This is a genomic window from Micromonospora sp. CA-248089 (assembly GCF_050948515.1).
Taxonomy (GTDB): domain Bacteria; phylum Actinomycetota; class Actinomycetes; order Mycobacteriales; family Micromonosporaceae; genus Micromonospora.
In genome coordinates this window covers 5,502,411-5,559,380 of sequence record NZ_CP192016.1, presented here as the reverse complement: position 1 = coordinate 5,559,380, position 56,970 = coordinate 5,502,411, and the positions used below count along the sequence as shown (strand labels likewise).

General features: G+C 73.5%; 50 protein-coding genes, 2 tRNA genes and 1 pseudogene (2 of these 53 running past the window's edge). 33 read left to right on the top strand and 20 right to left on the bottom strand.

Annotated features, from left to right (window positions below; all coding sequences use genetic code 11):
• Window positions 1–302: the 3' portion of a hypothetical protein gene (locus ACQP26_RS25980; RefSeq protein ID WP_269704148.1), read on the top strand. The gene continues 163 nt to the left of window position 1, outside the view; the window shows 302 of its 465 coding nt (coding positions 164–465); its start codon lies beyond the left edge, outside the window; the stop codon is at window positions 300–302.
• A 12-nt stretch (window positions 303–314) separates the two neighbouring features.
• Here ACQP26_RS25980 and ACQP26_RS25975 read toward each other — a convergent pair whose 3' ends face one another.
• A complete protein-coding gene (locus ACQP26_RS25975; RefSeq protein WP_269704149.1) occupies window positions 315–1,325 on the bottom strand; it encodes a GNAT family N-acetyltransferase in 1,011 nt (336 codons plus the stop codon).
• 78 nt (window positions 1,326–1,403) lie between these two features.
• Between ACQP26_RS25975 and fdxA the strand changes: the two genes are divergently transcribed.
• From fdxA to ACQP26_RS25950, 5 genes are read left to right on the top strand one after another with little or no spacing between them, the layout of a single operon-like run.
• Window positions 1,404–1,730, top strand: a complete 327-nt coding sequence (gene fdxA, locus ACQP26_RS25970; RefSeq protein WP_007464872.1) for a ferredoxin — start codon at window positions 1,404–1,406, stop codon at window positions 1,728–1,730.
• Window positions 1,727–2,836: a succinyldiaminopimelate transaminase gene (gene dapC / locus ACQP26_RS25965; protein WP_433496202.1), complete on the top strand. Its 1,110-nt coding sequence runs from the start codon at window positions 1,727–1,729 to the stop codon at window positions 2,834–2,836. Before fdxA ends, dapC begins: the two co-directional genes overlap by 4 nt.
• Before the next feature lies 1 nt (window position 2,837).
• Window positions 2,838–3,854, top strand: coding sequence for a prephenate dehydrogenase (locus ACQP26_RS25960; protein WP_269704151.1), 1,017 nt, complete (start codon window positions 2,838–2,840; stop codon window positions 3,852–3,854).
• Between the two features lie 5 nt (window positions 3,855–3,859).
• On the top strand, window positions 3,860–4,504 hold the full coding sequence (locus ACQP26_RS25955) for an SIMPL domain-containing protein (RefSeq protein WP_433494233.1): 645 nt from the start codon (window positions 3,860–3,862) through the stop codon (window positions 4,502–4,504).
• Window positions 4,504–5,151 carry a nucleoside/nucleotide kinase family protein gene (locus ACQP26_RS25950; protein WP_281579807.1) on the top strand — a complete coding sequence of 216 codons (648 nt, stop codon included), beginning with the start codon at window positions 4,504–4,506 and terminating at the stop codon, window positions 5,149–5,151. Before ACQP26_RS25955 ends, ACQP26_RS25950 begins: the two co-directional genes overlap by 1 nt.
• 7 nt (window positions 5,152–5,158) lie before the next feature.
• Here the strand turns inward: ACQP26_RS25950 and ACQP26_RS25945 are convergent, their stop codons facing one another.
• The gene (locus ACQP26_RS25945) at window positions 5,159–7,738 is read right to left on the bottom strand and encodes a hypothetical protein (protein WP_433494232.1); all 2,580 of its coding nucleotides are present in this window, start codon (window positions 7,736–7,738) and stop codon (window positions 5,159–5,161) included.
• A gap of 83 nt (window positions 7,739–7,821) precedes the next feature.
• Complete coding sequence (locus ACQP26_RS25940) at window positions 7,822–8,388, bottom strand: sugar O-acetyltransferase (protein WP_281579809.1); 567 nt, start codon at window positions 8,386–8,388, stop codon at window positions 7,822–7,824.
• Between the two features lie 140 nt (window positions 8,389–8,528).
• Between ACQP26_RS25940 and ACQP26_RS25935 the strand changes: the two genes are divergently transcribed.
• Window positions 8,529–11,888 carry a S8 family serine peptidase gene (locus ACQP26_RS25935; protein ID WP_433494231.1) on the top strand — a complete coding sequence of 1,120 codons (3,360 nt, stop codon included), beginning with the start codon at window positions 8,529–8,531 and terminating at the stop codon, window positions 11,886–11,888.
• Window positions 11,889–11,939: 51 nt separating this feature from the next.
• Here the strand turns inward: ACQP26_RS25935 and dapD are convergent, their stop codons facing one another.
• Entirely contained in the window at window positions 11,940–12,899 is a 960-nt protein-coding gene (gene dapD / locus ACQP26_RS25930; RefSeq protein ID WP_433494230.1) for a 2,3,4,5-tetrahydropyridine-2,6-dicarboxylate N-succinyltransferase, read from the bottom strand.
• Between the two features lie 103 nt (window positions 12,900–13,002).
• On the opposite strand from dapD, the gene dapE reads away from it, so the two are divergent.
• Window positions 13,003–14,076 carry a succinyl-diaminopimelate desuccinylase gene (dapE, locus tag ACQP26_RS25925; RefSeq protein WP_433494229.1) on the top strand — a complete coding sequence of 358 codons (1,074 nt, stop codon included), beginning with the start codon at window positions 13,003–13,005 and terminating at the stop codon, window positions 14,074–14,076.
• A gap of 48 nt (window positions 14,077–14,124) precedes the next feature.
• Here dapE and ACQP26_RS25920 read toward each other — a convergent pair whose 3' ends face one another.
• On the bottom strand, window positions 14,125–14,286 hold the full coding sequence (locus tag ACQP26_RS25920) for a hypothetical protein (RefSeq protein ID WP_181726661.1): 162 nt from the start codon (window positions 14,284–14,286) through the stop codon (window positions 14,125–14,127).
• Window positions 14,287–14,459: 173 nt separating this feature from the next.
• Here ACQP26_RS25920 and ACQP26_RS25915 point away from each other — a divergent pair, with 173 nt between their 5' ends.
• From ACQP26_RS25915 to ACQP26_RS25880, 8 genes are all read left to right on the top strand, one after another.
• Complete coding sequence (locus ACQP26_RS25915) at window positions 14,460–15,323, top strand: TIGR00730 family Rossman fold protein (RefSeq protein WP_269706999.1); 864 nt, start codon at window positions 14,460–14,462, stop codon at window positions 15,321–15,323.
• A gap of 3 nt (window positions 15,324–15,326) precedes the next feature.
• On the top strand, window positions 15,327–15,872 hold the full coding sequence (locus ACQP26_RS25910) for a TIGR00730 family Rossman fold protein (RefSeq protein WP_281579811.1): 546 nt from the start codon (window positions 15,327–15,329) through the stop codon (window positions 15,870–15,872).
• 313 nt (window positions 15,873–16,185) lie between these two features.
• Window positions 16,186–19,806, top strand: coding sequence for an ATP-dependent helicase (locus ACQP26_RS25905; protein ID WP_433496201.1), 3,621 nt, complete (start codon window positions 16,186–16,188; stop codon window positions 19,804–19,806).
• A gap of 55 nt (window positions 19,807–19,861) precedes the next feature.
• Window positions 19,862–23,260 (top strand): ATP-dependent helicase, encoded by a 3,399-nt coding sequence (locus ACQP26_RS25900; RefSeq protein WP_433494228.1) that lies wholly within the window; start codon window positions 19,862–19,864, stop codon window positions 23,258–23,260.
• Window positions 23,261–23,464: 204 nt separating this feature from the next.
• Window positions 23,465–23,668 carry a transcription antiterminator/RNA stability regulator CspE gene (gene cspE / locus ACQP26_RS25895; RefSeq protein WP_013288421.1) on the top strand — a complete coding sequence of 68 codons (204 nt, stop codon included), beginning with the start codon at window positions 23,465–23,467 and terminating at the stop codon, window positions 23,666–23,668.
• Between the two features lie 178 nt (window positions 23,669–23,846).
• Entirely contained in the window at window positions 23,847–25,100 is a 1,254-nt protein-coding gene (locus ACQP26_RS25890) for a DEAD/DEAH box helicase (RefSeq protein WP_269704160.1), read from the top strand.
• A 224-nt stretch (window positions 25,101–25,324) separates the two neighbouring features.
• Entirely contained in the window at window positions 25,325–25,510 is a 186-nt protein-coding gene (locus ACQP26_RS25885) for a hypothetical protein (protein WP_281579813.1), read from the top strand.
• 52 nt (window positions 25,511–25,562) lie between these two features.
• Window positions 25,563–26,075, top strand: a complete 513-nt coding sequence (locus tag ACQP26_RS25880; RefSeq protein ID WP_433494227.1) for an N-acetyltransferase family protein — start codon at window positions 25,563–25,565, stop codon at window positions 26,073–26,075.
• A 10-nt stretch (window positions 26,076–26,085) separates the two neighbouring features.
• On the opposite strand, the gene ACQP26_RS25875 is transcribed toward ACQP26_RS25880, so the two are convergent.
• Genes ACQP26_RS25875 through ACQP26_RS25860 form a run of 4 tightly spaced genes read right to left on the bottom strand, consistent with a single transcriptional unit; the run spans window position 26,086 to window position 29,245 of the window.
• Complete coding sequence (locus tag ACQP26_RS25875) at window positions 26,086–26,529, bottom strand: RrF2 family transcriptional regulator (RefSeq protein ID WP_269704163.1); 444 nt, start codon at window positions 26,527–26,529, stop codon at window positions 26,086–26,088.
• Window positions 26,530–26,533: 4 nt separating this feature from the next.
• Window positions 26,534–27,418 carry an ABC transporter permease gene (locus tag ACQP26_RS25870; protein ID WP_269704164.1) on the bottom strand — a complete coding sequence of 295 codons (885 nt, stop codon included), beginning with the start codon at window positions 27,416–27,418 and terminating at the stop codon, window positions 26,534–26,536.
• A complete protein-coding gene (locus ACQP26_RS25865; RefSeq protein WP_174533937.1) occupies window positions 27,408–28,187 on the bottom strand; it encodes an ABC transporter ATP-binding protein in 780 nt (259 codons plus the stop codon). The genes ACQP26_RS25870 and ACQP26_RS25865 overlap by 11 nt, the downstream gene beginning before the upstream one ends.
• Entirely contained in the window at window positions 28,184–29,245 is a 1,062-nt protein-coding gene (locus ACQP26_RS25860) for an ABC transporter substrate-binding protein (RefSeq protein ID WP_269704165.1), read from the bottom strand. Before ACQP26_RS25860 ends, ACQP26_RS25865 begins: the two co-directional genes overlap by 4 nt.
• Before the next feature lie 147 nt (window positions 29,246–29,392).
• On the opposite strand from ACQP26_RS25860, the gene ACQP26_RS25855 reads away from it, so the two are divergent.
• The 3 genes from ACQP26_RS25855 to nudC are packed head-to-tail and all read left to right on the top strand — an operon-like array spanning window position 29,393 to window position 32,987.
• Window positions 29,393–30,703 carry a M16 family metallopeptidase gene (locus ACQP26_RS25855; protein WP_433494226.1) on the top strand — a complete coding sequence of 437 codons (1,311 nt, stop codon included), beginning with the start codon at window positions 29,393–29,395 and terminating at the stop codon, window positions 30,701–30,703.
• Window positions 30,700–32,043 carry a M16 family metallopeptidase gene (locus ACQP26_RS25850; RefSeq protein ID WP_433494225.1) on the top strand — a complete coding sequence of 448 codons (1,344 nt, stop codon included), beginning with the start codon at window positions 30,700–30,702 and terminating at the stop codon, window positions 32,041–32,043. Before ACQP26_RS25855 ends, ACQP26_RS25850 begins: the two co-directional genes overlap by 4 nt.
• Window positions 32,040–32,987, top strand: a complete 948-nt coding sequence (nudC, locus tag ACQP26_RS25845; protein ID WP_269704168.1) for an NAD(+) diphosphatase — start codon at window positions 32,040–32,042, stop codon at window positions 32,985–32,987. The genes ACQP26_RS25850 and nudC overlap by 4 nt, the downstream gene beginning before the upstream one ends.
• Before the next feature lie 156 nt (window positions 32,988–33,143).
• On the opposite strand, the gene ACQP26_RS25840 is transcribed toward nudC, so the two are convergent.
• The 3 genes from ACQP26_RS25840 to ACQP26_RS25830 form a co-directional block, all read right to left on the bottom strand.
• Entirely contained in the window at window positions 33,144–33,413 is a 270-nt protein-coding gene (locus ACQP26_RS25840) for a hypothetical protein (protein WP_269704169.1), read from the bottom strand.
• Window positions 33,414–33,610: 197 nt separating this feature from the next.
• Entirely contained in the window at window positions 33,611–33,850 is a 240-nt protein-coding gene (locus ACQP26_RS25835; RefSeq protein WP_269704170.1) for a DUF397 domain-containing protein, read from the bottom strand.
• 71 nt (window positions 33,851–33,921) lie between these two features.
• Window positions 33,922–34,902 (bottom strand): helix-turn-helix domain-containing protein, encoded by a 981-nt coding sequence (locus ACQP26_RS25830; RefSeq protein ID WP_269704171.1) that lies wholly within the window; start codon window positions 34,900–34,902, stop codon window positions 33,922–33,924.
• 201 nt (window positions 34,903–35,103) lie between these two features.
• On the opposite strand from ACQP26_RS25830, the gene ACQP26_RS25825 reads away from it, so the two are divergent.
• Window positions 35,104–36,357 carry an MFS transporter gene (locus ACQP26_RS25825; RefSeq protein ID WP_433494224.1) on the top strand — a complete coding sequence of 418 codons (1,254 nt, stop codon included), beginning with the start codon at window positions 35,104–35,106 and terminating at the stop codon, window positions 36,355–36,357.
• 57 nt (window positions 36,358–36,414) lie between these two features.
• Here ACQP26_RS25825 and ACQP26_RS25820 read toward each other — a convergent pair whose 3' ends face one another.
• Window positions 36,415–36,657, bottom strand: a complete 243-nt coding sequence (locus ACQP26_RS25820; protein WP_018784736.1) for a mycoredoxin — start codon at window positions 36,655–36,657, stop codon at window positions 36,415–36,417.
• A gap of 91 nt (window positions 36,658–36,748) precedes the next feature.
• Between ACQP26_RS25820 and ACQP26_RS25815 the strand changes: the two genes are divergently transcribed.
• The 3 genes from ACQP26_RS25815 (at window position 36,749) to ACQP26_RS25805 (ending at window position 39,752) form a co-directional block, all read left to right on the top strand.
• Window positions 36,749–38,872: an ATP-dependent DNA helicase UvrD2 gene (locus ACQP26_RS25815; protein WP_433494223.1), complete on the top strand. Its 2,124-nt coding sequence runs from the start codon at window positions 36,749–36,751 to the stop codon at window positions 38,870–38,872.
• 129 nt (window positions 38,873–39,001) lie between these two features.
• Window positions 39,002–39,256, top strand: coding sequence for a hypothetical protein (locus ACQP26_RS25810; protein WP_433494222.1), 255 nt, complete (start codon window positions 39,002–39,004; stop codon window positions 39,254–39,256).
• Between the two features lie 130 nt (window positions 39,257–39,386).
• On the top strand, window positions 39,387–39,752 hold the full coding sequence (locus ACQP26_RS25805; RefSeq protein ID WP_091422217.1) for a WhiB family transcriptional regulator: 366 nt from the start codon (window positions 39,387–39,389) through the stop codon (window positions 39,750–39,752).
• Between the two features lie 339 nt (window positions 39,753–40,091).
• Here the strand turns inward: ACQP26_RS25805 and ACQP26_RS25800 are convergent, their stop codons facing one another.
• From ACQP26_RS25800 to ACQP26_RS25790, 3 genes are all read right to left on the bottom strand, one after another.
• On the bottom strand, window positions 40,092–41,438 hold the full coding sequence (locus tag ACQP26_RS25800) for an ABC1 kinase family protein (protein ID WP_120573255.1): 1,347 nt from the start codon (window positions 41,436–41,438) through the stop codon (window positions 40,092–40,094).
• Between the two features lie 10 nt (window positions 41,439–41,448).
• Window positions 41,449–42,561, bottom strand: coding sequence for a TOMM precursor leader peptide-binding protein (locus ACQP26_RS25795; protein WP_269704174.1), 1,113 nt, complete (start codon window positions 42,559–42,561; stop codon window positions 41,449–41,451).
• A gap of 178 nt (window positions 42,562–42,739) precedes the next feature.
• On the bottom strand, window positions 42,740–42,907 hold the full coding sequence (locus ACQP26_RS25790; protein ID WP_007464795.1) for a DUF5679 domain-containing protein: 168 nt from the start codon (window positions 42,905–42,907) through the stop codon (window positions 42,740–42,742).
• 475 nt (window positions 42,908–43,382) lie between these two features.
• Between ACQP26_RS25790 and ACQP26_RS25785 the strand changes: the two genes are divergently transcribed.
• Both ACQP26_RS25785 and ACQP26_RS25780 read left to right on the top strand, forming a co-directional pair.
• Entirely contained in the window at window positions 43,383–43,904 is a 522-nt protein-coding gene (locus tag ACQP26_RS25785) for a M48 metallopeptidase family protein (RefSeq protein WP_269704175.1), read from the top strand.
• A gap of 159 nt (window positions 43,905–44,063) precedes the next feature.
• Complete coding sequence (locus tag ACQP26_RS25780; protein WP_433494221.1) at window positions 44,064–44,735, top strand: hypothetical protein; 672 nt, start codon at window positions 44,064–44,066, stop codon at window positions 44,733–44,735.
• A 388-nt stretch (window positions 44,736–45,123) separates the two neighbouring features.
• Here ACQP26_RS25780 and ACQP26_RS25775 read toward each other — a convergent pair whose 3' ends face one another.
• On the bottom strand, window positions 45,124–46,395 hold the full coding sequence (locus tag ACQP26_RS25775; RefSeq protein WP_269704177.1) for a zinc-dependent metalloprotease: 1,272 nt from the start codon (window positions 46,393–46,395) through the stop codon (window positions 45,124–45,126).
• A gap of 115 nt (window positions 46,396–46,510) precedes the next feature.
• Here ACQP26_RS25775 and ACQP26_RS25770 point away from each other — a divergent pair, with 115 nt between their 5' ends.
• From ACQP26_RS25770 to ACQP26_RS25745, 6 genes and pseudogenes are all read left to right on the top strand, one after another.
• Window positions 46,511–47,524, top strand: coding sequence for a YlbL family protein (locus ACQP26_RS25770; protein WP_269704178.1), 1,014 nt, complete (start codon window positions 46,511–46,513; stop codon window positions 47,522–47,524).
• Between the two features lie 127 nt (window positions 47,525–47,651).
• The gene (locus ACQP26_RS25765) at window positions 47,652–50,651 is read left to right on the top strand and encodes a UPF0182 family membrane protein (protein WP_433494220.1); all 3,000 of its coding nucleotides are present in this window, start codon (window positions 47,652–47,654) and stop codon (window positions 50,649–50,651) included.
• Window positions 50,652–50,784: 133 nt separating this feature from the next.
• Window positions 50,785–50,940 (top strand): annotated as a pseudogene (locus ACQP26_RS25760) (sigma factor); the annotation flags it as partial.
• A gap of 120 nt (window positions 50,941–51,060) precedes the next feature.
• A tRNA-Met gene (locus ACQP26_RS25755) sits at window positions 51,061–51,134 on the top strand.
• A gap of 293 nt (window positions 51,135–51,427) precedes the next feature.
• Window positions 51,428–51,501 (top strand) — tRNA-Met (locus ACQP26_RS25750).
• A gap of 103 nt (window positions 51,502–51,604) precedes the next feature.
• Window positions 51,605–51,853, top strand: coding sequence for a hypothetical protein (locus tag ACQP26_RS25745; protein ID WP_269704182.1), 249 nt, complete (start codon window positions 51,605–51,607; stop codon window positions 51,851–51,853).
• A 36-nt stretch (window positions 51,854–51,889) separates the two neighbouring features.
• Here ACQP26_RS25745 and ACQP26_RS25740 read toward each other — a convergent pair whose 3' ends face one another.
• Window positions 51,890–53,215 carry an ABC transporter substrate-binding protein gene (locus ACQP26_RS25740; protein ID WP_433494219.1) on the bottom strand — a complete coding sequence of 442 codons (1,326 nt, stop codon included), beginning with the start codon at window positions 53,213–53,215 and terminating at the stop codon, window positions 51,890–51,892.
• A gap of 122 nt (window positions 53,216–53,337) precedes the next feature.
• On the opposite strand from ACQP26_RS25740, the gene ACQP26_RS25735 reads away from it, so the two are divergent.
• Window positions 53,338–54,171 carry a phosphoribosylaminoimidazolesuccinocarboxamide synthase gene (locus ACQP26_RS25735; protein ID WP_269704184.1) on the top strand — a complete coding sequence of 278 codons (834 nt, stop codon included), beginning with the start codon at window positions 53,338–53,340 and terminating at the stop codon, window positions 54,169–54,171.
• Window positions 54,172–54,174: 3 nt separating this feature from the next.
• Here the strand turns inward: ACQP26_RS25735 and glpK are convergent, their stop codons facing one another.
• Window positions 54,175–55,659, bottom strand: coding sequence for a glycerol kinase GlpK (gene glpK / locus ACQP26_RS25730; protein ID WP_433494218.1), 1,485 nt, complete (start codon window positions 55,657–55,659; stop codon window positions 54,175–54,177).
• Window positions 55,660–55,723: 64 nt separating this feature from the next.
• Here glpK and ACQP26_RS25725 point away from each other — a divergent pair, with 64 nt between their 5' ends.
• Window positions 55,724–56,662, top strand: a complete 939-nt coding sequence (locus ACQP26_RS25725) for a ribose-phosphate diphosphokinase (protein WP_269704186.1) — start codon at window positions 55,724–55,726, stop codon at window positions 56,660–56,662.
• A 10-nt stretch (window positions 56,663–56,672) separates the two neighbouring features.
• On the opposite strand, the gene ACQP26_RS25720 is transcribed toward ACQP26_RS25725, so the two are convergent.
• A protein-coding gene (locus ACQP26_RS25720) for an ATP-binding protein (RefSeq protein WP_269704187.1) crosses the window boundary here: on the bottom strand, window positions 56,673–56,970 show its 3' portion. It continues 170 nt past the right edge of the window; only the last 298 of its 468 coding nucleotides appear in the window; its start codon lies beyond the right edge, outside the window; its stop codon occupies window positions 56,673–56,675.

Genomic DNA, 56,970 nt, shown 5'->3' with positions numbered 1-56,970 from the left:
CCGCCTTCCGGTGGGGCGCCGACCGGCCGCTGGGCCGGTGGGCCGGTGACCTGGCCGCCGCGGTCGCGGTCGCGCTGGCGCTCACCGTGTTCGTCGGCCCGCTGCTGGTCGGGGAGAACCCGTTCGGCGGCGGCGCGGGCCTGTTCTTCGCCCAGATCTGGCTCTATCTCGCTGCGACCGCGGCGGGCGTGCTGGTCGGCTACCTGATCCTCACCGCGCTGGGGCGGGACTACCGGTCCCGCCAGCTCAAGCGGTACGCCGAGATGAAGCGCACCCGGCCCCGCCGGATCGTCCGGCGCTGACCGGAGCGCCGCTCAGGCCGCCGGGGCCACCCGGGTCAGGTAGGTGTGGTGGGTGGTGAAGCCGAGCCTGCGGTAGAGCGCGACGGCGGCGGTGTTGCTCTGCTCGACCTGGAGGAAGGCGTGGCCGGCGCCCTCGGCGGCACCCCAGCCGGCCAGCGCGCGTACGACAGCGGCGGCGAATCCGCGCCGACGCGCCTCGGGCAGCACTTCGAGCAGGCTGACGCCGAGCCAGCGGCCTTCGCCGGTCACCGTCCCCCGGCCGATGGCGAGCACCCGGCCGTCGACGCGCAGCTCGGCGAAGCGGACCCGCTCGACGGCGGTGAGGACGTGCCGCGCGGCGTCCGGCAGGCCGCCCTTGCGGCTGGCGGAGATGGCCAGCCAGTCGTCGGTGGGCGCGCCGCCCAGAGTCACCGGCGGCGTGCCGTCCGGGCCGGCGAGCGGCGGCGTGTCGGAGTCCGGCGGCGTGTCGGCGAGCCCGGCGTCCGGCGGCGCGGCCAGGGCGCGCAGCGGGACGGTCTGCACCAGTACCGGGGGCCGGGACGTCCAGCCGCGCGCGTCCAGCTCCGCGCCGACCGGGGCGGCCAGCGGCAGTGGGGTGTTCACCAGGGCGGGCCCGCCGCGCTCGGCGTACCAGCGCTGCACCGCGTCCAGCGCGGCGGGCAGCGGGCGGTCCGGGTCGCCGACCGGTAGCGCGCTGTTCGCCCGGCCGGTCCAGCCGTCGGCCCAGCGCAGCCGCCAGTCGCCGAGCCGTCCGCGTACCGGCGCGGGCCACGCCTCGTCGGCGGCCAGCTCCAGCGCGACCACGGCGGCAGCGGTGGGCCGCCGGGCCGGCGGCACCCGCTTGGCCCGGTGCACCTCGGCCACCGGTACGCGCAGCGGACCGGCGTCGGTGGAGAGGGTGATGTGGGTCTCGCTGAGCTCCACGAGCTCGCCGAGCGCGTCGGAGAACAGCGTGCGGCCCTCGCGAATCCCCACAATCCGGCGGACCACGATCCGGTGTCCCACGTCCTGCTGTCGGAGCACGATCGACCCCCTCCCCGGCGAGATACTAGGCTCTTACCGTTGCGGGTGATCGCGACGAGTCTGCGGAGGAGAAGACCGGTGACCTACATCATCGCCGAGCCGTGCGTGGATGTGCTCGACAAGGCATGCATCGAGGAGTGCCCGGTCGACTGCATCTACGAGGGCAATCGGATGCTCTACATCCACCCCGACGAGTGCGTCGACTGTGGTGCCTGCGAGCCGGTCTGCCCGGTCGAAGCGATCTTCTACGAGGACGACGTCCCGGAGCAGTGGAAGGACTACACCGGGGCCAACTACGAGTTCTTCGAGGACCTGGGCTCGCCCGGTGGCGCCTCGAAGATCGGCAAGGTGGAGAAGGACGCCACCTTCGTCGCCGCGCAGCCGCCGCGCGGCGAGGGCCACTGAACCGGCGCTCGCCGGTCTCGGCACGGCTGCCCGACTTCACCTGGGACACCCTGGACGCCGCGGCCACCACGGCCGCGGCGCATCCGGGCGGTCTCATCAACCTGTCGATGGGCACGCCGGTCGATCCGGTGCCAGAGCTGATCCGCCAGGCCCTGGCCGACGCGTCGAACGCGCCGGGCTACCCGCTGACCGCCGGTACGCCCGCCCTGCGGGACGCGATCGCGGCGTGGGTCGCGCGGGCCTGCGGCGCGGGCGTGGACGGCCTGGGCGTGCTGCCGACGATCGGCTCCAAGGAGCTGGTGGCCTGGCTGCCCACGCTGCTCGGGCTCGGTCCCGGTGACGTGGTGGTGGTGCCGTCGGTCGCCTACCCGACCTACGAGGACGGGGCCCGGCTCGTCGGCGCGACCACGGTACGCACCGACTCACTGACCGCGCTGGGCCCGGATCCCCGGGTCCGCCTGGTCTGGGTCAACTCGCCGGGCAACCCGACCGGCCGGGTGCTGCCCTCCGCCCACCTGCGCAAGGTGGTCGAGTGGGCGCGCGAGCGCGGTGCGGTGGTCGCCAGCGACGAGTGCTACCTGCCGCTGGGCTGGGACGCCGAGCCCGTCTCGGTGCTGTCGCCCGAGGTGTGTGGCGGCTCGTACGACGGTGTGCTGGCGGTCCACTCGCTGTCCAAGCGTTCCAACCTGGCCGGATACCGGGCCGGGTTCGTCGCCGGCGACCCGGCGCTGGTGGCCGAGCTGCTCAAGATCCGCAAGCACGCGGGGCTGATCGTGCCGGCCCCGGTGCAGGCCGCCATGGTGGCCGCGCTCGGCGACCAGGAGCACGCCGACGCCCAGCGGGAGCGCTACCGCGTCCGCCGGGAGAAGCTGCGCGCGGCGTTCACCGGCGCGGGCTTCACCGTCGAGCACTCGGAGGCCGGGCTCTACCTGTGGCTCACCCGGGACGAGGACTGCTGGGAGACCGTCGAGTGGCTGGCCCGCCGGGGCATCCTGGTGGCCGCCGGTGTCTTCTACGGCCCGGCCGGCGCCCGGCACGTCCGGGTGGCGCTCACCGAGTCCGACGAGCGCGTCGACGCGGTGGCCGGGCGGCTCGCCGAGGCCTGACATGGCGGGCGAGCTGGCGCGGGCGGCGGTGGTCGGCACCGGGCTGATCGGCGGCTCGGTGCTGCTGCGGCTGCACGAGGCGGGGGTCGACGTGGCCGGCTGGGATCCCGATCCGGCGGCCCGCCAGCAGGTCCGCGACCGGGGCGTCGAGGCGCCCGGCACGGTCGAGGAGGCGGTCACCGGGCGGGACGTGGTGTTCCTCTGCGGCCCGCTGCCCACGCTGCCGGCGACGCTGGCCCAGGTCGCCGCCGTCACCGACGACGGGTGCGTGCTCACCGACGTGGGCAGCGTCAAGGCCGAGGTGAGCACCGCCGCCACCGTGCTGGGGCTCGGGCACCGGTTCGTGCCAGGCCACCCGATGGCCGGCGCGGACCGCGCCGGAGCGGGCGCCGCCGACCCGGACCTGCTCGACGGCGCCGCCTGGGTGCTCTGCCCGGGGCCGACCGGCCTGGACGCGTTCCGACGGCTGGCGGTGCTGCTGGTGGACGTCTTCCACGCCCGGGTGGTGCCGATGTCCGCCCCGGAGCACGACGGTGCCGCCGCGCTCGCCTCGCACGTACCGCACGTGCTGGCCGGCGCGCTGGCCGGCACCGTGCACCGGTCGGCGTTGCGGGACGCGGTGTTGACGCTCGCCGCCGGCAGCTTCTCCGACGGCACCCGGGTCGCCGGCGGGCCACCCGAGCGGACCGCGAACATGCTGCTCGGCAACCGGGACCGCGTCCTCGCCGAACTGGACGCGCTCGGCGCGTTCCTGAACGACCTGACCGAGGCGCTGCGCGGCGGCGACGCGGGTGCGCTGGCGGACCGGTTCGCCGAGGGGCGGGACGTCCGCGCGACGCTGCGGGCCCGGACGTTCACCACGCACCGGCGGGAGTTCCCGGCCGACGACGACCACGCGGGCGAGCTGGCGTACCTGCGGGAGCTGGGCGCGGCGGGCGGCCACCTGAGCGAGGTGCGGGAGGCGGCGGGCGCGGTCACCTACATGGGGCACCTGCCGGCCACCCCGCCGTTAGGCTGAGCGGCATGGCTGACGCACCGGTCGTGGCGGTACGCGGTGAGGCGTACCGGGAGGTGGCTCCCGAGCTGGCCCGCTTCACCGTGACGGCGACGGCGCGGGACCGGGACCGGGAGACCACGCTGACCCGGCTGGCCGAACGGGCCGCCGCGGTGCGCGCGCTGCTCGACGCGGCCGGGCCCGTGGTGGAGCGCCGGGAGACCGGCCAGGTCCACGTCTGGCCGGTGACGAAGCGCTCCGGCGAGCGGGTGGTGGCCTACCAGGGCAGCGTGAGCACCACAGTGACGACCACCGACTTCACCGCGCTCGGCGAGCTGATGCTCCGCCTGGCCGACCAGGAGCAGGTCGAGGTGGCCGGGCCGGTGTGGTCGCTGCGTCCGGACAGCCCGGCCTACCGGGAGGCGCGGCAGGCCGCGATCGCCGACGCGCTGGTCCGGGCCCGGGAGTACGCCGAGGCGCTCGGCGCCCGGGTGATCGCGTTGCGGGAGCTGTCCGACACCGGGATGAGCGCCGGGCCGCCGATGATGATGGTCGGGGCGGCGTACTCGCGTTCCGCCGAGCCGGAGCGCGAACTGGAGCTGGACCCGGCGCCGCAGCCGGTGCAGGCGGCGGTCGAGGCGCGGTTCACCATCAGCGAGCCGGTGCTGGGCTGATGCCACCGGCGGAGGTGCTGCCGCTCGACGAGCTGGTCGCCCGAGCGCGGGCGCTGGCCGAGGCGGGTCCGCGTCAGCTGCTCGGCATCGCCGGCGCGCCCGGCGCGGGCAAGTCCACCCTGGCCGAACGGATCGTGGCCGCGCTCGGCCCGGTCGCCCGGCTGGTCCCGATGGACGGCTTCCACCTGGCCGGGTCGGAGCTGGCGCGGCTCGGCCGGGCCGACCGCAAGGGCGCGCCGGACACGTTCGACGTCAACGGCTTCGTCTCCGTGCTGCGCCGGTTGCGCCGGCTGGAACCGACGTCGGTGTGGGCGCCGGAGTTCCGCCGCGACCTGGAGGAGCCGGTCGCCGGGGCGATCGAGGTGCCGCCCGAGGTGCGCCTGGTGGTCACCGAGGGCAACTACCTGCTGCTGCGGGATGACCCGTGGGAGGAGGTGCGCACCCTCGTACACCAGATCTGGTTCCTGGACCTGGACGCGGAGCTGCGGCTGCGCCGGCTCACCGCCCGCCACGAGGCGTACGGGAAGTCGCCGGAGCAGGCCCGCGCCTGGGCGCTGGGCAGCGACGAGGAGAACGCCCGGCGAGTGGCCGGCACGGCCGGGCACGCCGATCTGGTGGTACGCCTGGCCGACCCACCGCAGGCGTGACGCCGGGTCAGCCGGTCCGCTGCCGGGGTGAGGGCACGGTGCGGCGCAGCAGCCGCGCCACCACCGCGCGCTCGCGGGTGAACTCCACCGCCTCCGGGTAGCCGCTGTGGCTGCGGATGGGCGGGTCGGCCACCTCGCCCCCGGACGGGTGCAGCGCCTCCGGGTCGGCCACCGGCACGTCCCGCTGACCGGCGCTGACCTGCCAGCCCAGCGGGTCGGTGTCCCGCCAGAAGTTCGTCCAGGCCACGTGCCCGCCGGGCCAGGTGAGCGCACCGGCCAGCGCCCGCAGTCGTTCCGGCCCGAAGTAGGACGGGAAGACCCGGCCGTAGAGCCGGGTGAGCTGACAGCCGTACGAAAAGAACCAGGTCCGCAACCGCCACCGGCGGGGCAGTTGCAGCAGAACCGCGGCGCAGATGACGGTGCCCTGGCTGTGCCCGGAGAGGATGATGCCGTCCATCCGGTCGCCGTGGTGCGGCGGCAGCGCCAGCAGGCCCGCCACCCGGGTCTGGAGTTCCGGTACGGCGCGTTCGGCGTAGCTGGGCGGCGCGAGCGGATGGGCGGCCCGGGGCCAGAACGTGCACACGTCCCAGATCACGCCGACCGAGCGGCGTACCGAGTCGGTGCGGTAGACGAGCAGCCCGAGCGCCGCCATCACCACCGGCAGCCAGCCGAGGACGGCGTCGCCGCGTTCGGCGGTCCAGTGGATGGCGGTCTGCCAGCCGGACGGGGACAGCGGGCTGGGCCGTTCGCCGGACAGGGCGGCGGCGCAGCAGAGGGTGACAAGGATCGCGCAGAACGCGGCGTAGCAGCCCACCAGCCGTACCGCCTGCTCGCCGACCAGCCGGTGCAGCGCCCGGTACGTGCTGACGTCGCGGCAGCGCCGCAGGTCGTGCGCGGACAGTCCGGGTGTGTCGGCCAGCCGGGCGTACTCGACCCGGCGCAGGCGGTGCAGCAGGACGACGGCCCGGACCAGCAGCGCGATCAGCGCGGCCAGGCCGACCGCGCAGGCCAGCCCGGCCCAGAAGACGGCGAGCGGCGGCACGACCCGGCTCGGGCCGCTCGGCTCGGCCGACGCGTCGAGCCGGTCGCTGACCCAGTAGAGCAGCCCGGCGCAGTAGGCGACCGCCATCATCCAGCCGAACCCGGCGATGACCGCCGGGGCGCAGCCGCGCCAGGCGAGATCGGTGTACGCGCCGAGCGGCTGGGTCGGCACCGCCGGACGCAGGCGGGGCAGGAACAGCCCGGCGGTGGCCAGCGCGACGGCCGGACCGACCAGCATCCAGGTGTGCAGCTCGTCCGGCGCGGCGGGCAGCGCGGGCAGGCCGCGTTCGATCCAGGTCGCGCCGAGCGGCAGCAGCACCATCCCGGCGGCGGGCCCGGCCAGCGCCCGGCGGCCGGAGCGGTTCGCCGCGGCGATGGCGAGCAGCAACAGCACCTGGTACGCGACGAGCCAGGCGACCGCCGTGTCGTACCCGGGCAGGGACCGGTCGGCGTGGCAACCGGGGGTGTCCGGCTGCGCCGCGCATCCGTCCGGCGGGCGGTACGTCGACAGCGGCTGCCCGGCCGCGCCCTCGGGGAGCAGCAGCAGGGCGAACGTCCCGATCAGGCCGAGTGCGGTGAGCGCCGCGACCGCCGCGCTCCAGCGGCCGAGCGGGGTGGCGCCCTGACGCCGGCTCAGCCAGGGCCGGGCGACCGCGACCACGGCGATCACCACCACTGCGGCGAGCAGCGTCACTGTGGGCCAGGCGACGGCGGCCCGCACACCGCGCGGCGGGTCCATGATCAGCGCCGCGACGACCGGTACGGCGGCGGCGCTGACCGCACCGGTGCACAGGTGCAGCACGGCGGCTCGGCGCAGTTGACCCTCCCCGTTCCAGAACGTCGGGTCCTGGAGCGGGTTCCGTGAGGGCTCACGCGGCGGTTCGACCGGTTCCCCGTCCGCCCGGGCCGGCGCGTGGTGGTGCGGATCGGCGGGCATCTGGGCCTCGTACTGGTAGGTGCGGAAGGCGACGAGCCCGATCGCGGCCAGCACGAGCAGTGGCAGCAGCAGCCCGATCGCGAGAGCGCGGGTGCCCTCGCGCCACCAGGAGTCGCCGAGGAACTCCCACGGGCCGGGGATCTTGCGGAGGCAGTCCGTCTCGACGCACTGCCAGCCGACGAGGTCCACGCCGACGCCGGTCACGGTGAGGACGAGCGTGCAGGTCAGGCTCAGGCAGAACAGGCGGATCAGCCAGGCGGTGATGCCGGACCGGCTGGCCCAGCGTTCCTGGTCCGGGTCGGGCGGGATGCCGTCGCGGGCGTGCAGCGCGACGTTCGCCAGGGCGAAAGGGAGCATCAGCGTCCACAGCGCCCGTTCCACGTCCCGCCGGGTCCGCGCGCCGGAGGTCAACTGCCCCCAGCTGTACGCCTCGACGGTGATCGGGTCGTCCCGGCCCGCCGCGCTGGACCGGAAGAAGCCGGTGGTCTGACCGCCGGCGACCAGCGTTGGTTGCGCACCGTCACCGTTGATGCCGGCGTTCAGACCGAGCAGCTGGTCCGGCGGGGTGTTGGAGACCCCGTGCACCCGCAGTTCGAGGACCCGTTCCATCGTGCCTCCCGGTAAACGTGCTACTACCCAGAGTGCGCGACGGGCCGGGAATCCGCATCCGCTGGAACGGTTGTTCCCGCAGCTCAGGACGGTTGAGCCAGGCTCCTGATCGGACGAGCGGGGTTACCTACCGCGACCACGTTCGCCGGCAGGTCGCGGGTGACCACCGCGCCCGCGCCGACCACCGTGTTCTCGCCGATGGCCACGCCGGCCAGGACGATCACGCCCCCGCCGAGCCAGACGTTGTCACCGATGGTGATGGGTAGGGCCGATTCCCATTTGGCCCGGCGTGCCTCCGGCTCCACCGGGTGCGTGGCGGTGAGCAGTTGCACGTTCGGTCCGATCTGGACGTCGGCGCCGATGGTGATGCGGGCGACGTCGAGGAAGACCGCGTTGAAGTTGACGAACGTCCGCGGGCCGATGTGCGTCTGGTACCCGTAGTCGCAGTACAGCGGTGGCCGGACCCAGGCGTCCTCGCCGAGTGAGCCGAGCAGTTCCCGCAGCGCGGCGAGGCGGCCGGGCGGGTCGTCGGCGGAACTGCGGTTGAACCGCTCGCTGAGCCGGGCCGCGCGCTCCAGGTCGGCGATGATCGCCGGATCGTCGGCGATGTACGGCTCGCCGGCCAGCATCCGGTCCTTCATGGAGGTCATCGTTCGATCGTCCCGGCCGGGCCGGGGACGCGGTGCCGGTTCCGTCGGATCGGCGACTTCCTGTTGCATACGCGGTATGCAATTCTGATACCCGCGTCGATGTGTCCCTCATCGATGAAACGCCCAACGAAGGAGGAAGGTTGCTCCGGAACCGCAGAAAGCTGACGGCGCTCGGCCTCGGCCTGGCGCTGGCGCTCGGCCTGCCGGTGCCCGCGCTGGCCGCCGCGCCGACCGGCCCGTCCGCACCGACCGGGCCATCCGCACCGACCGGCCCGTCCGCCCAGGCCGGCGCCCGCCCGGTCACCGTCACCCTGATCACCGGCGACCGGGTCACCGTCGCCCCCGGCGGCCGTGCCGCGGTACGCCCCGGTGCCGGTCGCGCCGGCATCCAGTTCATGGTCGGACGGGAGCGCGACCGGCTCACCGTGCTGCCGCAGGACGCGCTCCCGCTGGTCCGCGCGGGCAAGCTCGACCGGCGGCTGTTCGACGTGAGCGGGCTGATCGAGGCCGGCTACGACGACGCGCGGCGCGACAGCGTACCGCTGCTCGTGACGTACCGGCCGGGGGCGGCCCGGCGGACGGCGGCCCCGCTCGCCGGCGCGCGGGTGACCCGCGACCTGCCGGCGATCGCCGGCGCGGCGGTCGTCGCCGACAAGGGTGACACCGGCGCGCTCTGGAAGGCGGTGAGCGCCGACCGTTCCGGCGCCCGGCTCGACGCGGCGGGGGGTGTCGACCGGATCTGGCTGGACGGCCGGCGGCGGCTGACACTCGACCACAGCGTGCCGCAGATCGGCGCGCCGACCGCGTGGGCCGCCGGATACACGGGTAAGGGCGTGCGGGTAGCGGTGCTCGACACCGGCGTCGACCTCACCCACCCGGACCTGGCCGGCAAGGTCGCCGAGTCGCGCAACTTCACCGAGGAGGCGGACCCGGACGACATCGTCGGGCACGGCACGCATGTGGCCTCCACCATCGCCGGCAGCGGCGCCGCCTCGGGCGGGAAGTACCGGGGCGTGGCGCCCGACGCCACGCTGCTGTCCGGAAAGGTCTGCGAGGTCTACGGCTGCACCGAGTCGGCCATCCTGGCCGGCATGCAGTGGGCCGCGGCCGAGCAGGACGCCACTGTCGTGAACATGAGCCTCAGCGGCGGCGACACCCCGGAGGTGGACCCGCTGGAGGAGGCGGTCGGGACGCTCACCGAGCAGCACGGGACGCTGTTCGTGATCTCGGCCGGCAACGACGGTGTCGACGGCTCGGTCGGCTCGCCGGCCACCGCCGACGCCGCGCTCGCGGTCGGCGCCGTGGACCGGGACGACGCGCTCGCCGACTTCTCCAGCCGCGGTCCCCGGGTCGGCGACGGGGCGATCAAGCCGGACATCACCGCGCCGGGTGTGGAGATCGTGGCCGCGCGGGCCGCGAACGGCCAGATCGGCGACCCGGTGGGGGACCGGTACGCCTCGCTGTCCGGCACGTCGATGGCCGCCCCGCACGTGGCCGGCGCGGTCGCGCTGCTCGCCCAGCAGCACCCCGGCTGGACGCCTGAGCGCTACAAGGCGACGCTCATGGCCTCGGCGAAGCCGCACCCCGAGCAGACCGCGTTCCAGCAGGGCGCGGGCCGGGTCGACCTCGCCCGCGCGATCACCCAGCAGGTGACGAGCGAACCGGCGTCCGTCTCGTTCGGCGTGGCGACCTGGCCGCACACCGACGACCAGCCGATCAGCCGGACGGTCACCTACCGCAACGGCGGGACCGCGCCGCTCACGCTGGACCTGAGCACCGCGTTCACCGGGCCGGGCGGGCGGACCGCACCGGCCGGCATGCTCACCCTCAGCGCCTCCCGGCTCACCGTCCCGGCGGGCGGCAGCGCCCAGGTGACGGTCGTGGTGGACACCCGGCTCGGCGGCGCCGACGGCTACTGGACCGGCCGCCTGCTCGCCCGCGCCGGCGACGCGGTGGCGGTGACGCCGCTCGCTGTCGACCGCGAGGTGGAGAGCTACGACCTGACCGTGACGCACCGCAACCGCTCCGGTGCCCTGACCGACGGCTACTACACCGTTCTGCTCGGGCTCGACGACGGCAGCTACCGGGACGTCTACGGCGCCGGCGGCGAGACCCGGATCCGGGTGCCGAAGGGCCGGTACGGCGCGCACAGCCTGATCTTCGTCGACGGCGACGAGGGCTGGTCGGAGGTCTCCTTCCTCGCCCAGCCGGAACTGGTGGTGGCCGGGAACCAGCGGCTCACGCTGGACGCCCGGCGGGCGAAGCCGGTCCGCACCACGGTGCCGCAGCGCGGCGCGGCACCACTGCTGATCGACGTCACAGCGGCCTGGGGATTCGGCGACTACTACAACAGCTTCGGGCTGTGGACCGACCGGTTCGAGGGCCTCTACTCGGCCCAGATCGGCCGCACCGTCTCCGACAAGGTGTTCGTCGGATCGCTCGCCAGCCAGTGGCTGGAACCCACCGCGCCGGAGCGCAGCCCGTACTTCTATGGCTTGACCGACTTGTTCCCCGGCCGGTTCCCGACCGGTTTCATCCGGCACTACCGGCCGGCGGACCTGGCCGTCGTCACGAACCGGTTTGCCGCCGGGTACGCCGGGATGGACAACGAACGGATCGTGTTCGGTTTCCCCGACTACGCCATCGGTGCCTCGGCCATCGGGGCTCCGGTTCAGGTGCCGGGCAAGCGGGTCGAGTACCTGAGCACCACCCGCCTCAGCTGGAGCAGCGAGCTGAACTTCGGTGAGCGGGGCGAGGACGGCTGGCTCCAGCCGCAGGCGGTGCTGGAGGCCGTGCCCACCCGCTACCGGGCCGGGCACACCTACCGCGACGAGTGGAACAAGGCCCCGTTCGGCCCGTCGTTCCCGCAGCCGCAGTGGCCGGAGCAGGGCATCACCCGTACCGGTGACACCATCGTGGTCTCGCTGCCGGTGCACAGCGACGCGGCCGGGCACCCCGGCGGTTCGTTCAACGACGTCGAGCAGACCCGGCTCCACCGCAACGGCAAGCTGGTCGGCGAATCGCCCTACCCGGGGTACGGCGAGTTCACAGTGCCGCCGGGAGCGGCGAACTACCGGCTGGAGACCGTGGCGAAGCGCGACTTCACCGACCTGAGCACCGAGGTGTCGGCGAGCTGGACGTTCCGCTCCAAGCGAGTTCCGGGTGACGTGCCGACCCGGCTGCCGGCCATGGCGGTCCGGTTCACCCCGCCGCTGGCGGTGGACAGTTCCGCCCCGGCGGGCCGGACGTTCACCGTGCCGGTGGCGGTGCAGCGACAGCCCGGCGCGCCGTCCGGCCGGGTCGTCGCGCTCACCGTCGACGTCTCCTACGACGGCGGGAAGACCTGGCGCAAGGCGACAGTGAAGAAGCAGGGCGGGGCGTGGACGGCCACCGTCCGGCACCCGGCCGGCCCGGGGTACGCGTCGTTGCGGGCCACCGCCCGGGACGACGCCGGCAACACCGTGACCCAGCGGATCATCCAGGCGTACCGCCTGCGGTGAGCCGGCCGTCCGGGTCCGCGCGGTGAGCGCGGACCCGGACGGGGGTACGGCTCAGTCGTTGGCGTGCAGCGCGGCGTTGAGTTTGATGCCCTGGCCGGTGCGGGGCTTCGCCTCCAGCGCGCCGGTCACCGAGTTGCGCCAGAACAGCAGCCCGTCGACGCCGGACAGCTCGCGGGCCTTGACCGCCCGGCCGTCCGGCAGGGTGATCTTCGAGGCGGCAGTGATGTAGCAGCCGGCCTCCACCACGCAGTCGTCGCCCAGCGTGATGCCGACACCGGCGTTCGCGCCGACCAGGCTCCGCTCACCGATGCGCACCTTCTCCGTGCCACCGCCGGAGAGCGTGCCCATGATCGAGGCGCCACCGCCGATGTCGGAGCCGTCGCCGACCACCACGCCCTGCACGATGCGGCCCTCGACCATCGAGGTGCCCAGCGTGCCGGCGTTGAAGTTGACGAAGCCCTCGTGCATGACGGTGGTGCCGGAGGACAGGTACGCGCCGAGCCGGACCCGGTCCGCGTCGGCGATCCGCACCCCGGACGGCACCACGTAGTCGGTCATCCGGGGGAACTTGTCCACCCCGTACACGGCCAGGTGACGGCCGGCGGCCCGCTCGATGACGCGCAGCTCGTCCACCCGCTCCGGCGGGCACGGCCCGGCCGACGTCCAGGCCACGTTCGCCAGCTTGCCGAAGATGCCGTCGAGGTTCAGCTCGTTGGGCCGCACCAGGCGGTGGGAGAGCAGGTGCAACCGCAGGTACGCGTCGGCGGCGTCCTTGATCGGGTCGTCCAGCGAGCCGATCAGCGTGGTCACCTCGACCGTGCGCAGCCCGGGCAGCGCCCGCTCGCCGATCGCACCCGGCGGCAGGTCGAGCACGTCGGCCCGGTCCTCGCCGGGCACCAGCGGCAGCTCGCCCAGGCCCAGCTTGCCGGTCGGGTACCAGGTGTCGAGCACCTGGTCCTGCGCGGTGACGGTGGCCAGGCCGATACCCCAGGCGGATGGTGCGGACGTCACGGTGACACCTCTCTGCTCCGGCGGCGGCGTCCGCCGCTGCTCGCGGCCGGGGGCGCGGCACGTGTTCCTCGCGCCCACCGAGGATGACGGTACCGTGCGAGACATGCAGAACCCGTTGACCCCCGAGGTCCTGGCCGATCCGGTGGCGCTGACCCGCGCCCTGGTCGACATCGAGTCGGTGTCCCTCAACGAGAAGGCCATCGCCGACTGCGTCGAGGAGGTGCTGCGCGGTGTGCCGCACCTGACCACCTACCGGCACTCGAACACCGTCATGGCCCGTACCGACCTGGGCCGGGCGCAGCGCGTGGTGCTCGCCGGTCACCTGGACACCGTTCCGCTCAACGGCAACTTCCCCTCGACCATGCGCGGCGACCTGATGTATGGCTGCGGCACCTCCGACATGAAGTCCGGCGTGGCGTTCGCGCTGCACCTGGCGGTGACGCTGCCCGACCCGCGCTACGACGTCACGTACTTCTTCTACGAGGCCGAGGAGATCGAGTCGAGGTACAACGGCCTCACCCTGGTCGCGCAGAGCCACCCCGAGTGGCTGGACGCCGACTTCGCGGTGCTGCTGGAGCCGACGTACGGGATCGTCGAGGCGGGCTGCCAGGGCACCATGCGGGCGGTGGTCACCACGCACGGCGAGCGGGCCCACGCGGCGCGCTCCTGGCACGGCGTGAACGCCATCCACGGCGCGAGCGAGGTGCTGCGGCGGCTGACCACGTACGAGGCGCGCCGGGTGACGATCGAGGGCTGCGACTACCGCGAGGGCCTCAACGCGGTGCGGATCGCCGGCGGGGTGGCCGGCAACGTCATCCCGGACCACTGCGAGATCGAGATCAACTACCGGTACGCCCCGGACCGCGACCCGGCGGGCGCCGAGGCGCACCTGCGCGAGGTCTTCGCCGGCTTCGACCTGGAGGTCACCGACGCGGCCGCCGGTGCTCCGCCCGGGCTGGAGAGCCCGGCGGCGCAGGAGTTCCTGGCGGCGGTCGGTGCCGCGCCGATCGGCAAGCTGGGCTGGACGGACGTGGCGCGGTTCGCGGCGATGGGCATTCCGGCGCTGAACTTCGGCCCCGGGGACCCGAACCTGGCGCACCACAAGGACGAGCACGTCGAACTGACCAAGATCCGGGACGGCGCGGCGACGCTGCACCGCTGGCTGGCCCCCGCCTGACGCGCTGCGATCCCGGGGCCCGCGCCCGCCCCGCGGGCCCCGGGACCGTCAGACGGTCGTCGTCAGGGGTGCGTCCGCCTCGCCGGTCTCGCCGGTCAGGTCGGACCGGTGGGTCTCCATCATCCGGGCGCGGCGGCGCTCGGCCACCACGTCGCGGATCCGTCGCTGCATCTGACGGCGGATCCGGATCATCTCGCTGTTACTGATCAACGCTGGCTCCTCCCCCGAAGGCGCGTCGCCCGGGGTATACCGGGTATGTGAATAGTAAGACGTCCGTGCGACCGAATTAGTTGCCCGGATCCCAAAGATTTCTCCGGCTCCCGGGCCTGCGCGCCGCGTGAGAGCCGCTCCACTACGGTGGCCCCATGGGCGAGAGCAGGGAAATGTCGGCCGAGGGCGGCCGGCGGGGGGAGCGGCACCGGGGAGAACGGCACCGCGGGGCGGTGACGCTGCGCAATCGGGCGATTCCGACGAGTACAGCTGATCAGCGGCTGCTCGACTCCCGGGGCCGCAGCGACTGGAAGACCAAGGACGCCTGGCGCGCGCTGCGGATCCTCTCCGAGTTCGTCGAGGGCTTCGACACCCTCGCGGACCTGCCCCCGGCGGTGAGCGTCTTCGGCTCCGCCCGCAGCAAGCCGGACAGCCCCGAGTGCCGGATGGCCGAGGAACTGGGCGGCGCCCTGGCCCGGGCCGGCTACGCGGTGATCACCGGTGGCGGCCCCGGCGTGATGGAGGCCGCCAACCGGGGCGCCGGTGAGGCCGGCGGCCTCTCCGTCGGGCTCGGCATTGAGCTGCCGTTCGAACAGGGCCTCAACGACTGGGTCGACCTGGCCATCGACTTCCGCTACTTCTTCGCCCGCAAGACCATGTTCGTCAAGTACGCCCAGGCGTTCGTGGTGCTGCCCGGCGGCTTCGGCACCCTGGACGAGCTGTTCGAGGCGCTCACCCTGGTGCAGACCGGCAAGGTGACCCGCTTCCCGGTCGTGCTGATGGGCACCGACTACTGGCGGGGCCTGCTCGACTGGCTGCGCGGCACCATGGCCGCCGAGGGCAAGATCGGCCAGGCCGACCTCGACCTGATCCGTCTCACCGACGACGTCAACGAGGCCGTCCGGCACATCGTGGAGGCCGAGGCGGTGCTCTCCGCCGAGCAGGAGGCGGTCCGCGAGGAGGCGGTCGCCCGGCTGGCCGCCGACCAGCGCGCCGCCGCCGAGGCCGCCCCCGAGGGCCCGGCGGGACGGAGCTGACCCGTGGCCAACGTCTGTGTCTTCTGCGCGTCCTCCCGTACCCTCGACGCCCGCTGGCTCGCGCTCGCCACCGAGACCGGTGCGGAACTGGCCCGGCGCGGGCACACGCTGGTCAGCGGCGGCGGCTGCGTCGGGATGATGGGCGCCGTGGTGCAGGGCGCGCGGGCGGCCGGTGGCCGCACCGTCGGTGTCATCCCGCAGTCCCTGGTCGACCTGGAGGTCGCCGACCTGGACTCCGACGAGCTGCTGGTGACCGACAGCCTGGCCAGCCGCAAGACGCTGATGGACGAGAAGTCCGACGCGTTCGTGGCGCTGCCCGGCGGCCTCGGCACGCTCGACGAGCTGTTCGAGGTGTGGACCACCGCCACCCTGGCCCTGCACGCCAAGCCGATGGTGATCGTCGACGTGGACGGCTTCTACCGGCCGTTGCTCGACTGGATCCGCGGGCTCGGCGAACAGCAGTTCCTCAAGCCGGCCGCGCTGGACCTGCTGATGGTCGCCGACAGTGTCCCCGCCGCCCTGGACCTGGTGGACGCCCGCCTGACCTGACCCCCCGCCCCGCCGCGCCGCGTTGCCCCGCGGGGAGATCTTGGTAGGAAATGGCCCCTGTGGGGGCACTTTCGTACCAAGATCTGTCCGGATCTCGGGAGGCGGGAAGCGGTTCTCGAATGATGGATGCCGGGCGGCCGTATCAGGGACGCAGTCGGGGTCGGCATACGTAACCGCTGCGCCGGACTTGTGGTCGCCTCCGCGTCCGCCGACCGGGACAGCGGATGCGGTTGTCGCGTCACCCGGATGAGCTGCGGCGCGCGGGGTGGACGTCGGTTTCCGGGTGTCGTACCGGCGTGGTGGGATGTCGGTGATGCAGGCGTACCGGTTGGTGCGCCGGCCCGGCGGCGCGGAGGCGGGGGTCCCCCACGACGCCGGGGCGGGGCAGGGGGTGGGTCGGCCCGGCGGGCCGGCCGATGCGGAGCCGCGATCCGGGGGGTCGGCGGGCGATGCCGCGCACCCGCAGACCGCCACGCCACCCGGCAACGCCCTGTCGCAGACGGCGACCGGCGTGCCTTCACCCGGGAGCCCTTCGCCGCAGGGCGTGGCCGAGCAGGGCACGAACACCGGGCGCTGGGCCGATCCGGTGCAGGCCGAAGTGGTCGCGCACACCGACGGGCCGATGCTCGTCGTGGGCGGTCCCGGCACCGGCAAGACGACGACGCTCGTCGAGGCGGTGGCCGCCCGGGTGGCCGAGGGCGTCGACCCGGAGCGGATCCTGGTGCTCACCTTCGGCCGGCGCGGTGCCACCGAGCTGCGCCACCGGATCGAGGCGCGGATCGCCGAGGGCGGGCGCCGGGTGGTCCGGGAGCCGCTGGTGCGCACGTTCCCGGCGTACGCCTTCGGGTTGCTGCGCCGCGCGGCGGCCGAACGCGGCGAGCCCTCACCCCGGCTGCTCACCGGCCCCGAGCAGGATCTGATCATCCGTGAGCTGCTCGACGTGGTGGGTGAGGAGCCCGGCGACGACCCGGTCGGCTGGCCGGAGGATCTGCGCCCCGCGCTGCGTACCCGGGCGTTCGCCCAGCAGCTCCGCGACCTGCTGATGCGTGCCGCGGAGCGCGGCGTCGGCCCGGTCGAGCTGGCGCGGCTGGGCGAGAAGCTGGGCCGCGCCGACTGGCCGGCCGCCGCGCGCTTCCTGCGGGAGTACGTCGCCGTGCTCGCCCTGCGCGACGTGAGCAATCGGGGCTCGGTCGCGTACGACCCGGCGGAACTGGTGCGTGCCGCCACCGGCATGCTGCTCGACGACCCCGAGCTGCTCGCCGCCGAGCGCCGCCGCCTGGCCCACGTGTACGTCGACGAGCTGGCCGACACCGACCCGGCCCAGCTCGACCTGCTCGCCGTGGTGGCCGGAGGCGGCCGGTCCCTCGTCGCGTTCGCCGACCCGGACTCGTCCACGTACGCGTTCCGCGGCGCCGACCCCGCGGGCGTCACCACGTTCCCGCACCGCTTCCGGACCGCCTCCGGTGCGCCGGCGGCGCAGGTCACGCTGACCACCTCCTACCGGGCCGGGCCGGAACTGCTGGCGGCCACCGCCCGGCTGGCCCGGCGGCTGCGCGGCCCGGCGGCGCACCGGCGGCTGCGCCCGCTTCCCGGGGCGCCGGCCGGGACGGTGGAGGTACGCACGTTCCGTTCCGCCACCAGCGAGTCGGCGTGGCTGGCGCACGCGTTGCGCGAAGCGCACCTGCTCGACGGCGTGCCGTGGTCCCGGATGGCGGTGCTGGTCCGGTCCACCGGCCGGCAACTGCCGTCGCTGCGGCGCGCCCTGCACACCGCCGGCGTGCCGACCGTCGTGCACGGCGAGGACCTGCCGCTGCACCTCCAGCCGGCGGTCGCCCCGCTGCTGCTCCTGCTGCGCTGTGCGCTCGAACCCGACCGGCTGGACGAGGAAGCGGCGGTCGCGTTGCTGCACTCGCCGCTGGGCGGCGCCGACCCGCTGGCCGAACGGCGGCTGCGCCAGGGGTTGCGGGCGCTGGCGCTGGCCGGTGGTGACCGCCGCCCGTCCGGCGAGCTGCTGGTGGAGGCGTTGCGCGAACCGGCCGATCTGGCCACCATCGAGCGTCGGTGGGCGGCGCCCGCGCAGGCCGTGGCGCACCTGCTCGCGACCGCCCGGGAGACGGCCGCCCGGCCCGGTGCCACGGTCGAGGACGTGCTCTGGGCGGTGTGGCGGGAGAGCGGGCTGGCCGAACGCTGGGCCGGGGCGATCACCAGAGGGCGGGCGGCGACCGGCGAGCACGAGACCGCCCAGCGCTGGCGGGCCGAGGCGGCCGACCGCGACCTGGACGCCGTACTCGTCCTCTTCGACGCGGCGGCCCGGTTCACCGACCGGTTGCCCGGCGCACGTACCGAGGTGTTCCTCGACCACGTCCTCGGGCAGGAGTTGCCCGCCGACACGCTCGCCGCCGCCGCCGACCGGGGCGACGCGGTACGCCTGCTCACCGCGCACGCCGCGAAGGGCCTGGAGTGGGATCTGGTCGCGGTGGCCGGGGTGCAGGAGGGCGTCTGGCCGGACCTGCGCCTGCGCGGCAGCCTGCTCGGCTCGGAGCGGCTCGTCGACGTGCTCGCCGGTCGCGCCGACGGCGCCGGGCTGCGGGCCAGCCTGGTCGGGCAGACGTCGGCGCTGCTGGACGAGGAGCGGCGGCTGTTCCACGTGGCGATCAGCCGGGCGCGGCGGCGGCTGCTGGTCACCGCTGTCGCGTCCGCCGCTGTCGGCGGGGACGACCACGAGGAACAGCCGAGCCGCTTCCTGCACGAACTCGCCGCCGCCGACCCACCCGCCACCGGCGGAGGCGGCACCGCCCCGACCGGCCCGAACCCGAGCGGGAACGGACCGAGCGGGAACGGCGCGAACGGCCCGGCCAACCGAGGGCAAGCCGCGGACGGGCCGGTGCCGCACGGGGACGAGCATCCGCAGGACGGGCCGCCCGCCGCGCTGCCGGTCACCCTGCCGCCGCGTGGGCTCACGCTGTCCGCGTTGGTGGCGGAGCTGCGTACCGCTGTCACCGACCCGGCGACGCCGATCACCCGGCGGCACGCGGCGGCGGGTGAGCTGGCGCGGCTGGCCGCCGCCGGGGTGCCCGGCGCGCACCCGGACGACTGGTGGGGGTTGCGCGGCCTGTCCGACGACCGGCCGCTGGTCGACGAGGGCGAGCCGGTGCGGGTCACCCCGTCGGCCATGGAGAGCGCGCTGCGGTGCAGCCTGCGCTGGCTGCTGGAACGGCACGGCGGCAGCGCGCCGGCGAGCGCCGCGCAGGGCGTCGGCAACCTGGTGCACGCGGCGGCGATGCTCGCCGAGGACGCCAGCGTCGACCGGGAGGCGTTGCTGGAGTACGTGGCCGCCCGGTTCGACGCGATCGAACTGGCCGCCCGGTGGATGGCCGGCCCGGAGCGGCAGCGCGCCGAGGCGATGGTGGACAAGCTGCTGCGCTGGCTGGCCGGCAACCCGCGCCGGCTGCTCGCGATCGAGCACGAGTTCGCGGTCCGCCTCGACGACCCGTCCCGCCCGATCCAGCTGACCGGCCGGGTCGACCGGCTGGAGGTTGACGCCGAGGGGCGGCTCGTGGTGATCGACCTGAAGACCGGCAAGTCGACGGCGGTCACCGAGCGGGAGGTGGCCGAGCATCCGCAGCTCGGGGCGTACCAGGCAGCGGTCGAGGCGGGCGGGTTCGCCGAGTTCGGCGAGGAACCGGGCGGGGCGGCGTTGGTGCAGCTCGGCACCGGCGCGCGGGACGCCAAGGAACAGACGCAGGCCGCGGCCGGGGAGGGGCCGGAGGCCGGGTGGGCCACCGCGCTGGTGCGCCGGACCGCCGACACGATGGCCGCCTCGACGTTCGCCGCCGTGGCCAACTCCAAGTGCCGGGTCTGCCCGGTCCGCACCAGCTGCCCGGTCTCCGGCCAGGGCCGCCAGGTGGTCGAGCCGCCCCCGGAGACCTCGTGAGCGCGAGGAGTGAGCCGGTTTTGCGAGCCCCGCAGTCGCGAACAAGGACGGCACCATGACCGTTCAGCCGGCGCTGTTCGGCGCCTCCGCCACGCCCGCGCCGCGCACCGCCGACGCCGGGCCCCGCTACACGCCCGTCGAGCTGGCCCGGCTGCTGCGGCTGCCCGCGCCCACCCGGGAGCAGGCCGCGATCATCGCCGCGCCGGTGGAACCGCTGCTGGTGGTCGCGGGCGCCGGCTCGGGCAAGACCGAGACGATGGCCGCGCGGGTGGTCTGGCTGGTCGCCAACTCCTACGTACGCCCCGAGCACATCCTCGGCCTCACCTTCACCCGTAAGGCGGCGGGGGAGCTGGCGCACCGGGTCCGCACGCGGCTCGACCAGCTCATCCGGCGGCTCGGCCGACAGGGGCGGGATCCGCACGACGATCCGCTGGCGGGCGAGCCGACCGTGTCGACGTACCACTCGTACGCCGGGCGGATCGTCACCGAGCACGGGCTGCGCGCCGGGTACGAGCCGACCACCCGGCTGCTCACCGAGGCGTCCCGCTGGCAGCTCGTCGACCTGCTGGTGCGCAACTACGACGGCGACATGTCCGAGGTGGACCGGATGCCGTCGACCATCACCGACGCCGTGCTGGCCCTCGCCGGTGAGCTGGACGAACACCTGGTCGACCCGGACGAGCTGGCCGCCTGGACCGGCCGGTTCTTCGCCGACGTGCAGTCCCGGCCCGGCCGCGTCTACGCCGACGTGCGCAAGGCGCTCCAGCTCCAGCGGACCCGGCTGAAGCTGCTGCCGCTGGTCCGCGCGTACGCCCGGCGCAAGGACGACTTCGAGGCGATGGACTTCGCCGACCAGCTCGCCCGCGCGGCCCGGGTGGCCCGCGACCATCCCGGCGTCGGCGTGATCGAGCGGGACCGGTTCCGGGTGGTGCTGCTCGACGAGTACCAGGACACCAGCCACGCCCAGGTGGTGCTGCTCAACGCGCTGTTCGGCGGCGGCCACCCGGTCACCGCCGTCGGCGACCCGTGCCAGTCCATCTACGGCTGGCGCGGGGCCAGCGCCGGCACGCTCGACCGGTTCCCGGCCGAGTTCGCCCGTACCGACGGCAGCCCCGCCGACGTGCTCAGCCTGACGACGAGCTGGCGCAACCGGCCGGAGATCCTCGGCGTCGCCAACACGCTGTCGGTGCCGCTGCGGGCGGCCGGCGCACGGGTGCCGGAACTGCACGCCGCGCTCAGCGTCCGCGACCCGATCCCGCACCGCACGCCCAGCGGGCAGAGCGGCGGCACCGTGCACTGCGCGCTGCTTGAGACGTACGCCGACGAGGCCGACTGGATCGCGGACAGCGTGCTGGCGGCCTGGCGGGGCGCGGCCGGGATGCCCGGCGCGCTGCCCGAGCACATCCCCGCCGAGCGCCGCCCGACCACCGCGGTGCTGGTGCGGCTGCGCAGCCAGATCCCGGCGATCGAGGCGGCGTTGCGCGCCCGCGGGCTACCCGTCGATGTGGTCGGCCTGGGTGGGCTGCTGGACACCCCGGAGGTACGGGACGTGGTGTGCACGCTGCGTGTGCTCGCCGACCCGACCGACGGGGCGGCGCTGCTGCGGCTGCTGACCGGCGCGCGCTGGCGGATCGGCCCGCGTGACCTGGTCGCCCTGCACCGCCGCGCCCGCGCCATCGCCCGCAGCCGCCGGGAACTCACCGGCGACGAGGGCCCGGAGATCACCGTGGACGCGCTGGACGAGGCGACGCTCGTGGAGGCGCTCGCGGATCTGGGGCCGGCGCAGGCGTACTCGGCCGAGGGCTACGCGCGGCTGCGCTCGTACGGGATGGAGCTGGCGCTGCTGCGGTACCGGCTGGACCAGTCGCTGCCGGAACTGATCGCGGACATCGAGCGGACCATCGGCCTCGACGTCGAGGTGGCGGTCCGGGCCGGCCGGGACGGCGCGGGCGACGCCGGGCTGGCCCGCGCCCACCTGGACGCGCTGGGTGACGTGGCGGCCCGGTTCAGCGGCGAGACGCCCGGCGCGACGCTCGCCGGTTTCCTCGCCTACCTGGCTGCGGCCGAGGACGAGGAGCGCGGGCTGGCGCCGGGTGAGGTCGAGGTGGTGGCCGGTGCGGTGCAGGTGCTCACCGCGCACGCCGCGAAGGGCCTGGAGTGGGACGTGGTGGCGGTCGCCGGGATGACCCGGGGCGTCTGGCCGGGGCCGGTCCGCAACTCCGACCACTGGCTGGGCGGGCTGGGCGTGCTGCCGTTCCCGTTGCGCGGCGACGCGGACGGGCTGCCCGAGCTGGCCCTGCCGGAGGCGGAGGACCAGCGCGGCGTGGCCCGGGCGCTCACCGACTTCACCGACGCCTGGCGGGCGCACGACGAGCGGGAGGAGCGCCGGCTGGCGTACGTGGCGGTGACCCGTCCCCGCCGGCTGCTGCTCTGCTCCGGCTACTGGTGGGGGGAGGGGACCAAGCGGTTCCGGGGCCCGTCGGTGTTCCTGCGCGAGGTGCACGACGCCTGCCTGGCCGGCGCGGACGGGCACGTGGTGGACGCGTGGACGCCCGAGCCGGCCGGGGACGCGGTGAACCCGACCACCGAGACGGTGCTGCGGGCCGAGTGGCCGGCCGACCCGCTCGGCGCCCGCCGGCCGGCGCTGACCGAGGCGGCGGCGCTGGTCCGCCGTCACCTGGCCGACCCGGAGACGGCCCGGCGCGAGGCGGCACTGCTCGCCACGACGGCGGACGACGCCGAGGTGACCCGCTGGCGGCGCGAGGCCGAGCTGCTGCTCGCCGAGCGGGCGGAGCTGGCCCGGCAGGCCGAGGCGGTCGAGGTCGAACTGCCCGGCCACCTCTCGGTGACCCAGCTGGTGGCGTTGCGCCGCGACCCGGAGGCACTGGCCCGGACGCTGCGCCGCCCGATGCCGACGGAGCCGAACCCGTACGCCCGGCGCGGCACCGCGTTCCACGCCTGGCTGGAGCAGCGCTTCGGCGCGGACCGGCTGCTCGACGTGGACGAGCTGCCCGGCGCGGCGGACGAGGGCGCGGCCCCGGACGAGGCGCTGGTCGAGTTGCAGGAGCGCTTCCTGGCCGGCGAGTGGGCCGACCGGGTGCCGGTGGAGGTGGAGGTGCCGTTCGCCACCGTCATCGCCGGTGTGGTGGTCAGGGGGCGGATGGACGCCGTGTTCGCCCGCCCGGGCGGGCGCTACGACGTGGTCGACTGGAAGACCGGGCGGCAGCCCACCGGCCGGGAGGTCGACGCGGCGGCGGTGCAGCTGGCGGTCTACCGGCTGGCCTGGGCGGAACTGGCCGGGGTGCCGGTGGAGCGGGTCGGCGCCGCGTTCCACTACGTGCGGGACTCGGCGACCGTCCGCCCGGCCGACCTGCTCGACGCGGACGGGCTGGCCGATCTGGTGGCCGCCGTGCCGGAAATCCCGGGGGATCTCCCGCGGCGCACGAATCCGTGATACGTTGTCCGGGTTGCAGTTTTGGTTTCCAGAGACTCTGTGTGCGCCTGGCGGATTGTGGCCCCAGGCGCTCTTTGTTGTGTCCGGAGTTCTCCGGGCGGGGCGACCAGCAGCGACAGGCACGCCGCGTATTCCACGCGCGGGGTGCTCCTCTCCGGCCCGCAACACGTGCGGGCCGACCGTTCCGTCAAGGAGACGAAACACATGGCAATTGGCACCGTCAAGTGGTTCAACGCTGACAAGGGCTTCGGCTTCATCACCCCGGACGACGGCGGCGCCGACGTCTTCGCCCACTTCTCGGCGATCCAGACCTCCGGCTACCGGAGCCTGGACGAGAACCAGCGGGTCGAGTTCGAGGTGACCCAGGGCCAGAAGGGCCCGCAGGCGGAGAACATCCGCCCGCTCTGATCTTCAGATCAACCGGCACCACCACTGCGCCCTCTCGGGCGCGGTGCACGGGCCGGCCCGCCTCTGCCGGGCCGGCCCGTCCCTTTCGGTTCGTGCTTGTGACCACCGGTGACGCCGGTGACGCGCCGCAGCCCGGCGCCCTTCCTCGACACGTGCCGCCTCGAGGAAGGCTGTCCGCATGACCACGACCCTGCCCACGTTCGCCGCCACCGGCCTGGCCCCGGCGCTCGTCTCCGAGCTGGCCGCCCAGGGCATCTCCGCGCCGTTCCCGATCCAGGCGGCCACGCTGCCGGACTCCCTGGCCGGCCGGGACGTGCTCGGCCGGGGCCGTACCGGCTCCGGCAAGACGCTCGCGTTCGGGCTGCCGCTGCTGCACCGTACGGCCGGTCGCCGGGCCCGCCCGGGCCGCCCGCTCGCGCTGGTGCTCGTACCCACCCGGGAACTCGCAGCGCAGGTCACCGCCGCACTCACCCCGTACGCGGCCACGCTCGGCCTGCGCTGCGCGACTGTGGTCGGCGGGCTCTCGCTGGGCCGCCAGGCGGCCGCGCTGCGGGCCGGCGCCGAGGTGCTGGTGGCCACCCCGGGCCGGCTGCACGACCTGATCGACCGCGGGGACGCCCGGCTGGACCAGGTGACCATCACCGTGCTGGACGAGGCCGACCAGATGGCCGACATGGGCTTCCTGCCGCAGGTGACGAAGCTGCTGGAGCAGGTCGCGCCGGGTGGGCAGCGGATGCTCTTCTCGGCCACCCTGGACCGGGGCGTGGACCGGCTGGTCCGCCGCTTCCTGACCGACCCGGTGACGCACTCCGTCGACCCGGGCACCGCCACCGTCACCGCGATGACCCACCACGTGCTGCACCTGGAGGCGGACGACAAGCAGGCCGCGCTGGCGCACATCGCCGCCCGCGAGGGCCGCACGATCGTGTTCATCGCCACCAAGCACCGCGCCGACCGGGTGGCCCGGCAGTTGCTCGCCAAGGGCGTACGCGCGGCGGCGCTGCACGGCGGCAAGTCGCAGCCGCAGCGCACCCGCATCCTGGAGCAGTTCCGCACCGGCCAGGTCACCGCGCTGGTGGCCACCGACGTGGCGGCCCGGGGCATCCACGTCGACGGGCTGGACCTGGTGGTCAACGCCGACCCGCCCGCCGAGGCCAAGGACTACCTGCACCGGGGTGGCCGGACCGCGCGGGCCGGCGAGTCGGGCACCGTGGTCACGCTCGTCCTGCCGGACCAGCGCCGCGACGTCGCCCGGCTGATGAGCACCGCGGGCATCAATCCCAAGACCACGCGGGTACGCCCCGGCGACAGCGAGCTGAGCCGGCTCACCGGCGCCCGGGAGCCGTCCGGCGTGCCGGTGACCATCGCCGCGCCCGCCGCCGCGCACCCCGCCCCGGCGACCCGGCCCCGTCGGCGCCCGCGCCGCCGCTGACCGCGTCCCGTCGTCCGACCGGCCGCCCGTCCGGTCGGACTTGTGTTTGTCCGGGCCCGGCCCGCGCCTGACCGGCCTCGCGCCTGACCGGCCGGGCGTTCGCTCCTGAGTCGGGAATCAGTCTCTGTTCGGTCGGCTGCCCGACTGTCCGACCGGATTCCGGCGGCGATGCTGTCGCCCGGGGGACCGGTCGGGGGGTCGACCGGACGCGGAGGGAGCGGTTCATGGCGGGGGAGACCGGATCGGGCGGAGCACGGGAAGTGCTGCTGGTGCTCGCGGTGGCGGGGGCCGGCCTGGCGCTCGCCGCGGTGGCCGCGTTCGGGCCGTGGCAGCCGTCCGACGACAGTCCGCGGGACCGTGGCGCGGCCCGCAGCTTCACGCCCGGGATGAGCGCTCCGCACACTCAGTAGCCGCCCCGAGGAGGGGCAGTGCCGGACCCGGACGGCCGCCTACGATGCGACGGTGCACCCGCCGCTCACCGTTCGCCCGGCCCGGGCCGAGGACGCCGCCGGTATGGCGCGCGTCCATGTGCGGTGCTGGCAGGAGACGTATCGCGGGCTCATGCCGGACGCGGTGCTCGACGATCCGGGCCTCCCGGCCTTCCGGGAGCGGTTCTGGATCGCCGCGCTGACCGACGAGCGCTACCGCGAGAACCGGGCGGCGGTGGCCGAGCGGGAAGGCGAGCTGGTGGGGATCGCGATGTCGGGCCCCCCGCTCGACGCCGAGGCGGCGTGGGCGCGGCAGTTGTACGTCCTCTATGTGCACGCGGCCGACCACGGCACCGGCGCCGGGCCGGCGTTGTTGCGGGCCGTCCTCGACCCGGCGGAGCCGGCGGCGCTGTGGGTCGCCGACCCCAACCCCCGTGCCCAGGCGTTCTACCGCCGGCACGGCTTCGTCGCCGACGGGACCACACAGGTCCAGGACGGCGTACGCGAGATCCGCATGGTCCGCGAGGCGCAGCCGCCGGCCCGGTGACGGGCGCGCGTCAGGGCGCCGTGGCCCGGTCGCTCAGCAGGTCGGCGAGCGTGGTCCGGTCCACGACCAGGGCGATCGCGCCGTCCACCGCCAGCCACACGTCCCGCAGGCCGGTGGCCACGCCGTGGTAGCCGGCCCGGTCCGCGGGAATGCCCCGGACGCTCGTGATCGCGCCACCGACCGCGCGCAGCACGTCCCCGACGCTGATCTCGTCCGGCGGGCGGGTCAGCGCGTACCCGCCTTCGGTGCCGCGGTGGCTGTGCAGGAGTCCGGCCCGCCGCAGGTCGAGCAGGATGCCCTGGAGGAAGCTGAGCGGGATGTCCTGGCTCTCGGCCAGGCTCGCCGCCTTGACCAGCTCGCCGCCGCCGGAGGCCGGGTCGCCGGTGGTGGTGGCGGCGTCGGCGACGGCGAGCATGGCCCGGAGCGCGTAGTCGGCGCGCGCGGAGATGTACACGACGTCAGTTGCCGGCCTGGTCCAGCACGCCCCAGCGGCGACGGATCGCCTTGTCGGCGGCCCCGAACGCGGTGTCCACGAGCAGGCCCACCACCAGGATGACGATCATGATGGCCATCAGGCGGGGCGCCTCGCTCAGCTCGCGTGCGTACGTGAGTTGAGCGCCGATCGAGGTGCGGGTGGCGATGACCACCAGCAGCTCACCTGCCATCAGGCTGCGCCAGGCGAACGCCCAGCCCTGCTTGAGCCCGGCCACGATGGCGGGTAGCGCGGCCGGCGCGATCACGTACCGGTAGAGGTTGAGCCCGCGTGCGCCGAGGTTGCGGCCGGCGCGGACCAGCAGCGGCGGCACGTAGTCCACGCCGTGGATGACACCGTTGGCGACCGACGGCGCGGCGCCGAGCACCACCACGAAGAAGATCGCCTGCTCGCTGAGCTGGAACAGCAGGATGGCCAGCGGGAACCAGGCGATCGACGGCATGGTCTGCAACGCGGTGATCATCGAGCCGAGCGCGGCCCGGAGCACCTTGACCCGGGCCACCGCCAGGCCGAGCAGCAGGCCGACCGCGACCGCGGCGGCGAAGCCGACGGCCGCCCGCCGGGCGGTGGTGGCCAGGCCCTCCCAGAGCGCCGAGCTGAGCGCGTACTCCCCGAGGTCGCCGAAGACCACTGCCGGGCCGGGCAGCGCCCACGGCTCCTTCCACCCGGACCAGACCACCGCCTGCCAGATCGCGACGGCGAGCGCGAGCGCGGCGAACTTGGGCCAGGTGGCCGACCACAGGCGACGGACCCGGGACGGGCCCTTCTCCCGGCCGGCGATCTCCAGCGCGTCGAGTCCGGAGATCTCCGCGTCGGTACGCGCCGACCCGGACAGGGTGTCACTGGCCATGCCGGCCCACCTCCTTGCGCAGCCGGTCGGTGACCTCGGCGGCGATGGCCGAGACCTCCGGCGAGTCGATCCGCCGGGGGCGCGGCACGGCGACCTCGGTGGAGTAGATGATCCGGCCGGGCCGGCTGGAGAGCAGCACGATGCGGTCGGCGAGCCGGGCCGCCTCCCGCACGTTGTGCGTGACGAACAGGACGGTGAGCTTGCGCTCGGTCCAGATCCGCTCCAGCTCGTCGTGCAGGATGTCGCGGGTCATCGCGTCCAGCGCGCCGAACGGCTCGTCCATCAGCAGCACCGGCGTCTCCAGCGCGAGCGTGCGGGCCAGCGCGACCCGCTGCCGCATGCCGCCGGAGAGCTGGTGCGGCCGCTTGCGGCCGAACTCGGACAGGTGGACAGTGCGCAGCAGCTCGGCCACCCGCTCCTTGCGCTGGTCGCGGGGGAGTCCGCGCAGCTTCAGCGGCACCTCGACGTTGCCCTCGACGGTGAGCCACGGGAACAGCGCAGGCTCCTGGAACATGAGTCCCGGGTTGACGCCCTCGCCCAGCTCGATCGTGCCGCCGCTGGCCCGGTCCAGCCCGGCGACCAGGTTGAGCAGCGTGCTCTTGCCGCAGCCGGACGCGCCGACCATGCAGACGAACTCGCCCGGCGCGACGTCCAGCGACAGCCCGTCCAGGGCCAGGACCGCCTGCTCGCCCTGGCCGTACACCTTCGTCACGCCGCGCAGCGCGACCGAGCCGGTCGCGCTGCGCGGGGTCGTGGTCGTCGACGTCACGGCTGGCTGACCTCGGCCTTGCCCTGCGCCTTGAGCACCTCGTTCAGGTACTTGAGGTCGTAGAGGCCGTTCAGGTCGACCGGCTGGGTCAGCCCGACCGCGACGGCGTGGTCCAGGCCGGTCTTCAGCGAGGCCGGGATCGGGTCGTTGGTGAACTCCAGCGTCGGCCAGGCCTGCTTGATCAGCTTGAGGTCCAGCGGCTTGCCGGTGATCTTGCCGATGTGGTCGGAGATGGCCTGCTGCGCCTCGTCCGGCTTGGTGTTGACGAACTCGTTCGCCGCGACCTGGCCCTCGACCAGCTTCTTCACCACGTCCGGGTGCGCCTTGAGGAACTTGGTGCTGACCAGCAGGTTGGTGATGACGAACTTCTTGTCCGGCCACAGGTCACGCTCGTCGACGAGCACCTTGCCACCGGCGTTGACCAGCCGGGAGACGAACGGCTCGGGCACCCACGCGCCGTCGATGGCGCCGCTGCCGAACGTCTCGATCGTCTGCGCGTTCTCCTGCGGCACGATCTTGACGTCGCCGCCGCCCTCCTTGGTGGTCTCCAGGCCCTTCTCCTTGAGCCAGAAGCGCAGCGCCACGTCCTGGGTGTTGCCGAGCTGCGGGGTGGCGATCTTCTTGCCGCGCAGCTGCTCCACCGAGGTGATGCCGGGCTTGACCACGAGCGCGACGCCGCCGGACGCGGCGCCGGAGATGACCCGGACCGCCTCGCCCTTGGACTTCGAGAAGGCGTTCACCGTCGGGTTCGGGCCGATGTACGTGGCGTCGAGCGCGCCGGAGAAGACGGCCTCGATGGCGGCCGGGCCGGCGTTGAACGTCTTGGTGTCCAGCTCGACGTGGCTGCCGAGCTTCTCCTTGAAGATCCCCTTCTCCACGCCGACCACGGCCGGGGCGTGCGTGATGTTGGGGAAGTAGCCCAGGCGCAGCGTGACCGGGCCGGACGCGGCGCCGGCGTCGCTGTCCTCGCCGCAGGCGGCGGTGGTGCCGAGCGTGGCCGCGCCGACCGCGGCCAGGGTCGCCAGGGTGACCAGGCGGCGCAGGGGAAGCCCTCTCATCGAATGTCCAATCCGCAGTATTCCTATTTAGTTGGTAGGAAGACTGGGGCAAGCGGCCCTCGGCGTCAAGACCCGTCCCGCAACGTCCACCGTTCGGCCAGGGCACACCGGCGGTAGAGCGGGTACCGAGGCGCTAGTGTCGATCTCGTGCCGACGCGGAGAGCGAAGATCCCAGCGACGAAGTACCCGGTCGAACGGTTCACCCTCGACAACGGCCTGCGTGTGGTGCTCACGCCGGACCGCAGCGCCCCGGTCATCGGGGTCGCGGTGGTCTACGACGTCGGCATCCGCTCCGAGCCGGAAGGGCGTACCGGGTTCGCCCACCTCTTCGAGCACCTGATGTTCCAGGGCTCGGAGAACCTCGAGAAGCTGGCCCACTTCCGACACGTCCAGGGCGCCGGCGGGACGTTCAACGGCTCCACCCACCTGGACTACACCGACTACTTCGAGACGCTGCCCGCGAACGCGCTGGAACGGGCGCTGTTCCTCGAGGCCGACCGGATGCGCGGCCCGCGGCTGACCGAGGAGAACCTGCGCAACCAGGTCGACGTGGTCAAGGAGGAGATCCGGGTCAACGTGCTGAACCGGCCGTACGGCGGGTTCCCCTGGCTGACGCTGCCCCCGGTGATGTTCGACACCTTTCCCAACGCGCACGACGGCTACGGCTCCTTCGTCGACCTGGAGTCGGCCACCGTGGCAGACGCCGCCGACTTCTTCCACCGCTACTACGCCAGCGGCAACGCCGTGCTCGCGGTCAGCGGCGACATCGACGTGGCCGAGGCGACCACGCTCATCGAGCGGCACTTCGGGGACGTGCCGGCCCGGCCCGCCCCGCAGCGGCCCGACTTCGTCGAGCCCGACCTGACCGCCGAGCGGCGCAGCACGTACACCGACGCGCTGGCCCCGCTCCCGGCGGTGGCCGGCGCGTGGCGGGTGCCCGACCCGGTCAGCGACTTCGCCGGCTACCTGCCGTACGTGGTGCTGGCCGAGGTGCTCACCGACGGCGACGCCTCCCGGCTGGTCGAGCGGCTGGTGCAACGCGACCGGTCGGTCACCAGCCTCGGCGGGTACCTCGGTTTCATGGGCGACCCGTTCGACGTCCGCGACCCCACCGCGCTGCTGCTCCAGGCGCACCTGCCGCCCGGCGGCGACGTGGACAAGGTGCTGCGCACGATCGACGAGGAACTGGACCGGCTGGCGACCGACGGGCTGACCGAGGGGGAGCTGGCGCGTACCCAGGCCCGGATGGCCACCCACCTGCTGCGCGACACGGACGCGGTGCTCGGCCGCGCGTTGCGGATGGCGGTGCTGGAACAGCAACGCGGCGAGCCCGGCCTGCTCAACGACCTGCCCCGGCTGGTCGGCGAGGTGACCGAGGAGCAGGTCCGCGCCGCCGCCGCCACCCTGCGGCCCGAGCGCCGCGCATCCGTCGAGGTCGTCGCCGGAGGAGCCCGATGAGCACGAGTACGACCGCTGCCACCACCGTCCGGCCGCTGCCGGCACTCGGCCCCAACCGCCGCCTCAAGGTGCCCAAGCAGGCCGAGCGCACGCTCGCCAACGGACTCACCGTGATCGCGGTACGCCGTTCCTCCGTACCGCTCGTCGAGCTGCGACTGTGGATGCCGTTCGGGCGTACCCACCTGGCCCGCGGCGCGATGCTGGCGCAGACCATGCTCTCCGGCACCGAGGCGCACAGCGCCACCGAGCTGGCGGCCGAGCTGCAGAAGGTCGGCGGCGGGCTGACCGCCGGCCTCGACCCGGATCGGCTGATGCTCTCCGGCGCGGGCCTGGTCACCGGGCTGGACCGGATGCTGGAGCTGCTCGCCGAGGTGCTCACCGGCGCCACCTACCCCGCCGACTGGGTGGAGACCGAACGGGACCGGCTGGTCGACCGCATCCAGGTCGCGCAGAGTCAGCCGTCGCACCTGGCCCGCACCGCGCTGCTCAAGCGGGTGTACGGCCGGCACCCGTACGCGGTGCAGACGCCCGACCCGGACCAGGTCCGGGCGGTCCGCCCGGCCGCGTTGCGCCGGCTGCACGCCGAGCGGGTACACCCGGCCGGCGCGGTGCTGGTGCTCGTCGGTGACGTGGCGCCGGAGCGGGCGCTGGACGCGGCCGAGAAGGCGCTCGCCGGGTGGCGCGGTGACGGCCACGTCGCCGAGTTGCCGCCCGCGCCGCCGCTGGAGCCCGGGCCGCTGCTGCTCGTCGACCGGCCGGGCTCGGTGCAGTCGTCGCTGCGTCTCGCGCTGCCGGCGGTGCCGCGTACCCACCCGGACCACGCCGCGTTGCAGCTCGCCAACCTGATCTTCGGCGGCTACTTCTCGTCCCGCTGGGTGGAGAACATCCGCGAGGACAAGGGCTACACGTACGGGCCGCACTCGCTCGTGGAGCACTCGGTGGCCGGTTCGCTGCTCGTCGCCGGCGCCGAGGTGGCCACCGAGGTGACAGCGGCGGCGCTGGTGGAGACGACCTACGAGCTGGGCCGCCTGGCCACGGTGCCGCCGAAGGCCGACGAGCTGGAGCAGGCCCGCCAGTACGCGCTCGGCACGCTCCAGCTCGGCATGTCCACCCAGGCCGGTCTCGCGTCGCTGACCAGCGCGTACGCCGGCAACGGGCTGCGGCTTGACTTCCTCGCCGAGCACGCCGCCCGGCTGGCCGCCGCGACCGTGGACGACGTGACCGAGGTGGCCGCCCGCTACCTGGCCCCGGCCCGCGCGGTCACCGTCGTGCTCGGCGACGCCGAGCGGGTGGCCGACTCGCTGGCCACGCTGACACCGGTGCGTACGGAATCGGCATGAGCGGCGAGTCCGCCCCGCCGCTGGCCCGCTCGACGCTCGACCGGGCCGCGCACCGGCGTACCGATCCGGGCTGGCTGACCGAGGCGTGGGAGCGGGCGCGGGTGCTGGTGCTCGACTCCGCGGCCGAGGGGCGGGCGCTGGTCCGCGGCTCGGCGACCCCGCCGGAGCTGGTCCTGGTCGGCCCCGGTGAGCTGGCCGAGGTGCCCCGGTCGGTGCCGATGTTCCTCGGCGTCGAGCCGGACGGCGTACCCGTCTTCGCGGTGGACGGGCCGCTGCCGGCGCTGCCGGACACCCGCCCGGCCCACCTGCGCGAGGTCGGCCACCTGATGACCGACCGGGACGCGGGCCTGTTCACCACCGCGCTGGCGCTGCTCAACTGGCACCTGCGGCACGGCTACTCGTCGACGACGGGCAAGCCGACGAGCGCCGACGAGGCCGGCTGGTCGCGGATCGACCCGGACGGCGGCCGGGTCTGGCCGCGTACCGATCCGGCCATGATCGTGCTGGTGCACGACGGGGTGGACGGGCCGGACGGCCGCTGCCTGCTCGGTAACAACGCGGCCTGGCCGCGCACGCCGGGCCTGCGCCGCTACTCCTGCCTGGCCGGATACGTCGAGCCCGGCGAGTCGGCCGAGGCCGCCGTGCTGCGCGAGGTCCGCGAGGAGGTCGGCGTCCCGGTCGAGGAGATCGCGTACGTGGGCAGCCAGTCCTGGCCGTTCCCCGGCTCGCTGATGCTCGGCTTCCTGGCCCGCGCCGACGCGGACGCGCCGATCCGGGTCGACCTGGCCGAGATCGCGCACGCGCGCTGGTTCACCCGCCGGGAGATCGGGGCGGCGCTCGCGGACGAGCCGGTGCCGGTGGGCGGGGGAGACCGGCTGATCCTGCCGCCGCCGTCGTCGATCGCGTTGTTCCTGGTGCACCGCTGGCTCGACGGTCACTGCTGACCAGCTGACCGGCCGCCGCCCACGGGTGGACGCGGCCCCGACCCGGACCGTCGTTGCCGCGACGATCGCGGGCCGGGAACACGTGCCGTCACGGCCGGGTGAGGCGGGAAAGCGGCGGGGGAGGCCGGTCCGGCCACGACGGACGTCAGCGTCCGGTCATCCACCGTCCCAGCGGTACGGGTGCCCGGGGGCGGCTTCCTCGATCGGCAGCACCTTGACCCGGTGCCGGCCCGCGCGTACCGCACCGACGGCGGACAGTGCGCGGGCGAGAAGGAGTGCGGCGTCCCGGTCCTCGGCGTGGACGACCTGGCGGCGGGGCTCCGGCGTGCTCGTCTCGTCACGCAGCCGGCCCCCGCCCGCCCAGGCGGCGGCGATGTCGGCGTCGGCGACGGAACGGATCTCGGTGCGGACGATCAGGAACCGCATGGTGTCCCCCGGACAATCGGCGGTTACACGCTGGAACTTCCACGTCACTCCCGCGTCATGTTACGCCGATGTTTACGCCCGGCAAGGGGAACGCGCCAGCTCGACCGATCGGGGGATCCCAGGTCAGCACCGTTGTCGGGGATGGACATGCGCGAGGGGCCGCCGGCTCGCGCCGACGGCCCCCGTGATTCGCCGGATCAGTCCAGATCGAACTGGCCGCTCTTCGTGCCGGCGAGGAAGCCGAGCCAGCCGGCCCGGTCGAACAGCAGGACCGGGCCGCTCGGGTCCTTGCTGTCCCGCAGCGCCACGGTGGCCGGCCCGGAGCCGAGCGGCGCGACCTCCACGCAGTTGGAGGTCTGGCTGCGGGTGCTCTTGCGCCAGGCGGCGCCGGCGAGCCGTCCCGAGAGTGTGGTCGTGCTGGTGCGGATCTCGTTCATGGTGCTTGCTCCTGGTGAGGTGCTCCGATGGGACCGAGCGACGCCGGAGCGCGGGCGGTGTCCGTGCCGGATCACCGTTCCGTGGTGAGGCGCCCCGAGTCCCGGCGACGCTGGGCCGGCGCCGTTGCCGGCCCGTACGCCACCGTGGACTCGACTGCCGTGCCGGTCAGCCGTCCCGTCGCCTCGATCAACCAGGAGAGGGTGTCCGATGCGGAGAGTGCCGACGAGCATAGCCACTCGAACACCACTTTATAGCGATTTAGGGTGTTTGCCTCGGTCGACATGACGTCGGTGAACCCACCTTCGATGGCGAGTGTCTCCGGATCGAGGGGATCGGCGAACCGATAGACCGAGAACGCGGTCGGCGGAAGGTACCAGTCACCGACCCGGGTGTCCCGCAGCAGCAGACGCAGCGTCACGTTCGGCAGCAGCGCCATCTCGCACAGGTGGACGAGCTGCTCGTGCAACACCTCCGGCGGCCCGGCCCGGCGGCCGAGCGCCGCCTCCTCCAGCACCGCCGTGTAGCGGGGCACGTCCGGGGAGCGGGTCAGCAGGGACTGCCGGGCCTGCCGCGCGCGTACCTCGGTCTCCGGATCCTCGCCGTCCGGGTCGCCGGCCTCGGCCGCGACCTGCGCGGCGGACATGATCCGGTGCCGCGCGTACCCCGGCGTCTGCAACAGCCCCGGCACCAGCACCGGGTTGTACTCGGAGATCTCCGCGCAGCCCGCCTCCAGCTCGGCGAAGGCGCGCTGCTGCTGGGTCATCACGGGGAAGTTGCGCAGCCAGCCGCGCATGTCGCCGGCCTCGTGAGTGATCCCGGTCAGCTCCGCGCGCTGCTCCTCGTCGGCGCCGTAGAGCGTCAGCAACACGTCCACGTCGTCCGGGTCGGGACGGCTGCGGCCGTTCTCCAGGCGGGACAACTTGGATGCGGAGGCCCAGCCGATCCGCTCGATGACCTGGTCACCGGTCAGACCGGCCTGTTCGCGGAGCCGACGCAGCTCGGTGCCGAGTCGACGACGGCGCAGAATCGGGCCTGGTACGGCAGGAGGCACGGCGTCCTCTTTCCCGTCGACCGCCGCTTGACGCGACGGTAACTGTATGAAATTCGCCCCCCACGGTCAGTATGGACGGCGCGACCGGCGTCGGAGGTTCCGGTACGGGCGTGTCACGAGACAAAAAGAGGACCGTGGAGGGTGACTTTCGCCAGCGCCCGCCCCCGACGCGCCCTGGTGGCGCACCCCCGGAGGGAACCGATGCGCACCGTCCTGCGCCGCCCCGACTTCCGTCTCCTGTTCGCCGCGCTCGTCGCGAGCATGGCGGCGGAGTCGGTCCTGCTGCTCGCCCTGGCCGTCTGGGTCAAGGATCTGACCGGTTCGGACAGCATGGCCGGGGCGACGATCTTCGCGGTCATCGCGCCGATGGTGCTCGCCCCACTCGTCGGCTGGGTGGTCGACCGCTACCGCAGGCGACCCTTCTTCATCGCCGCCAACCTGGTCGCGGCGGTGCTGCTCGGCCCGCTGCTCACCGTCCGGGACCGGTCCGACGTCTGGGTGATCTACGTGGTCGCCGCGTTCTATGGGCTGTCGTACATCACCCTCACCGCCGTACTCAACGGACTGATCCGGCATCTGGTTCCGGCCGAGCTGCTGGCCGACGCGAACGGGCTGCTCCAGACCGTCCGGCAGGGCCTGCGGCTGATCGGGCCGCTGGCCGGGGCGGGCGTCTACGCCGCCGTGGGCGGCTGGCTGCTGGTGCTGCTGGCCATGACCGGTTTCCTGACCGCGGCGGCGGTGGTCGTGCGACTGCGCGTGGAGGAGCGCACACCGTCGCGCCCGGGTCGTCGCGGGCCGTCCGAACTGGGCGCGGGGCTGCGCCACCTGACCAGGGAGCCGGCGCTGCGCCGGGCGCTGCTCGGGTACGGACTCGGTTCGCTGGTGATGGGCTTCACCGAATCGCTGATCTTCGCGTACGTCGATCTGGGCCTGCACCGCGACGCCGCGTTCGTCGGCGTGCTGGTCATGGTGCAGGGCGTCGGCGGGCTGGTCGGCGGCCTGTTCTCGGCCGCCGTGGTCCGCCGGTTCGGCGAGGTCGGCGCGCTCGCCGCGGGCGTGACGTTCTTCGGACCGGCCGCGCTGGCGCTGGCGTACCCCCGGTTGTGGCTCGGGGTGGTGGCGCTGCTGCTGGCCGGCCTGTCGCTGCCGCTGACCATGGTGGGGTTGAACACGCTGATCCAGCGGCGGACGCCGCCGCGGCTGCTGGGCCGGGTCACCGCCGCGTCCGAGGCGCTGGTCAGCGGGCCGCAGGCGCTCTCCATCGGCACCGGCGCGCTGCTCGTCGGCGTGTTCGACTACCGGCTGCTGTTCGCCCTGGTGGGGGCCGTCACCACGGCGGCCGGCCTCTACCTGTGGCGGGGCCGCGGGCTGACCACGCCGGTCGCGGCGCCGGTCCGGATCCCGGCGCCCCGGATACCGGCCGACGACGGGGTGTTCAGCCGCGGCGGGTCCTGAACGACGACGAGCGGCCGCACCCGGATCGGGGACGGCCGCTCGTGGCGTCGCGGGAGATCAGCCGGGCAGCGCCGCGAGGTGCTGCTTGACCTGGGTGATCGAGGGGTTGGTCAGGGCGCTGCCGTCGGCGAAGCGCAGCGTCGGGACGGTCTGGTTGCCGCCGTTGACGCTCATCACGAAGTCCGCGGCCGTCGGGTCCTGCTCGATGTCGACCACCTCGTACGCGATGCCTTCCCGGTCGAGCTGCGACTTCAGCCGGTGGCAGTAGCCGCACCACGGGGTGGAATACATCGTCAGCATGGTCCGATCCTCCAAGGGGTGACTCGCGCCCGGTCCGATCAGGCCAGGCTAACCGCTGCAACGTCACACGATGCTGGGATGATTCCCTGCTGTGGGCGTTCACTCAGCGGCGGAACGGGTGCTGGCCGGGCTGGATCCGGAGCAGCGGTCCGCGGTGACCGCCCCGGCCGGCCCGGTCTGCATCCTGGCCGGCGCCGGCACCGGCAAGACCCGGGCGGTGACCTCGCGGATCGCGTACCGGGCGTTGACCGGCGACATCGCCGGCCGGCATGTGCTGGCGGTCACGTTCACCGCCCGCGCCGCCGCCGAGATGCGCAGCCGGCTCGGCACGCTGGGGGTGCAGGGTGTGCAGGCGCGTACGTTCCACGCCGCGGCGCTGCGCCAGGTCCGCTACTTCGCGCCCCGGCTGCTGGCCGGGCGGGCCATGCCGGAACTGCTGGACAGCAAGGTGCGGGTGGTCACGCTGGCCGCCGCCAAGGTCGGCCTGCGCGCCGACCGGGCCGCCGCGCGGGACTTGTCCGCCGAGATCGAGTGGGCCAAGTCGTCGCTGGTCGAGCCCGGGGAGTACGTGGTCGCCGCGGCCAAGGCGCTGCGCGAGACGCCGTACGAGCCGGCCCGGGTGGCGGACGTGTTCGACGCGTACGAGCGGCTCAAGCGCGGCAACGGGGTGATCGACTTCGAGGACATGCTGCGCGCCGCCGTCTGGGGCATCGAGGAGCACCCGGACGTCGCCGAGCAGGTGCGCAACCAGTACCGGCACTTCGTGGTCGACGAGTACCAGGACGTCAACCCGCTCCAGCAGCGGCTGCTGGAGGCGTGGCTGGGCGGCCGGGACGACCTCACAGTGGTCGGCGACGCCAGCCAGACGATCTACTCGTTCACCGGTGCCACCTCGTCGTACCTGGTCGACTTCCCCCGGCTGCACCGCGGCGCGACAGTGGTCCGGCTGGTCCGCGACTACCGCTCCACCCCGCAGGTCGTCGGCCTGGCAAACGCGGTGATCTCGCAGGCCCGGGGCACCGAGGCGCGGCTGCGGCTGAAGCTGCACGGCCAGCGCCGGCCCGGCCCGGAGCCGGACCTGCGGATCTTCACCGACGAGCCGGCCGAGGCGAACGCGGTCGCGGCGCGCTGCCGGGCACTCGTGGCGGGCGGCACGCCGGCGCGGGAGATCGCGGTGCTGTTCCGCACCAACGCGCAGTCCGAGGCGTACGAGAAGGCGCTCTCCGAGGCCGGGGTGCCGTACGTGCTCCAGGGCGCGGAGCGGTTCTTCGAACGGCCCGAGGTGCGCCAGGCGATGATCGCGCTGCGTGCCGCCACCCGGTCGGCCGACGCCGGGACCCCGCTGCAGGCCGCCGTGGTCGAGGCGCTCACCGCCGTCGGCTGGGCGCCCGACGCACCCCCGCCCGGCGGTGCCGCGCGCGAGCGGTGGGAGGCGCTCGCCGCGCTGGTCCAGCTCGCCGAGGAGTACGCGGCGCAGGCCGAGGAGGAGCCCGGCCTGACCGGGTTCACCGAGGAACTCGCCCGGCGGGCCGCCCAGCAGCACGTGCCCACGGTCGAGGGCGTCACGCTCGCGTCGCTGCACTCGGCGAAAGGGCTGGAGTGGGACGCCGTGTTCCTGGTCGGGCTGGCCGAGGGCACGCTGCCGACCACGTACGCGAAGACCATGGAGCAGGTCGAGGAGGAACGGCGACTGCTCTACGTCGGGATCACCCGGGCCCGGGAGTGGCTCTGGCTGTCGTACGCCACGGCACGCTCGCCGGGTGGCCGGGCCCGGCGGCCGTCGCGGTTCCTGCCGCAGCTCGACCGGTCCGGCGGTGGTGAGCGGGCCGGCGGCACCGGCCCGGCGCGGCGGGCCGAGCGGCGGCGGCCGCAGGTGGTCTCCTGCCGGATCTGCGGCGCCACGCTGCTCGCCGGCGCGGACCGCAAACTGGGCCGCTGCCCGACCTGCCCGTCGGACATCGACGAGGAGCTGTACGAGCGGCTGCGCGAGTGGCGGCAGCGGGTCGCGGGCGCGCAGAAGGTACCGGCGTACGTGGTCTTCACCGACGCCACGCTCACCGCGCTGGCCGAACGGAAGCCCGGCCGCACCGAGGAACTGGTGGCGATCGCCGGGATCGGGCCCCGAAAAGTCGGTCTTTACGGGGATACGGTGCTCGCCCTGGTGGCCGGTGCCACCGTGGACGACGTCTGCCCACAGAAAACTTCTGAAAACTAGCCGTAAATCGTTTGCCCTCGCCCGAGGGCGAGGAATAGCCTCATGACACACCTCGCGAGCGGCGCCGTTCTGGCTGCTCAAGAGGGATGAGTCCACGGTCGGCACGAGGAGAGTAGGGAGGTGGCACCAGTGAAGATCTTCAACTACGAGCGTCTCACGGCGATGCCGTCTGCCGTCGCTCCGCTGTCGGCCGTCCGGGTGGCCCTCGCTGCTCGACCGTCGGCTCCGCAGGTGCACCAGGTCCAGGTTCAGGCCGAGCTGAACCTGACCGTTGCGCCGATCGCCGGAGTCGAGGGGACCAGTGGCTTCGCGGGCAAGGGCATCGATGGCGCCAAGAAGCGCACGGATGTCCGCGGCGTTCCACCTCGAGGTAGACCGGTCTGATCCATCAGACACCGGCTCACCTCGAGGCCGCGGAACCCGCTACCGGGATCCGCGGCCTCAGTTTTTTGCCCCGCCGAAGTACGTCGGAATGCGATCCACGAGATCGAAGTGAGAGAGAGGTGACCGGAGGATGAGTCTGGCGTTGGCCCCACTCGACGTGAGCGTCGAGGTGGAGGCGAACCTGCCCTGCCGGAAGTTCGACCCCGACCTGTGGTTCTCCGACTCGCCCGCTGAGCTGGAGCTGGCCAAGTCGCTCTGCGGGGACTGCCCGCTGCGCGTCGAGTGCCTCGCCGGTGCGGTCGAGCGAGCCGAGCCCTGGGGCGTCTGGGGCGGCGAGATCTTCGAGCGTGGCGCGGTCGTCCCGCGCAAGCGGCCCCGTGGCCGTCCGCGCAAGGAGGACCTCGCCCGTGACGCGCAGCTCCGGGTCGAGGCGGAGGCGCGACTGGCGGCCAGCGGGCTGTCCGAGTCGCGGAACTCCGTCCGGCTGGCAGCCTGACACACCTACGTTCCGAGCCCGAACCGATGCCGGTGTCCCTCCACCGGCCGACCTGAGAGAGAAATTCTGATGCTGAACCTGCCGAACGGATTCGAGATGCAACTACTCCACGAAGCGTTGTCCAGGGCCCGAATGCGCCGGCCTCAGGCCGGTCGCACCACCACGAGCACTGAGGCAACCCGTTCCGCCCGTACCGTCGCCATGCGGAGTCGCAGCCAGTCGGCTCGCGACCTGGGCGTCCTGTAGAACGATCGAGCAAGAGAGGGGCGGTGACCTGTCGGTCACCGCCCCTCTCGCTGTGCTCACTCGCTCGCCGGGCCGCTCGTGGCCGGCTTGCGCTCAGGCCACCGGCGCGAAGCCGGGCAGCCAGCGTTCCAGGATCGACCGGTAGGACGCCTTCGCCTCCAACTGGCAGAGCACCCCGATCGACCCCAGCGTCACCCGGTGGATCATCAGGTACGACGGGGGCAGGTTGAGCTGCCGGCTGAGCTGGTAGGCGGGGGAGCGAGGGCTGGCCAGCCGGGTCGCCTCGCCGCGCAGCCAGGCCCGGGTGAAGCGGAACTCGTCCGCCGCGATCGGTTCCAGCATCGGCCGGAGGAAGTCGAGCACCGCCGGGGCGTCGATCGACTCCGTGCGGCTGACGAAGCCCTCGGCGCGCAGCCCCTCCACCACCGCGTCGGCGTCCCCGCGCAGCGCCAGCGCCGCGATCCGGCCGATCGGCTCGGGCGTGCCCTGCGGCATCCGGGCCACCGCCCCGAAGTCGATCACGCCGAGCCGGCCGTCCGGGAGCAGCCGGAAGTTGCCCGGGTGCGGGTCGGCGTGCAGCAGCCCGGCCCGCTCCGGCGCGGACAGGTGCAGCTCGGCCATCAGCCGGCCGGCCTCGTCGCGCTGCTCCTCGGTGCCCTCCCGGATGATCTGGGACAGCGGGATGCCCTCCACCCACTCGGTGATCAGCACCCGCGGCGCGGCGTCGAGCACCTCCGGGATGAAGATGTCCGGGTCGTCGGCGTACGCGGCGGCGAACGCCCGCTGCGACTCCGCCTCCAGTTCGTAGTCCAGCTCCTCGGTGATGCGCTCACGCAGCTCGGCCAGGAGCGGCTTCACGTCCAGCCCCGGCTGGATGGCCCGGAACATGCCACCGAGCCGGGAGAGCTGCTTGAGGTCGGCGAGCAGCGCGTCACCGGCACCCGGGTACTGGATCTTCACGGCCACGTCCCGGTGCCGGGGGCCGCCCGCCGCTTCGTACCCCGGATCGCGCCAGACCGCCCGGTGCACCTGGCCGATGCTTGCCGCGGCGGCCGGGGTGTCGTCGAACTCGACGAACCGGTCGCGCCAGTCCGGGCCGAGCTGCTCGGCGAGCACCTTGTGCACCGTCGCCGCCGGCAGCGGCGGCGCGGCCTCCTGGAGCTTCGTGAGCGCCTGCCGGTAGGGCGCGGCCACCTCCTCGGGCAACGCCGCCTCGAACACCGACAGGGCCTGGCCGAACTTCATCGCCCCGCCCTTGAGCTGCCCGAGCACGCTGAACAGCTGCTCGGCGGTGCGCTGCTGGATCTCGGCGGAGATGACGTCGGATGCGAGGCCGGTCACCCTCTTGCCCATGCCGAGAACGGTTCGACCGGCGAACCCGAGCGGCAGAGCGGCGAGTTTGGCGGTGCGGGACACGGCCCGGCGCGGGATGTCGGTCACCCGGCCATTGTTACCGACGCGGGGCCTCCGCTGCTGCCGTGCGGCGGGTAGCGGCCGGGGCCGACCGGATCGGGCGACGCCCGCAGCAACCGCAGGAGGGGTGCGGCGGCCACCGTCGGTGACGGATACGGCCCGGCCCGCGGATCTCCACCGCGCCGCCGAGCGTCTCCGGCTGGGCGCCGTCGAGGTGGGCCAGCACCTCGGCCGTCGCGAAGGCCGTCGCGGCGAGCCGGGTGGCGGCGGCGCAGGCCCGCTCGTCCCGGTCGGCGGCGAGCTGGGCGGCGAGCGCGGGCCAGTCCGGATCCCGGTCGCCGCGGTGCAGGTCGAGGCAGCGCAGGCAGGGGCCGACGGGCGGGCGGACCAGCGGACCGACCACCGGTACGCCGCCCCGCAGGTCGAGCAGCAGGTGGGGCCGGCGTCGGCGGGCGTACCCGGTGGCGAGCAGTTCGGCCGGACGGTCGACGCCGAGCTGCACCACCAGATCCGGCCGGGCCGCCCGCAACGGGACGGTGACCGTGCCGGGTGCACACCGCGCCAGCACCGCGCGTACCGCCGGGGCCAGGGGCCGGCCCAGCTCCGCGGCGGTCAGGCCGGTCCCGACCAGGTCACCGGCACCGACCGGGCCGGCCAGATCGGGTACGACGTGCCCGACGCCCGCCTGGGCCAGCGCGACGGCGACCGCCGCGCCGAGTCGTCCGGTGCCGGTGACCAGCACCCGGGCGTCACGGCGGCGGCGCAGCAGCCGGGCGGGTGTGCCGGGCAGGTCGGGTGAGGCGAGCGCCAGCGCGGCGGCCTCGGCGGCCAGCCGGGCCCGGGTCGCACCGGCGAGGTCGCGGGGGAGCAGTGCCTGCGCCGGCACCACCAGCCCGGCGTTCCGGAGCGTGTCGTAGAGGGCGCGTGCCTCGTCGGGCGGGACCCGGGCGGCACGCGCCTCGGCCAGCACGGCGCGCTCGCTGCGGGTGCCGTCGAGCAGGTCGAGCAGGCGGGCCGTCCCCGGCGAGGACATCTCCAGCAGCACCGCGCGGCCGGGTGCCTCGCCGAGCTGGAGCGTGTGCCGGTCGCGCCAGAGACGGGTCAGGCCGGGCAGGAGCACGGGACGGACGAGCGGTGTCGGGTCGGTCACGCCACTGATCGTGACCGTATCCGCGCGCTCCGTCGCTCGTTGTCCACAGGTGCGGCGCGCCGTGGCCAGCGTTGTCCACAGGTTCTCGCCGGTTTTCCACAACCGACGGGTAACTCTGTCGGCTATACGACGGGGGAGGGCGGCCGACGGCCGCCCTCCCCCGTGTCTGTCGTACGGGTCAGACCTTGGCCTTGCCCAGGATGCGGTTCACTGTTGTGCCGCACACCGGGCACTTGCCCTTTGCCATGTTCATGCCGGTCTTCGAGACCTCCACGTGCCCCTCGAAGTCCCGCTTCTCCTTGCACTTCACGCAGTAACCGTTGTAGGTCTGGGCCTGGTCGGCCACGGTAGCCTCCTCGTCTCGTCCGCCGGAGGTGTCCCGGCGGGTATCCCTGCGGCGGCCCACGCGTGGCACCGGCGCCGGGGGGTTCTCCGCGGTCAGTCACCTGACCGTGGTTGGCGGACCCTACCCAGGTACGGGCGGTTCCATGTCAGCTGTGCGCCGACTCTGTGAGCAAGTCGACGTCGAGAGTGTGCCTGCCGAGTAACGTCGTATAAGTCAGTTTCGCGCGGACACGCCGGATGAATGCACCCAGATCCGCTTCGCGCCGCCCCGCCGACTGTTGCTCGTCGTAGATCACTTAACGTGAACAGGGCCGGTCAGGTGATGGTCAGCTACCGTCGCAAAGAATTTTTTCCGGACTCCTGACAATCAACCGCCACTTTCCGGGCGCGTGTCGTCGTGTTGACTCTTGCGGAGTCCTGGTCAGTACGCATTAGCTTTCCATCGTGACAGTCAACCGAGGCTGCGCGGACCGGTAATGGCCGTGACGCGGAAGCCCGTCGTCGAGGTGCGGCGCAGCCAGCGTCGGCGGCGCACGGTGTCCGCGTACCGGGACGGTGAGCGCGTCGTCGTGCTGATCCCCGACCAGTTCTCCCGGGCCGAGGAGAGCGAGTGGGTCGACCGGATGCTCGCCCGGCTCGCCGCCCGCGAGGGGCGGCTGGCCCGCTCGGACGCCGAACTGCTCGCGCGCGCCACCCGCCTGATCGACCTCTACCTGACCGAGCACGGGTCGGCCGCCGCGCCGGCGAGCGTCCGCTGGGTGACCAACCAGAACGGCCGCTGGGGCTCCTGCACGCCCGCCGACCGCACCATCCGGATCTCACACCGGGTCCAGGACATGCCCGACTGGGTGATCGACTACGTGCTGCTGCACGAGCTGGCGCATCTCATCGTGCCCAGCCACAACGCCGAGTTCTGGGCGCTGGTCGCCCGATACCCGAGGTCGGAACGTGCCCGCGGCTATCTGGAGGGCGTCGCCGCCACCGCCGCGATCCCCTGACCACCGCCCGCCCGTCGGTCCGTCCGTCGCGTCCGCCCGTCGCGTCCGTCCGTCCGTCGCGGTCGATCATGAAGTTGACCCGGCGTTCCGTCCGCTTCGTCACCGCCAACCTCATGATCGTGCGCGGACCCGGGGCGGGGTGGGGGTTAAGGTCGGCGAATGTCGCGACGTGTGGTGGTGGCGCTGCTCGGCCCGGTGACCTGGTCGCCGCCCGGTATCGATCCGGCGCGCTGGCGGACCGCGCTCGCCGAGGACGTGGTCGACCTGCTCGCCACGCTGAACGAGGTGGAGACCGCCGTCGCGGTCACCGCCCGGGACCGATGGCTGGCCGACGCGGTGGTCTGGCCCGGCACCCAGGTGTACGAGGTGCCCGAGCCGACGCCGAACGCGGTGTTCGCGGCGCTGGCCGGGGAGTCGTCAGGACAGGAGCCCGCGGCCACTCCGGGCGCGGCGGCGGTCACCGGTGACCGGGCGGCCCGCTACGACCAGGTGGCGGTGGTGGTGGCCGACGCGCCGGACGTGCCCGGGCTGACGCTCGGCAAGCTGCTGCGCCCGCTCACCACCCGGCCGGTGGCGGTGGCCCCGGTCGAGGGGAGCGGCACCGGGCTGCTGGGGGTGGCGGCGCGGCTGCCCGTACCGGCGTGGCTGCCGGCGCTGGACCTGGACACGACAGCGCCGGCCGAGGTGCGGCGGGCGGCACCGAGCCCCGGGGACGTGGCGGTCACCGCCGGCTGGCACCGCATGCGCGGCCCGGCCGACCTGGCCGCGCTCGATCCCGCCGTCGAGGGCTGGGAGGCCACCCGAGCCCTGTTGTCCGGCCGCCCCGTCTGACCCGCCGCCGCCCCGCCCGCGCCCACACCGCTCCACCCCGCCGATTTCGTCGATCTGTGAGTGAGGCTCCCGGCTCCCGGCTCCGAGAGATCTTGGTACCAAACGGCCCCCATTGGGGCCCTTCCCTACCAAGATCTCCACCGATCCCACCTCGCGGAACGCTAAATCTCGCCCGATGGGCGGCGGTCGACGCAGCAACAAACCGAACGAGGAACTCCCGCCCGCGCCGCCCCGAAACCTCTGCGATCTTGGAGTTGTGGCGCCTGACAGACGCCGCATTCAGGGCATCCTGGGCGCCGCAACTCCAAGATCGACGGGGCGGGACGGGGCGGGGCGGGACGTGGACGGGGCCCGCACGGTGAACCGTGCGGGCCCCGTCGCGTACGCGTCAGTGCTTGTCGTCGTCCTCGCCGGGGGACTTCTCCTCGGGGGCGCCCGGGGCGGAGAAGTCGAAGTTCGCCAGCTCGTCGTCGAGATCGGTGCTCGTCGCGGCGAACGCCTCCGGCGCGGCGAAGTCGTCGTCGGAGGGCAGCAGGTCGGGGTGGCCCCAGACCGCGTCCCGGCCGGCGATGCCCCGGTGCTCGGTCAGCGCCTCCCACAGCACCGTCGCCTCGCGCAGTCGGCGGGGCCGCAGTTCGAGGCCCACCAGCGCGGCGAACGTCTGCTCGGCCGGGCCACCCGCAGCGCGGCGGCGGCGGAACGCCTCGCCGAGGCGTACCACGTTGGGGAGGCGGTCACCGGCGGCGCTGTCGACGACGTGGCAGACCCAGCCCTCGACCAGGGCGAGGACGGTCTCCAGCCGGGCCAGCGACGCCTTCTGCGCGGGCGTGTCCTCGGGCGTGAAGATGCCCTCCAGCGCGATCGCCTGCATCGACTCCGGGTCGGTCGGGTCGACCCGGCCCATCGCCTCCTCGATCGCCTCCCGGTTGACCCGGATGCCCGCGGCGTAGTTCTCCACCGCCGTCAGCACGTGCCCGCGCAGCCACGGCACGTGCTGGAACAGCCGCTGGTGGGCGGCCTCGCGCAGGGCCACGTAGAGGCGTACCTCGTCCTCGGGCAGCTCCAGGCCCTCGCCGTACGCCTTGATGTTGGCGGGGACGAGCGCGGCGGTGCCGGCGGGGCCGAGCGGCAGGCCGATGTCACCGGCGGAGAGCACCTCGGCGGCGAGCGAGCCGAGCGCCTGGCCGAGCTGGCCGCCGAAGAGGGCGCCGCCCAGCGTGGCGACCATCGACTGCATCGGGCCGAGCTGGGCGCGCGCCTCCGGCGGCACCAGGTCGCCCATCGCGCCGACCATCCGGCTGGCCACCGGGTCGCAGAGCTTGCGCCACACGTCGAGCGTCTTGAAGATCCACTCGTTGCGGTTCCAGGCGACCGAGGTGCGGATGCCGGAGGGCCACGAGGTCGCCGGCTCCAGCCAGAGGTCGGCGATGCGCAGCGCCTCCTCGACCGCGTTGCGTTCGAACGGCGACACCGCCGGGTCGCCGGCGGCGGCGAGCTGGCTGGCGGCTACCTGCCGGGCCAGGTCCCAGTTGACCGGCCCGCTGCCCGGCGCCGAGAGCAGGTGCTGCAACTGCGACATGAACTGCTGCATCGCCGCGGGATCGTTGGGGTCCGGTGGTTGACCACCCGGGAGCGCGAAACCGAACGGAATATCAGGCACGACCTCTACGGTACGCGCGCGCCGCCGCAGGTCGTGCCACTCGGCGTTGCGCTGAGGGCGAAGTCCTCGGGTCACCGCGCCGGGCGGCCGGGTACGGATCGGTACGCTCTGGCCCATGAGACGTCGCGGCGTGACCGTCCTTCTCGGTGCCCTGCTCACCGCCCTGCTCAGCGTCGGCGTGCTGAGCGTGCCGCTGCCGTACGTGGTGCTCGGCCCCGGTCCGACGGTGAACACGCTGGGCAGTGAGGACGGCAAGGAGGTCATCCAGGTGACCGGCCGCGCGACGTCCACCTCCGCCGGTCAGCTCCGTCTCACCACAGTCGGTGTGCAGCCGACAGTGCGGCTGCGTTCGGCGCTGGCCGGGTGGTTCTCCTCGGACGAGGCGGTGGTGCCGCGGGAGCTGGTCTACCCGCCGGGGGAGTCGCAGGAGGAGGTCGAGAAGCGCAACGCGGAGGACTTCCAGAACTCGCAGACCAGCGCCGAGACGGCGGCGCTGCGTGAGCTGGGCTACCCGATCAAGGTCCTGGTCAAGGCGGTCACGGCGGGTGGCCCGTCGGCCGGCGTGCTACGGCCCGACGACGTGCTCACCTCGGTGGACGGGGTCCAGGTGACGAGCGCCGCCAAGCTCACCGAGCTGATCCGCGCGAAGCCGGCGGGCACCGCGCTGACGATCGGCTACACCCGTGGTGAGACCCCTGGTACGGCCACGGTGACCAGCCGCGAGCAGGACGGCCGGCCGCGCATCGGGGTGGAGATCGACCAGCAGCAGCCGCACCCGTTCACCCTGAAGATCGACCTGGGTGACATCGGCGGGCCGAGCGCCGGGCTGATGTTCTCGCTCGGCATCATCGACAAGCTGGAGCCGGCCGACCTGACCGGCGGCAAGATCATCGCCGGCACCGGCACCATCGACGACGAGGGTCGCGTCGGCCCGATCGGCGGCATCGCGCAGAAGCTGGTCGGCGCCAAGGACGCCGGCGCGAAGGCGTTCCTGGTGCCCGCCGACAACTGCGCCGAGGCGGTCCGCAACCCGCAGCCGGGCCTGCCGCTGCTGAAGGTCGCCACGCTGGGTGAGGCATTGAAGGCACTCGAGACGCTGCGCGCCGGGGGGCAGCCGACGCGCTGCTGAGGCGGGCCGGGCGCCGACCGGCTGGCGGATCGTGACGTGACCTTGACCCGACGTGCTCAGGAACACCCCGTACTCTTGGTGCCTGGTCGGAGCCGATCACATCGAGCGTGCGGAGCCAACAGTGGTCATGCGTAGCAGTCCCTTACCGAGGATGAGCCGGCGCGGACGCGTCACCATCGGTGTCCTGATCGGGGTGTTCATCTTGTTCACCCTCCTCGGGTGGGGCGTGAACGCGTGGACCGACTGGCTCTGGTTCGACGAGGTCCGCTACACCCAGGTCTTCACCGGCGTGCTCGCCACCCGCCTGCTGTTGTTCCTGGTGATCGGCGCCGGCATGGCGCTGCTCGTCGGCGGCAACCTCTGGCTGGCCTACCGGCTGCGGCCCAAGATGCGCCCGCACTCGGCCGAGCAGGCCACGCTCGAGCGCTACCGGATGCTGCTGAGCCCGCGGCTCGGCACCTGGATCGCGCTCGCCGCCGCCGTCGTCGGCCTGTTCGCCGGCCTCTCCGCGCAGAGCCGCTGGGGTCAGTGGCTGCTGTTCCGCAACGGCGGCGACTTCGGGGTGAAGGACCCGGAGTTCGGCATCGACGTCGGCTTCTACGTCTTCCAGCTGCCGTTCTGGCGCTATCTGCTCGGCGTCGGCTTCACCGCCGTGGTGCTGTCGCTGCTCGGCGCGCTCGCCGTGCACTACATCTTCGGCGGCGTGCGCCTGCAGGGCATCGGCGACCGGATGACGAACGCCGCCCGCGCCCACCTCAGCTCGCTGGTCGCCGTGTTCGTGCTGCTCAAGGCCGTCGCCTACGTGCTGGACCGGCGGGCCATGCTGCTGGAGTACAACGAGGGCGCCAAGCTCTACGGCGCCGGCTACGCGGACGTGAACGCGCTGCTCCCGGCGAAGGAGATCCTCGCCTGGATCTCCGTCCTGGTGGCGCTGGCGATCATCGTGTTCTCCAACGCGGTGATGCGGAACCTGGTCTGGCCGGGCATCTCGCTCGCCCTGCTGGGCGTCTCCGCGGTGGCGATCGGCGGCATCTACCCGTGGGCCGTGCAGACCTTCGAGGTCAAGCCGAGCGCCCGGGACAAGGAGGCGCCGTACATCGAACGCAGCATCAAGGCCACCAGGTCCGCGTTCGGCCTGGAAGGCGCGAAGACCACACCGTACGCGGCCAGCAACCTCGTTCCACCCGCCAGCCTCGCCACCGACACCTCGGTGGTGCAGAACATCCGGCTGCTCGACCCGCAGCTGGTCTCCGAGACGTACACGCAGCTCCAGCAGGTGCGGGGCTTCTACGACTTCGGTTCGAAGCTGGACATCGACAGGTACTCGGTCAACGACAAGACCTCCGACTACGTGGTCGGCGTCCGTGAGATCAACTACGGCGAGCTGACCGACCAGCAGAGCAACTGGATCAACCGCCACACCGTCTACACCCACGGGTACGGCCTGGTGGCCGCCCCGGCGAACCAGGTGGTCTGCGGCGGCCAGCCGTACTTCGTCTCCGGCTACCTCGGCGAGAAGGCGCAGGAGGCGTGCTCCGCGCCTACCGAGGAGATCCCGGCCCAGCAGCCGCGGATCTACTACGGCGAGCGGATGGAGGCGAACGACTACGCGATCGTCGGGCAGACCGGTGACCGCAACGTCGAGTTCGACCGGCCGACCTCCACCGGCGGTGAGCAGTACTACACCTACACCGGCGAGGGCGGCGTCAAGATCGGCTCGTTCCCGCGCCGGCTGCTCTACGCGATCAAGGAGCAGGAGTCGAACTTCCTGCTCTCCGAGGCGGTCAACGAGAACTCGAAGCTGCTGTACGTGCGTAACCCGCGCGACCGGGTGGAGAAGGTCGCGCCGTTCCTCACGCTCGACGGCGACCCGTACCCGGCCGTGGTCAACGGGCGCGTCCTGTGGATCATCGACGGCTACACCACGGCGGCGACCTACCCGTACGCCGAGCGGGTCAACCTCCAGGCCGAGACGACCGACGAGCTGACCGGCCGGGGCACGTTCCAGCTCGCCCGGGAGAACGTCAACTACATCCGCAACTCGGTGAAGGCGACTGTCGACGCGTACGACGGCACGGTCAAGCTCTACTCGTACGACGACACCGACCCGGTGCTCAAGGCGTGGAACAAGGCGTTCGGCGGTGACCTGGTGCTGCCCAAGGGCGACATCCCGCCGGAGCTGGCCGAGCACTTCCGCTACCCGGCCGACCTGTTCAAGGTGCAGCGCAACCTGCTGACCAAGTTCCACGTCACCGACCCCGGCGACTTCTACTCCGGCCAGGACTTCTGGCAGGTGCCGAACGTGCCGGACGCGCCGGACAGCGGGCAGAAGCAGCCGCCGTACTACCTGTTCACGCAGTTCCCCGGGCAGGAGGGACCACGCTTCCAGCTGACCTCCGCGGTCACCCCCAACGGGCGGCAGAACCTCGCCGCGCTGGTCTCCGGGTCGTACGTCGACGGCCAGCCGAGACTGGAGGTGCTGGAGCTGCCCGACCAGACCCGCATCTCCGGGCCGACGCAGGTGCACCAGCAGATGACCAACAACGGTGACATCCGGCAGCAGCTCAACCTGCTCTCCTCCAACCAGGCGCAGGTGCAGTACGGCAACCTGCTCTCCCTGCCGTTCGCCGACGGCATGCTCTACGTCGAGCCGGTGTACGTGAAGAGCAGCAGCACCGACGCGTACCCGCTGTTGCAGAAGGTGCTGCTCTCCTACGGTGACGGCGGTTCGTACGTGGTGCTCGCCAACAACCTCAACGACGGCATCAAGCAACTCGTCGAGCAGGGCAAGCGGGCACCGAACAACAACCCGCCGCCGAGCACCGACGACAACCCGACGCCCGACAATCCCACGCCGTCGCCGACCGCGGGCGACAACAACCCGCCGCCGATGAGCGGGGAGCTGACCCAGGCGGCCGCCCGGGTGCAGACCGCGATCGCCGAGGTCAAGGCCGCGCAGGCGTCCGGCGACTTCGAGCGGTACGGGCGTGCGCTGAAGGCGCTGGACGAGGCGATGAGCGCGTTCCAGCAGGCCCAGGCCGCGGCGAACGGCTCAGGTAACCCCGCGCCGTCGGGCAGCGCCTCGCCACCGGCACCGACGTCACCCGCGCCGACACCGAGCGGCTGACGCCGAGCTGACACCACGAGCCCGTGGTCCGGGACCGCAACGGTCACCCGGACCACGGGCTCTGTCGTGAAGCGGACTCCCCGGCCGCAACCCCCGCAGCACGTCGGGCCGGGCCGTCCGGTACGGCTACGCGGTGGCCGGTGACCCGGCCGAGGCCCAGGATCTCGTGCAGGAGGCGTACGCCCGGGCCTGGCGGCAGTGGGCGAGGCTCGCCGGCCATCCCGCTCCGGAGGCGTGGCTGCGGCTGGTGATCAGCCGGCTGGCGACCGACCGGTTCCGGCGGTTGCGCAGCGGGCCCGGGGCGGGCCGTCGGTGACGGTGCTGTGGGAGCAGGGGCGATCCGGCGGTGGAGGGACTGAGTACCCGTTTTGCGCCTCCCCGGGTCGGTGCGCTACGGTTGTCGAGCCGACGCGGGGTGGAGCAGCTCGGTAGCTCGCTGGGCTCATAACCCAGAGGTCGCAGGTTCAAATCCTGTCCCCGCTACTCGTGACGAAGGCCCCGGAGTTCGCTCCGGGGCCTTCGCCGTTTCCGCCGGTGTCCCACGCGCATCTGCGGATCGCGCGCCGTGGTCACGGTCCGCGACCGGCTCGGCAGAAGAGAAGTCCCGAGACGCGTATGACTGAGAGTCATGATTATGACTTTCAGTCATATCGCCAGAGAGTCTCGTGCTCGAACTCGCCCGGCGGGACTTCGGATCGTCGTGCGGTGCCCGAGGGGGGATTCCCGGGGACCCGGCTGATCTCCGGGATCGGAGTGCGATAAGCTGTACGAGCCGACGCGGGGTGGAGCAGCTCGGTAGCTCGCTGGGCTCATAACCCAGAGGTCGCAGGTTCAAATCCTGTCCCCGCTACTCGTGACGAAGGGCCCGGAGTTCGCTCCGGGCCCTTCGCCGTGTCCGGCGCATCCTTTCCGTCCGCCGTGCCCCGGTTGCGGGTCTCGGCGAGGATGGGGGCATGTCTGGATGGAACAAGTGGTGGGGCCGCCTGGGCGCGGTCCTCGGTACGGTCGTGCTCTCGGTCTTCGTGCCGGTCGCGGCCTGGGCGTCGTCGGGCACCGGCGAGATCGTGGTGGAGGCCGCTCGCCGTCGTTCCCGCGGCGGGTTCGGCTTCCTCGGCCTGCTCTGCTGCCTCGTGGTGGTCGGCGGCATCGTGCTGCTGGTGGTGCTGCTCACCCGTAACCGCCGCAACCGCCCCCCGCGCTGAGCCCTCGCCCGCCCTGTCCGCCTCGGGCGGGGCGGGTCACTCGGCGAGGGCGGTGTTCGCCTGAGCCATGAAGCGGGAGGTCGCGGTGCGGGCGCCGGCCTGCTTGCCGCGGATGCTCTCGGCCGCGTCGATCAGCAGCTCGCGCACCTTGGCGTGCCCCTTGGGCGGCGGCGCGGGGGACGGACCGGCCAGATCGTCCAGCTCGGCCCCGAGCGCCGCCATGCGCTTCTCGGCCCGGCCGGTCACCTCCGCGGCGACGAACGAGCGCACCTGCTTGCTGGCGTTCAAGCCACGTTCGACGCCGAGGAGCCGGCCAGCCGCCACATTCGTGGTCAGGAAGTCGAGCACGTTCACCACCGCCTCCGGGTGGCGGGTGCCCCGGAAACCAGCCCAGTACATCGACGCCCGGGGCCACTGGGCGGCGGGCGTACCGGGGAAGGCGACAGCGCCCAGCTCGTCGTCAGCCAGGCGCTGCAACTCGGGCAACTGGTGCGACCAGGCGAACGAGGCCGCGGTGTGCCCGGTGACCACGAGCTGGCGGGCCAGCTCGCCGCTGTCGGCCTGCTCGACCAGGGCGGCGCTCGGCGTGGCCCGGTCGAAGCGCGCCACCTCCCAGAACTCGAACCAGGCGAGCAGTTCGGCGGAGCTGAAGCCGAGCTGCCGGCCCTGGTACAGCTCGCTGCCCTGGCCGCGCAGCCAGAGCCAGAACGCCCGGTAGTCGCCGGAGGCGTCCATGGTGCCCGCCACCCGGTTGCCGGAGGCGCGGGTGACGCGGGCGGCCCAGCTCACGTACTCCTTCCAGGACATCCCGGTGCGCGGCTCGGGCTGGTCCAGCCGGCGCAGCAGACCGCGGTTGAACACCAGCGCCGCGCTCGTCTGCGCGGCGGGCACGCCGACGGTCCGCTCGTCCACCCGCCCGTAGCGGGCCAGCTGCTCCGGTACCTCACGCAGGTCGAGCCGCTCGTCGGCGGCGTACGGGGTGAGGTCCAGCAGGATGTCCCGGCCGGCGTACTCGGTGAGCAGGGTGTCGTCGATCTGGAACAGGTCCGGCGCGTTGCCGCCGGTGGCCTGGGTGGCGAGGCGGTCGTAGTAGCCGCTCAGCCCCTGCCAGGTGACCCGGAAGCTGACCCGCGGGTTCTGCTGCGAGTACAGCCGCAGCGCCTGTTCGGTGGCCTGGGCGCGGCGGGCGTCGCCCCACCAGAACACGGACAGCTCGACCGGGCCCTCGTCGGCGGCCACCTCCTCCGGGCTGCATCCGGTGAGCAGCGGCAGCGCCCCGGCGGCGAGCGGCAGACCGGCGAGCGCGCCGAGGAACCGTCGCCGGTCGAGCCCGGGACGGGGTACGGACTGCGGAGCGCGCACAGGTCTCTCTCCGAAGGTGGGGTGGACGGATCATTTCACCGGCCCCCGGCGGGGTGTCAACGCCGGACGGGACGCCGGTGGGCGCGCCCGGCGGCCCGCGCTGCTCATGGTGTACTAGCGCCGTGGAACTTCTGCACTCGGGCAAGGTCCGGGACGTCTACGCCGACGGCGAGGACCTGATCCTGGTCGCCACCGACCGCGTCTCCATCTACGACGTGGTGCTGCCGACCCCGATCCCGGACAAGGGCCGCCTGCTCACCGCGCTCTCGCTGTGGTGGTTCGAGCAGCTGTCCGACCTGGTGCCGAACCACGTGATCTCCGCGACGGACGTACCGGAGGAGTTCGCCGGCCGGGCGATCCGCTGCCGGCGGCTGGAGATGGTGCCGGTCGAGTGCGTGGCCCGGGGCTACCTGACCGGCGGCGGCTTCGCCGAGTACCAGCGCACCGGCTCGGTCTCCGGGGTGCCGCTGCCCCGCGGCCTGGTGGAGGCGTCGATCCTGCCCGAGCCGATCTTCACGCCGTCGACCAAGGCGCCGAAGGGCGAGCACGACGAGCCGATCACGTACGAGCAGGTGGTCGACAAGGTCGGGCCGGAGGTGGCCGAGCGGCTGCGGCAGATCACCGTCGACGTCTACCGGCGCGGTGCGGAGATCGCCGCCGAGCGGGGCATCCTGATCGCCGACACGAAGCTGGAGCTGGGCTGGGCGGCGGACGGCACGCTCGTCCTCGGCGACGAGGTGCTCACCTCCGACTCGTCCCGGTTCTGGCCGGCCGAGTCGTACCAGCCGGGCCGCGCGCAGTTCTCCTACGACAAGCAGTACGTGCGGGACTGGGCCACGGCGAGCGGCTGGGACAAGCAGCCGCCCGCGCCGGAGGTGCCGGCCGAGGTGATCGAGGCGACCCGGGCCCGCTACGTCGAGGTGTACGAGAAGCTCACCGGCAACCGCTGGGACTGACGCTCAGTCGACCCAGTCGAGCGTGCGCCGCACCGCCTTGTGCCACTGGCGCAGCTCACGCTCCCGGTGCGCCGGGTCCATCGTCGACTCCCACTGCGCGTCCGAGCGCCACTTCTCGCGCAGCGTGGCCAGGTCGGGCCAGAACCCGACGGCCAGGCCGGCGGCGTACGCGGCGCCGAGGCATGTCGTCTCGGTGATCCGGGACCGCACGACCGGCACGTCCAGCACGTCCGCGAGGAACTGCATCAGCAGTTCGTTGCCGGTCATCCCGCCGTCGACCCGCAGCCGGCGCAGCGCCACGTCGGAGTCGGCGTTCATCGCGTCCACCACCTCCCGGGTCTGGAAGGCCGACGCCTCCAGCACCGCGCGGGCCAGGTGCCCCTTGGTGATGTAGCCGGTCAGCCCGGCGATCACGCCCCGGGCGTCGCTGCGCCAGTGCGGGGCGAACAGGCCGGAGAAGGCCGGCACCACGTAGCAGCCGCCGTTGTCGTCGACAGTACGGGCCAGCTCCTCGACCTCCGGGGCGGTGGAGATCAGGCCGAGGTTGTCGCGCAGCCACTGCACCAGCGAGCCGGTGACCGCGATGGCGCCCTCCAGCGCGTACACGGCGGGCTGGCCCTCGATCCGGTACGCCACCGTGGTGAGCAGGCCGTGCCGCGACGGCACCGGGCTGGCACCGGTGTTGAGCAGCAGGAAGCTGCCGGTGCCGTAGGTGCACTTGGCCTCGCCGGGCTGGAAGCAGGTCTGCCCGAACAGCGCCGCCTGCTGGTCGCCGAGCGCGCTCGCCACCGGCACCCCGGCCAGCACCCCCCGGGCGGTGCCGTACACCTCGGCCGAGCTGCGGATCTCGGGCAGCACGGCGGCCGGGATCCGCAGCGCGTCGAGCAGCTCCGGGGCCCAGTCGAGCGTCTCCAGGTCCATCAGCATGGTGCGGCTGGCGTTCGTCACGTCGGTGACGTGGCGGCCGGTCAGCTTCCAGATCAGCCAGCTGTCCATGGTGCCGAACAGCACCTCGCCGCGTTCGGCCCGCTCGCGCAGCCCGTCGACGTGGTCGAGCAGCCAGCGCAGCTTCGGGCCGGCGAAGTAGGTGGCCGGGGTCAGGCCGGTGCGGGCCCGCAGCCGCTCCTCGTCGTACGTCCCGGTCAGCTCGCGCAGCAGCGGGCCGGTGCGGGTGTCCTGCCAGACGATGGCGTTCGCCACCGGGCGGCCGGTCTCCCGGTCCCACACCACTGTGGTCTCGCGCTGGTTGGTGATGCCCACCCCGGCGAGCATCTCGGTGCCGATGTCCGCGCTCGCCAGCGCCTCGCGCACCACGTGCTCGACGTTCGTCCAGATCTCCTCGGCGTCGTGCTCGACCCAGCCGGGCCGGGGGAAGATCTGCCGGTGCTCGCGCTGGGCCACGGTGACGATCTCACCGGCCCGGTCGAAGACGATGCAGCGTGAGGACGTGGTGCCCTGGTCGATGGCGGCGACGAACTCTGCGGTCACGGCAGCACCGTACCCGCCGCGAGCGTCCACCGTCTCCTCCCCGCGGCCCGTACGATCATCAGACGTGCGTGACATTGCCGTGTTCAGCGGGTCGGCCCATCCCGACCTCGCCGCCGAGATCTGCGCCCACCTCCACGTCCCGTTGCACCCGGTGCGGGTGTCCCGGTTCGCCAACGACTGCCTCGAGGTGCAGCTGCAGGCGAACTGCCGAGAGCGCGACGTCTTCCTCATCCAGCCGCTGGTGCCGCCGGTGCAGGAGCACCTGGTCGAACTGCTGCTCATGATCGACGCGGCCCGGGGCGCGTCGGCCGCGCGGATCACTGTGGTGCTGCCCCACTACGCGTACGCGCGGTCGGACAAGAAGGACGCGCCGCGCATCTCCATCGGGGGCCGGCTCGTCGCCGACCTGCTGACCTCCGCGGGCGCGCACCGGGTGCTGGCCATGACGCTGCACTCGCCACAGGTGCACGGCTTCTTCAGCGTCCCGGTGGACCACCTGCACGCGCTGCGCGAGCTGGCCACCCACTTCAAGGGGTACGACCTGAGCAACGCGGTGGTGGTCTCGCCGGACCTGGGCAACGCCAAGGAGGCCGCCGCGTTCGCCCGGATGCTGGGCACGCCGGTGGCGGCGGGCGCGAAGCAGCGCTACAGCGACGACCGGGTGCAGATCAGCACGATCATCGGCGACGTGGCGGACCGGGACGTGATCGTGCTGGACGACGAGATCGCCAAGGGCAGCACGGTGATCGAGCTGATCTCGCACCTGCGCGAGCGGCGGGTCCGCTCGATCCGGCTGGCCTGTACGCACGGCCTGTTCTCCAGCGGCGCGCTGGAGCGGCTGAGCGCGCAGGAGGGCGTCCTGGAGATCGTCTGCACCAACACGGTGCCGATCCCGGCGGACAAGCGGGTGCCGAAGCTGGAGGTGCTGTCGGTGGCGCCGGCGCTGGCCGAGGCGATGCGGCGGATCCACAACGGGGAGTCGGTGAGCGCCCTGTTCGCCTGACGGTGGCGGGTCAGCCGTCCAGCGGACCGGTGGCGGGCTGGCGGGTGGCGAGCGCGGCGGTGATCCGGACGACGGTGCCGGCGGCGCCGGTCTCCACCTCCATCGCGTCGCTCAACTCGCGGGCCAGCCAGAGACCCCAGCCGCCGGCGGTGTCCGGCGCGGGCCGTTCGCGGTCGCGCAGCCGCCGTTCGCTGATCCCGGGCCCGTGGTCGGCGACCTCGCAGACCAGTTCGCCGTTCCGCTCCCAGAGCCGCAGCCAGCCCTGCCCGCCGCCGTGGCGGACCGCGTTGGTGATCAGCTCGTTGACC

Bases quoted from the DNA above. Each gene is read 5' to 3' on its own strand.
- ACQP26_RS25825 (WP_433494224.1), top strand. From the start codon at position 35,104: ATGCGCACCGTCCTGCGCCGCCCCGACTTCCGTCTCCTGTTCGCCGCG.
- cspE (WP_013288421.1), top strand. From the start codon at position 23,465: ATGGCAATTGGCACCGTCAAGTGGTTCAACGCTGACAAGGGCTTCGGC.
- ACQP26_RS25870 (WP_269704164.1), bottom strand. From the start codon at position 27,418: ATGGCCAGTGACACCCTGTCCGGGTCGGCGCGTACCGACGCGGAGATC.
- ACQP26_RS25785 (WP_269704175.1), top strand. From the start codon at position 43,383: ATGGCCGTGACGCGGAAGCCCGTCGTCGAGGTGCGGCGCAGCCAGCGT.
- ACQP26_RS25915 (WP_269706999.1), top strand. From the start codon at position 14,460: ATGTCGGCCGAGGGCGGCCGGCGGGGGGAGCGGCACCGGGGAGAACGG.
- ACQP26_RS25900 (WP_433494228.1), top strand. From the start codon at position 19,862: ATGACCGTTCAGCCGGCGCTGTTCGGCGCCTCCGCCACGCCCGCGCCG.
- nudC (WP_269704168.1), top strand. From the start codon at position 32,040: ATGAGCGGCGAGTCCGCCCCGCCGCTGGCCCGCTCGACGCTCGACCGG.
- dapE (WP_433494229.1), top strand. From the start codon at position 13,003: ATGCAGAACCCGTTGACCCCCGAGGTCCTGGCCGATCCGGTGGCGCTG.
- ACQP26_RS25860 (WP_269704165.1), bottom strand. From the start codon at position 29,245: ATGAGAGGGCTTCCCCTGCGCCGCCTGGTCACCCTGGCGACCCTGGCC.
- ACQP26_RS25840 (WP_269704169.1), bottom strand. From the start codon at position 33,413: ATGCGGTTCCTGATCGTCCGCACCGAGATCCGTTCCGTCGCCGACGCC.
- ACQP26_RS25960 (WP_269704151.1), top strand. From the start codon at position 2,838: ATGGCGGGCGAGCTGGCGCGGGCGGCGGTGGTCGGCACCGGGCTGATC.
- ACQP26_RS25770 (WP_269704178.1), top strand. From the start codon at position 46,511: ATGAGACGTCGCGGCGTGACCGTCCTTCTCGGTGCCCTGCTCACCGCC.
- ACQP26_RS25745 (WP_269704182.1), top strand. From the start codon at position 51,605: ATGTCTGGATGGAACAAGTGGTGGGGCCGCCTGGGCGCGGTCCTCGGT.
- ACQP26_RS25945 (WP_433494232.1), bottom strand. From the start codon at position 7,738: ATGGAACGGGTCCTCGAACTGCGGGTGCACGGGGTCTCCAACACCCCG.
- ACQP26_RS25905 (WP_433496201.1), top strand. From the start codon at position 16,186: ATGCAGGCGTACCGGTTGGTGCGCCGGCCCGGCGGCGCGGAGGCGGGG.
- ACQP26_RS25765 (WP_433494220.1), top strand. From the start codon at position 47,652: ATGCGTAGCAGTCCCTTACCGAGGATGAGCCGGCGCGGACGCGTCACC.
- ACQP26_RS25805 (WP_091422217.1), top strand. From the start codon at position 39,387: ATGAGTCTGGCGTTGGCCCCACTCGACGTGAGCGTCGAGGTGGAGGCG.
- ACQP26_RS25850 (WP_433494225.1), top strand. From the start codon at position 30,700: ATGAGCACGAGTACGACCGCTGCCACCACCGTCCGGCCGCTGCCGGCA.
- ACQP26_RS25890 (WP_269704160.1), top strand. From the start codon at position 23,847: ATGACCACGACCCTGCCCACGTTCGCCGCCACCGGCCTGGCCCCGGCG.
- ACQP26_RS25950 (WP_281579807.1), top strand. From the start codon at position 4,504: ATGCCACCGGCGGAGGTGCTGCCGCTCGACGAGCTGGTCGCCCGAGCG.
- ACQP26_RS25820 (WP_018784736.1), bottom strand. From the start codon at position 36,657: ATGCTGACGATGTATTCCACCCCGTGGTGCGGCTACTGCCACCGGCTG.
- ACQP26_RS25885 (WP_281579813.1), top strand. From the start codon at position 25,325: ATGGCGGGGGAGACCGGATCGGGCGGAGCACGGGAAGTGCTGCTGGTG.
- ACQP26_RS25940 (WP_281579809.1), bottom strand. From the start codon at position 8,388: ATGACCTCCATGAAGGACCGGATGCTGGCCGGCGAGCCGTACATCGCC.
- ACQP26_RS25780 (WP_433494221.1), top strand. From the start codon at position 44,064: ATGTCGCGACGTGTGGTGGTGGCGCTGCTCGGCCCGGTGACCTGGTCG.
- ACQP26_RS25955 (WP_433494233.1), top strand. From the start codon at position 3,860: ATGGCTGACGCACCGGTCGTGGCGGTACGCGGTGAGGCGTACCGGGAG.
- ACQP26_RS25835 (WP_269704170.1), bottom strand. From the start codon at position 33,850: ATGAACGAGATCCGCACCAGCACGACCACACTCTCGGGACGGCTCGCC.